The organism is Paenibacillus sp. FSL R7-0345, from assembly GCF_038595055.1.
In the GTDB taxonomy this organism is placed as follows: Bacteria; Bacillota; Bacilli; order Paenibacillales; family Paenibacillaceae; genus Paenibacillus_AQ.
Genome location: NZ_CP152002.1, coordinates 6330686 through 6380000 on the forward strand (window position 1 = coordinate 6330686; position 49315 = coordinate 6380000).

58 protein-coding genes and 1 other annotated feature are annotated in these 49315 nt (G+C 49.0%); of the genes, 3 read left to right on the forward strand and 55 right to left on the reverse strand.

Features of this window, described 5'->3' with window-relative positions:
• Positions 1-22 precede the first annotated feature (22 nt).
• The 22 genes from rpmD to NST84_RS27565 form a co-directional block, all read right to left on the reverse strand.
• Positions 23-208, reverse strand: coding sequence for a 50S ribosomal protein L30 (rpmD, locus tag NST84_RS27460; protein WP_039877387.1), 186 nt, complete (start codon positions 206-208; stop codon positions 23-25).
• Between the two features lie 14 nt (positions 209-222).
• On the reverse strand, positions 223-720 hold the full coding sequence (rpsE, locus tag NST84_RS27465; RefSeq protein ID WP_019908242.1) for a 30S ribosomal protein S5: 498 nt from the start codon (positions 718-720) through the stop codon (positions 223-225).
• Positions 721-746: 26 nt separating this feature from the next.
• A complete protein-coding gene (gene rplR, locus NST84_RS27470; protein WP_342566535.1) occupies positions 747-1115 on the reverse strand; it encodes a 50S ribosomal protein L18 in 369 nt (122 codons plus the stop codon).
• Positions 1116-1203: 88 nt separating this feature from the next.
• Positions 1204-1746, reverse strand: coding sequence for a 50S ribosomal protein L6 (rplF, locus tag NST84_RS27475; protein ID WP_039877389.1), 543 nt, complete (start codon positions 1744-1746; stop codon positions 1204-1206).
• Positions 1747-1776: 30 nt separating this feature from the next.
• On the reverse strand, positions 1777-2175 hold the full coding sequence (rpsH, locus tag NST84_RS27480) for a 30S ribosomal protein S8 (protein WP_039877390.1): 399 nt from the start codon (positions 2173-2175) through the stop codon (positions 1777-1779).
• Between the two features lie 32 nt (positions 2176-2207).
• Entirely contained in the window at positions 2208-2393 is a 186-nt protein-coding gene (locus NST84_RS27485; RefSeq protein ID WP_036589425.1) for a type Z 30S ribosomal protein S14, read from the reverse strand.
• 44 nt (positions 2394-2437) lie between these two features.
• On the reverse strand, positions 2438-2980 hold the full coding sequence (gene rplE / locus NST84_RS27490) for a 50S ribosomal protein L5 (protein ID WP_068727658.1): 543 nt from the start codon (positions 2978-2980) through the stop codon (positions 2438-2440).
• Positions 2981-3009: 29 nt separating this feature from the next.
• Positions 3010-3363 carry a 50S ribosomal protein L24 gene (gene rplX, locus NST84_RS27495; RefSeq protein WP_019908235.1) on the reverse strand — a complete coding sequence of 118 codons (354 nt, stop codon included), beginning with the start codon at positions 3361-3363 and terminating at the stop codon, positions 3010-3012.
• Between the two features lie 50 nt (positions 3364-3413).
• Positions 3414-3782, reverse strand: coding sequence for a 50S ribosomal protein L14 (gene rplN, locus NST84_RS27500; RefSeq protein ID WP_066367616.1), 369 nt, complete (start codon positions 3780-3782; stop codon positions 3414-3416).
• Positions 3783-3820: 38 nt separating this feature from the next.
• A complete protein-coding gene (gene rpsQ, locus NST84_RS27505; protein ID WP_039877393.1) occupies positions 3821-4087 on the reverse strand; it encodes a 30S ribosomal protein S17 in 267 nt (88 codons plus the stop codon).
• Between the two features lie 44 nt (positions 4088-4131).
• Positions 4132-4329 (reverse strand): 50S ribosomal protein L29, encoded by a 198-nt coding sequence (gene rpmC, locus NST84_RS27510; protein ID WP_019908232.1) that lies wholly within the window; start codon positions 4327-4329, stop codon positions 4132-4134.
• Positions 4319-4753 carry a 50S ribosomal protein L16 gene (gene rplP, locus NST84_RS27515; RefSeq protein ID WP_039877394.1) on the reverse strand — a complete coding sequence of 145 codons (435 nt, stop codon included), beginning with the start codon at positions 4751-4753 and terminating at the stop codon, positions 4319-4321. Before rplP ends, rpmC begins: the two co-directional genes overlap by 11 nt.
• Before the next feature lie 2 nt (positions 4754-4755).
• Positions 4756-5421 carry a 30S ribosomal protein S3 gene (rpsC, locus tag NST84_RS27520; RefSeq protein WP_039877395.1) on the reverse strand — a complete coding sequence of 222 codons (666 nt, stop codon included), beginning with the start codon at positions 5419-5421 and terminating at the stop codon, positions 4756-4758.
• A gap of 13 nt (positions 5422-5434) precedes the next feature.
• Positions 5435-5767: a 50S ribosomal protein L22 gene (gene rplV / locus NST84_RS27525; RefSeq protein WP_019908228.1), complete on the reverse strand. Its 333-nt coding sequence runs from the start codon at positions 5765-5767 to the stop codon at positions 5435-5437.
• A gap of 33 nt (positions 5768-5800) precedes the next feature.
• The gene (gene rpsS, locus NST84_RS27530) at positions 5801-6079 is read right to left on the reverse strand and encodes a 30S ribosomal protein S19 (protein ID WP_039877398.1); all 279 of its coding nucleotides are present in this window, start codon (positions 6077-6079) and stop codon (positions 5801-5803) included.
• A 75-nt stretch (positions 6080-6154) separates the two neighbouring features.
• Positions 6155-6985 carry a 50S ribosomal protein L2 gene (rplB, locus tag NST84_RS27535; protein WP_342563210.1) on the reverse strand — a complete coding sequence of 277 codons (831 nt, stop codon included), beginning with the start codon at positions 6983-6985 and terminating at the stop codon, positions 6155-6157.
• 27 nt (positions 6986-7012) lie between these two features.
• Entirely contained in the window at positions 7013-7306 is a 294-nt protein-coding gene (rplW, locus tag NST84_RS27540; RefSeq protein ID WP_019908225.1) for a 50S ribosomal protein L23, read from the reverse strand.
• Positions 7306-7929 carry a 50S ribosomal protein L4 gene (gene rplD, locus NST84_RS27545; protein ID WP_277472288.1) on the reverse strand — a complete coding sequence of 208 codons (624 nt, stop codon included), beginning with the start codon at positions 7927-7929 and terminating at the stop codon, positions 7306-7308. Before rplD ends, rplW begins: the two co-directional genes overlap by 1 nt.
• 25 nt (positions 7930-7954) lie before the next feature.
• Positions 7955-8578 carry a 50S ribosomal protein L3 gene (gene rplC, locus NST84_RS27550; RefSeq protein ID WP_342563211.1) on the reverse strand — a complete coding sequence of 208 codons (624 nt, stop codon included), beginning with the start codon at positions 8576-8578 and terminating at the stop codon, positions 7955-7957.
• Between the two features lie 41 nt (positions 8579-8619).
• A complete protein-coding gene (gene rpsJ / locus NST84_RS27555) occupies positions 8620-8928 on the reverse strand; it encodes a 30S ribosomal protein S10 (RefSeq protein WP_017692074.1) in 309 nt (102 codons plus the stop codon).
• A gap of 236 nt (positions 8929-9164) precedes the next feature.
• The gene (locus NST84_RS27560; protein ID WP_342563212.1) at positions 9165-10490 is read right to left on the reverse strand and encodes a globin-coupled sensor protein; all 1326 of its coding nucleotides are present in this window, start codon (positions 10488-10490) and stop codon (positions 9165-9167) included.
• 247 nt (positions 10491-10737) lie between these two features.
• On the reverse strand, positions 10738-11448 hold the full coding sequence (locus NST84_RS27565) for a Crp/Fnr family transcriptional regulator (RefSeq protein WP_342563213.1): 711 nt from the start codon (positions 11446-11448) through the stop codon (positions 10738-10740).
• Between the two features lie 165 nt (positions 11449-11613).
• Between NST84_RS27565 and NST84_RS27570 the strand changes: the two genes are divergently transcribed.
• Together NST84_RS27570 and NST84_RS27575 are read left to right on the forward strand one after the other, a co-directional pair.
• Positions 11614-12063, forward strand: coding sequence for a V4R domain-containing protein (locus tag NST84_RS27570; RefSeq protein ID WP_342563214.1), 450 nt, complete (start codon positions 11614-11616; stop codon positions 12061-12063).
• A gap of 36 nt (positions 12064-12099) precedes the next feature.
• Positions 12100-12441, forward strand: a complete 342-nt coding sequence (locus NST84_RS27575) for a cupin domain-containing protein (RefSeq protein WP_342563215.1) — start codon at positions 12100-12102, stop codon at positions 12439-12441.
• A 135-nt stretch (positions 12442-12576) separates the two neighbouring features.
• Here NST84_RS27575 and tuf read toward each other — a convergent pair whose 3' ends face one another.
• The 25 genes from tuf to NST84_RS27700 all read right to left on the reverse strand — a co-directional run bounded on the left by tuf (position 12577) and on the right by NST84_RS27700 (position 38831).
• Positions 12577-13767, reverse strand: coding sequence for an elongation factor Tu (tuf, locus tag NST84_RS27580; protein WP_039877407.1), 1191 nt, complete (start codon positions 13765-13767; stop codon positions 12577-12579).
• Between the two features lie 109 nt (positions 13768-13876).
• On the reverse strand, positions 13877-15955 hold the full coding sequence (gene fusA / locus NST84_RS27585; protein ID WP_342563216.1) for an elongation factor G: 2079 nt from the start codon (positions 15953-15955) through the stop codon (positions 13877-13879).
• A 48-nt stretch (positions 15956-16003) separates the two neighbouring features.
• A complete protein-coding gene (gene rpsG, locus NST84_RS27590; RefSeq protein ID WP_020427074.1) occupies positions 16004-16474 on the reverse strand; it encodes a 30S ribosomal protein S7 in 471 nt (156 codons plus the stop codon).
• Between the two features lie 45 nt (positions 16475-16519).
• Positions 16520-16939: a 30S ribosomal protein S12 gene (rpsL, locus tag NST84_RS27595; protein WP_039877409.1), complete on the reverse strand. Its 420-nt coding sequence runs from the start codon at positions 16937-16939 to the stop codon at positions 16520-16522.
• A 134-nt stretch (positions 16940-17073) separates the two neighbouring features.
• Positions 17074-17325, reverse strand: a complete 252-nt coding sequence (locus tag NST84_RS27600) for a ribosomal L7Ae/L30e/S12e/Gadd45 family protein (RefSeq protein WP_039877410.1) — start codon at positions 17323-17325, stop codon at positions 17074-17076.
• A 181-nt stretch (positions 17326-17506) separates the two neighbouring features.
• Positions 17507-21118 carry a DNA-directed RNA polymerase subunit beta' gene (rpoC, locus tag NST84_RS27605; protein WP_342563217.1) on the reverse strand — a complete coding sequence of 1204 codons (3612 nt, stop codon included), beginning with the start codon at positions 21116-21118 and terminating at the stop codon, positions 17507-17509.
• A 113-nt stretch (positions 21119-21231) separates the two neighbouring features.
• Complete coding sequence (rpoB, locus tag NST84_RS27610) at positions 21232-24777, reverse strand: DNA-directed RNA polymerase subunit beta (protein ID WP_342563218.1); 3546 nt, start codon at positions 24775-24777, stop codon at positions 21232-21234.
• 410 nt (positions 24778-25187) lie between these two features.
• Positions 25188-25793: a class I SAM-dependent methyltransferase gene (locus tag NST84_RS27615; protein ID WP_342563219.1), complete on the reverse strand. Its 606-nt coding sequence runs from the start codon at positions 25791-25793 to the stop codon at positions 25188-25190.
• Between the two features lie 125 nt (positions 25794-25918).
• Entirely contained in the window at positions 25919-26278 is a 360-nt protein-coding gene (gene rplL / locus NST84_RS27620; protein WP_342563220.1) for a 50S ribosomal protein L7/L12, read from the reverse strand.
• A gap of 65 nt (positions 26279-26343) precedes the next feature.
• Entirely contained in the window at positions 26344-26847 is a 504-nt protein-coding gene (rplJ, locus tag NST84_RS27625; protein WP_342563221.1) for a 50S ribosomal protein L10, read from the reverse strand.
• A 64-nt stretch (positions 26848-26911) separates the two neighbouring features.
• Positions 26912-27065, reverse strand: a sequence feature (ribosomal protein L10 leader region).
• 67 nt (positions 27066-27132) lie between these two features.
• Positions 27133-27825 carry a 50S ribosomal protein L1 gene (rplA, locus tag NST84_RS27630; RefSeq protein ID WP_342563222.1) on the reverse strand — a complete coding sequence of 231 codons (693 nt, stop codon included), beginning with the start codon at positions 27823-27825 and terminating at the stop codon, positions 27133-27135.
• 81 nt (positions 27826-27906) lie between these two features.
• Positions 27907-28332, reverse strand: coding sequence for a 50S ribosomal protein L11 (gene rplK / locus NST84_RS27635; RefSeq protein WP_019908208.1), 426 nt, complete (start codon positions 28330-28332; stop codon positions 27907-27909).
• Between the two features lie 77 nt (positions 28333-28409).
• Complete coding sequence (nusG, locus tag NST84_RS27640; protein WP_020427084.1) at positions 28410-28943, reverse strand: transcription termination/antitermination protein NusG; 534 nt, start codon at positions 28941-28943, stop codon at positions 28410-28412.
• Between the two features lie 21 nt (positions 28944-28964).
• Positions 28965-29156 (reverse strand): preprotein translocase subunit SecE, encoded by a 192-nt coding sequence (gene secE, locus NST84_RS27645; protein WP_342563223.1) that lies wholly within the window; start codon positions 29154-29156, stop codon positions 28965-28967.
• 20 nt (positions 29157-29176) lie between these two features.
• Complete coding sequence (rpmG, locus tag NST84_RS27650) at positions 29177-29326, reverse strand: 50S ribosomal protein L33 (protein ID WP_074086515.1); 150 nt, start codon at positions 29324-29326, stop codon at positions 29177-29179.
• Between the two features lie 362 nt (positions 29327-29688).
• Complete coding sequence (gene sigH, locus NST84_RS27655) at positions 29689-30333, reverse strand: RNA polymerase sporulation sigma factor SigH (RefSeq protein WP_068727698.1); 645 nt, start codon at positions 30331-30333, stop codon at positions 29689-29691.
• 153 nt (positions 30334-30486) lie between these two features.
• Positions 30487-31008 carry an NYN domain-containing protein gene (locus tag NST84_RS27660; protein ID WP_342563224.1) on the reverse strand — a complete coding sequence of 174 codons (522 nt, stop codon included), beginning with the start codon at positions 31006-31008 and terminating at the stop codon, positions 30487-30489.
• Between the two features lie 2 nt (positions 31009-31010).
• Positions 31011-31772 carry a 23S rRNA (guanosine(2251)-2'-O)-methyltransferase RlmB gene (gene rlmB / locus NST84_RS27665; RefSeq protein ID WP_342563225.1) on the reverse strand — a complete coding sequence of 254 codons (762 nt, stop codon included), beginning with the start codon at positions 31770-31772 and terminating at the stop codon, positions 31011-31013.
• 33 nt (positions 31773-31805) lie between these two features.
• The gene (locus NST84_RS27670) at positions 31806-32243 is read right to left on the reverse strand and encodes a Mini-ribonuclease 3 (protein ID WP_342563226.1); all 438 of its coding nucleotides are present in this window, start codon (positions 32241-32243) and stop codon (positions 31806-31808) included.
• The gene (cysS, locus tag NST84_RS27675; RefSeq protein WP_342563227.1) at positions 32240-33646 is read right to left on the reverse strand and encodes a cysteine--tRNA ligase; all 1407 of its coding nucleotides are present in this window, start codon (positions 33644-33646) and stop codon (positions 32240-32242) included. The genes NST84_RS27670 and cysS overlap by 4 nt, the downstream gene beginning before the upstream one ends.
• Before the next feature lie 54 nt (positions 33647-33700).
• On the reverse strand, positions 33701-34393 hold the full coding sequence (cysE, locus tag NST84_RS27680; RefSeq protein ID WP_342563228.1) for a serine O-acetyltransferase: 693 nt from the start codon (positions 34391-34393) through the stop codon (positions 33701-33703).
• Between the two features lie 554 nt (positions 34394-34947).
• Positions 34948-36411 carry a glutamate--tRNA ligase gene (gltX, locus tag NST84_RS27685; RefSeq protein ID WP_342563229.1) on the reverse strand — a complete coding sequence of 488 codons (1464 nt, stop codon included), beginning with the start codon at positions 36409-36411 and terminating at the stop codon, positions 34948-34950.
• Between the two features lie 49 nt (positions 36412-36460).
• The gene (gene ispF, locus NST84_RS27690; RefSeq protein WP_342563230.1) at positions 36461-36949 is read right to left on the reverse strand and encodes a 2-C-methyl-D-erythritol 2,4-cyclodiphosphate synthase; all 489 of its coding nucleotides are present in this window, start codon (positions 36947-36949) and stop codon (positions 36461-36463) included.
• Positions 36950-36952: 3 nt separating this feature from the next.
• The gene (gene ispD, locus NST84_RS27695; protein ID WP_342563231.1) at positions 36953-37645 is read right to left on the reverse strand and encodes a 2-C-methyl-D-erythritol 4-phosphate cytidylyltransferase; all 693 of its coding nucleotides are present in this window, start codon (positions 37643-37645) and stop codon (positions 36953-36955) included.
• A 97-nt stretch (positions 37646-37742) separates the two neighbouring features.
• Positions 37743-38831, reverse strand: coding sequence for a PIN/TRAM domain-containing protein (locus NST84_RS27700; RefSeq protein WP_342563232.1), 1089 nt, complete (start codon positions 38829-38831; stop codon positions 37743-37745).
• A gap of 210 nt (positions 38832-39041) precedes the next feature.
• Here NST84_RS27700 and NST84_RS27705 point away from each other — a divergent pair, with 210 nt between their 5' ends.
• Positions 39042-39437, forward strand: coding sequence for a DUF1573 domain-containing protein (locus NST84_RS27705; RefSeq protein WP_342563233.1), 396 nt, complete (start codon positions 39042-39044; stop codon positions 39435-39437).
• Between the two features lie 102 nt (positions 39438-39539).
• Here NST84_RS27705 and pssA read toward each other — a convergent pair whose 3' ends face one another.
• The 8 genes from pssA to NST84_RS27745 form a co-directional block, all read right to left on the reverse strand.
• Entirely contained in the window at positions 39540-40277 is a 738-nt protein-coding gene (gene pssA, locus NST84_RS27710) for a CDP-diacylglycerol--serine O-phosphatidyltransferase (RefSeq protein WP_342563234.1), read from the reverse strand.
• A 72-nt stretch (positions 40278-40349) separates the two neighbouring features.
• Positions 40350-41426 (reverse strand): DNA integrity scanning diadenylate cyclase DisA, encoded by a 1077-nt coding sequence (gene disA, locus NST84_RS27715; RefSeq protein WP_342563235.1) that lies wholly within the window; start codon positions 41424-41426, stop codon positions 40350-40352.
• 15 nt (positions 41427-41441) lie between these two features.
• Positions 41442-42809 (reverse strand): DNA repair protein RadA, encoded by a 1368-nt coding sequence (gene radA, locus NST84_RS27720; protein ID WP_039877431.1) that lies wholly within the window; start codon positions 42807-42809, stop codon positions 41442-41444.
• Positions 42810-43044: 235 nt separating this feature from the next.
• Positions 43045-45516, reverse strand: coding sequence for an ATP-dependent protease ATP-binding subunit ClpC (gene clpC / locus NST84_RS27725; protein ID WP_342563236.1), 2472 nt, complete (start codon positions 45514-45516; stop codon positions 43045-43047).
• A gap of 37 nt (positions 45517-45553) precedes the next feature.
• Complete coding sequence (locus tag NST84_RS27730) at positions 45554-46618, reverse strand: protein arginine kinase (protein ID WP_342563237.1); 1065 nt, start codon at positions 46616-46618, stop codon at positions 45554-45556.
• A gap of 28 nt (positions 46619-46646) precedes the next feature.
• A complete protein-coding gene (locus tag NST84_RS27735) occupies positions 46647-47171 on the reverse strand; it encodes a UvrB/UvrC motif-containing protein (protein WP_342563238.1) in 525 nt (174 codons plus the stop codon).
• Between the two features lie 27 nt (positions 47172-47198).
• Positions 47199-47660 (reverse strand): CtsR family transcriptional regulator, encoded by a 462-nt coding sequence (locus NST84_RS27740; RefSeq protein ID WP_068727723.1) that lies wholly within the window; start codon positions 47658-47660, stop codon positions 47199-47201.
• A 404-nt stretch (positions 47661-48064) separates the two neighbouring features.
• Positions 48065-49237, reverse strand: a complete 1173-nt coding sequence (locus tag NST84_RS27745; RefSeq protein ID WP_342563239.1) for a GNAT family N-acetyltransferase — start codon at positions 49235-49237, stop codon at positions 48065-48067.
• Between the last annotated feature and the right edge of the window lie 78 nt (positions 49238-49315).

Below are 49315 nucleotides of genomic sequence, written 5' to 3' on the forward strand. Positions count from 1 at the left end.
TTTGTTAATTTATGCGAGGCATTTAGCCTTCAATTTCTGTAACGGACAGCAAGTGGCCCACTTTGTTGATCATTCCGCGAATTGCAGGAGTGTCATTGTGAACCACGGTCGAGTTGGTTTTTCCCAGGCCGAGCGTCTTAACAGTAACACGTTGTGTCTGTGGACGACCGATTACACTGCGAACGAGGGTAATTTGCAATTTAGCCATTGACGTTCCCCTCCTTAACCGCGTAATTCTTCGACAGATTTGCCGCGAAGTTTCGCGACTTCTTCAATGCGCTTCAGACGGGAAAGACCCTCTAAAGTTGCATTGACCATATTCATGGAATTCGAAGAACCCAAAGATTTTGTCAAGATGTCACCAACGCCTGCCAATTCCAATACCGCACGAACAGGGCCGCCGGCGATAACGCCAGTACCTTCAGATGCTGGTTTCAGCAGCACGCGTCCTGCGCCGAAATGTCCAGTAACGAGGTGAGGAATCGAAGTTCCTACGATTGGAATGTGAATCAGGTTTTTCTTGGCGTCTTCAATGCCTTTACGGATGGCATCCGGAACTTCACCGGCTTTACCAATACCCGCACCGACATAGCCGTTGCCGTCGCCCACAACAACAAGTGCACTAAAGCTGAAACGGCGTCCGCCCTTTACAACTTTTGCAACACGGTTGATGTGTACAACTCTTTCTGTCAGCTCTAAACTGTTCGGATCTATACGCAAGTCGTTAACCTCCTTTTAGAAATATTCTAGAATTCAAGACCAGCTTCGCGAGCTGCATCAGCCAAAGCCTGAATCCGTCCATGGTAAAGGTATCCTCCGCGGTCAAATACAACCACTGCATAACCCTTTGCTTTAGCGCGCTCAGCGATCAGTTGACCTACTTTGCTTGCAGCTTCAACGCTGCCGCCATTGCCGATTGTTGCGCTCAGTTCTTTATCCAGAGTGGAGGCAGATACGATAGTAACGCCTGTCACGTCATCGATCAGTTGAGCATAGATGTGTTTCGCAGAACGGAACACGTTCAAACGTGGACGCTCAGTAGTTCCCTGGATCTTCTTACGAACACGCAGGTGTCTTTTGAGACGAGCCTTGTTTTTGTCCTCTTTAGTAATCATGACTTCCATTTCACTCCCTTCAGTTTGCTGCATAGCAGCTTCACTTTACGATGCACGGGGTATCTTACTGTGAAGAAGAGTAAGCCGATTATTTCTTCTTACCGGCTTTACCTTCCTTACGGATAATACGCTCGCCTTCGTACTTAATACCTTTACCTTTATACGGTTCTGGTTCACGAACGGAACGGATCTTGGCAGCATAAGCGCCAACGCGTTCTTTGTCGATACCTCTAACGATGATCTTCGTGTTCGCAGGAACTTCGAACTCGATGCCCGCTTCCGGTGTAATTTCAACCGGGTGGGAGTAACCAACGTTCAGAACGATTTTATCTCCGGATTTGCTTGCACGATATCCGACCCCAACCAGCTCCAGAGATTTCGAGAAACCTTCAGTCACACCGCTTACCATGTTGCTGACAACGGAGCGGGTTGTGCCGTGAAGTGAACGATGCAATTTGTTATCCGACGGGCGAACAACGGTGATTTCGTTATTTTCAACTGTAACCTTCATGTCTTTATGAAGTTCACGAGTCAGAGTGCCTTTAGGACCTTTTACTGTAATAACGGCGTTGTCAAGAGTGACATCTACACCGCTAGGTACTGCGATTGGTTTGCGACCAATACGAGACATGTGTTGCACCTCCTTATCTTGTGACGTTTATTACCATACGTAGCAGACAACTTCTCCGCCGGATTTGGATTGACGAGCTTCTTTGTCGGTCATAACTCCCTTAGATGTGGAGATAATCGCGATTCCAAGGCCACCGAGTACACGTGGTACTTCGTTGCTCTTCGTGTAAACACGAAGACCTGGCTTACTGATTCTTTTCAGACCAGAGATAACGCGCTCTTGGTTAGGGCCGTATTTCAAGAAGATACGGATAATCCCTTGTTTGCTATCTTCAACGAATTCAGCATCACGAATGAAGCCTTCACGCTTCAGAATGTCCGCGATTTGTTTTTTCATAGTAGAAGCAGGCATTTCTACTGTCTCGTGACGCACAATGTTAGCGTTACGAATACGAGTAAGCATATCTGCAATAGGATCAGACATAGTCATGTGTGTAAACCTCCTTCCCGGTTATAGATCTCTTACCAACTTGCTTTTTTCACGCCAGGGATCTGGCCTTTATAAGCTAACTCACGGAAACAAATTCTGCAAATTTTGAACTTCTGCAGTACCGAATGTGGACGACCGCAACGCTCACAACGTGTGTATGCACGTACTTTGAACTTAGGCTCGCGTTGTTGTTTAACTTTCATCGAAGTTTTTGCCACTTTAGCCTGACACCTCCTAAACAGTTTCGGAGAAATAATGATTCTTATTTAGAGAAAGGCATTCCCAGCTGATTCAACAGCTCACGGGATTCCTCGTCCGTCTTTGCAGTAGTTACGATAACGATGTCCATACCACGGACCTTATCAACTTTATCATACTCGATTTCCGGGAAGATCAGTTGTTCTTTAAGACCCAGCGTGTAGTTACCACGGCCGTCAAAGGCTTTAGTGGATACACCGCGGAAGTCACGTACGCGTGGAAGCGTTACGTTGAACAATTTGTCCAGGAAGTAGTACATACGCTCGCCGCGCAGTGTTACTTTTACCCCGATCGGCATGTTTTCGCGCAGTTTAAAACCGGCGATGGATTTTTTTGCTTTAGTGATAACAGGCTTTTGACCAGAGATCAATTGCATGTCGTTAACTGCAGCATCCAGTACTTTGGAGTTCTGAACAGCGTCACCCACACCCATGTTGATGACAACCTTCTCGATCTTAGGTACTTGCATAACAGTTGTATAGTTGAACTTCTGCATCAAAGCAGGTGTAATTTCATTCAAATAACGTTCTTTCATTCTTGCTGCCATGAAGATTTACCTCCTTTCTTTAGGACTAATTAGTCGATAATCTCTCCGGATCTCTTAGCTACCCGAACCTTCTTACCGTTATCGAGCACTTTGTAACCGATACGTGTTACTTTACCGCTCTTCGGATCGATGTGCATTACGTTGGACACATGGATCGAAGCTTCCTGCTCGATGATTCCGCCTTGCGGATTCAGCTGGTTAGGCTTCTGGTGTTTTTTCACCATGTTTACGCCTTCTACCAGTACGCGGTTTTCGCGAGGATAAGCAGCGATGACACGGCCTTTTTTACCTTTGTCTTTCCCGCTGATCACAAGCACCACATCATCTTTTTTCACGTGCAGTTTATTGTTATGGGATTCCAGAACTTTTTTCACTCTAGGCATTGATTACACCTCCTATGACTAACCTTCAGCGTATTACCGCCGTATATTAATTAGATTACTTCCGGTGCCAAGGAAACGATCTTCATGTAGTCTTTATCGCGAAGTTCGCGAGCAACTGGTCCGAAGATACGTGTTCCGCGTGGGCTTCTGTCGTCTTTAACAACAACAGCTGCGTTTTCGTCGAACGAAATGTAAGATCCGTCTTTACGACGTACAGAACGTTTTGTACGAACAACTACCGCTCTAACAACATCACCTTTTTTGACAACGCCGCCTGGTGTTGCTTGTTTAACGGAACAAACGATCAGGTCACCGATTGCTGCTGTACGACGTCCAGTACCACCCAGTACGCGGATACACATCAGTTCCTTCGCACCAGAGTTGTCAGCCACATGCAAACGAGTAAATGGTTGAATCATTATTAATTTCCTCCTTCCGGAAAAACTTCTTGATTATCTTAGATGATAACCGCTGCTTCTACCACTTCAACCAGTCTCCAACGTTTGTCCTTGGACAATGGACGAGTTTCCATGACTTTCACAACATCACCAATTTTCGCAACGTTACCTTCATCATGTGCCTTGAATTTCTTCGTGGACTTGATGCGTTTGTGATACAGGTTGTGCTTTTTATAGGTTTCAACAGCAATTACGATGGTTTTATCCATTTTATCGCTGACTACTTTACCGATCAGCACTTTACGTGCGTTACGTTCTTCGCTCATAGTTAGCCTCCTTCCTGATTACGGATCTATTGATCCGCCCTCACTTAACTAATCCCAAGTACTCTTTGATGGATAACGGTTTTAGCACGAGCTATTTCCTTACGCACATCACGAATCCGAGTAGGGTTATCCAGCTGGCCAGTAGCCAATTGGAAACGGAGATTGAAAAGTTCTTCTTTGAAACCAGCGATCTTTTGTTCAATCTCGGCAGTGGTTAAGTTGCGAAGTTCATTAGCTTTCATTTGCTTCACCACCCACTTCTTCACGTTTCACAAACTTAGTCTTTACAGGCAGCTTGTGAGCGGCAAGACGCATCGCTTCACGAGCGATTTCTTCCGACACGCCTCCGAGTTCGAACATAATCTTGCCCGGTTTAACTACGGCTACCCATTTTTCAACGTTACCTTTACCACTACCCATACGAACCTCAAGAGGCTTCTGAGTAATAGGCTTATCTGGGAAAATCTTGATCCAAACCTGACCACCACGTTTGATGTAACGTGTCATTGCAATACGGGCAGCTTCGATCTGACGGTTAGTAATCCAAGATGGCTCCAGAGCTTGCAGACCGAATTCGCCGAAGTTGAGTTCAGTACCGCCTTTTGCCATACCCTTCATGTGTCCGCGTTGTTGCTTGCGGTGTTTAACGCGTTTTGGTACCAACATGATTAGTTGCCTCCTTCCTGAGCAGCTTGTTTCTTAGCTGGGGGAAGAACTTCTCCACGGTAGATCCATACTTTTACACCGATACGGCCGTAAGTAGTATGTGCTTCAGCCGTTCCGTAGTCGATATCGGCACGAAGCGTATGAAGTGGAACTGTTCCTTCGCTATAACCTTCTGAACGGGCAATCTCAGCGCCGCCAAGACGTCCGCCAACTTGAGTTTTGATTCCTTTTGCACCGGAGCGCATAGTTCTTTGAATTGCTTGTTTCAGAGCACGACGGAACGATACACGACGCTCCAGCTGTTGTGCAATGCTTTCAGCTACAAGAATAGCATCCAATTCAGGGTGCTTAATTTCGTTGATGTTGATGTGAACCTTTTTGCCACCGGCGATAGCTGTAACTGCGTTGCGAAGTACTTCTACTTCTGCTCCGCCTTTACCGATTACCATACCTGGTTTAGCAGTGTGAATTGTAACATTCACTCGGCTTGCCGCTCTTTCGATCTCGATGCGGGAAACAGAGGAATCTTTCAATTTGCCTTTAAGGTATTCACGGATTTTGACGTCTTCCATTAAAAGAGTACCGAAATCTTTGCCTGCATACCATTTAGATTCCCAATCGCGAATGACACCGATTCGGAGTCCGACTGGATTTACCTTTTGACCCACGTGTTATCCCTCCTTATTTCTCAGATACCACCAAAGTAATGTGGCTGGTACGTTTGTTAATCCGGCTTGCACGACCCATAGCGCGCGGACGGAAACGTTTCATTGTTGGACCCTGGTTAACGAAAACTTCGCTAACGAACAAGCTGTTCACGTCCATGGAGTAGTTGTGCTCAGCATTGGCAATCGCCGAGTTAAGCAATTTCTCAACTACCGGAGAAGCGGATTTTGGAGTGTGGCGAAGAATTGCAATTGCTTCCCCCACTTGCTTGCCGCGAATCAAGTCAACAACCAGTTTCGCTTTACGAGCAGAAATCCGCACCGATCTAGCATGTGCTTTTGCTTCCATTTATTTTCCCTCCTCTCGAACGAAGACCTATAATTATCTTCTTGTTTTCTTATCGTCACCCGCATGGCCTTTGTAAGTACGCGTTGGCGCGAACTCGCCCAACTTGTGACCTACCATATCTTCCGTTACGTATACCGGCACGTGCTTACGGCCGTCATATACACCAAACGTATGTCCGATAAACTGAGGGAAAATTGTTGAGCGACGGGACCAGGTTTTTACTACAACTTTCTTCTCTGATGCGTTCAGTTCCTCAACTTTTTTCAGCAGGTAGCCATCGATAAACGGCCCCTTTTTTAAACTGCGACCCATGTATGAATCCTCCCTTCATCCGGTTCTTCAAACCGCGAATCGACGCTTCGCGCTTGTCTTAATGCCAGAAGCGTCTTATTTCGTGCGGCGGCGAACGATATATTTATCAGATGCCTTGTTTTTCTTACGCGTTTTGTAGCCAAGGGTTGGTTTGCCCCAAGGAGACATAGGCGATTTCCGTCCGATTGGAGCGCGGCCTTCACCACCACCGTGCGGGTGATCGTTAGGGTTCATCACTACACCGCGAACTTCAGGACGTTGGCCGAGCCAGCGACTACGTCCGGCTTTACCGATTTTGATCAATTCATGATCTTCATTACCTACGGATCCGATTGTTGCACGGCAAACGCTGAGGATTCTGCGAACTTCGCCGGAGTTCAAACGAACGGAAACGTATTTCTCTTCTTTACCGAGCAATTGAGCTTCTGTACCAGCAGCACGAACCAACTGTCCGCCTTTGCCTGGCTTCAACTCAATGTTGTGGATAACTGTACCAACTGGAATGTTAGCCAGTGGAAGCGCGTTACCAACTTTGATATCCGCTGCAGGGCCGGATTCTACTTTATCCCCAACTCTAAGGCCTTTAGGAGCGATGATGTAACGTTTCTCTCCATCAGCATAGTGGATCAAAGCAATGTTGGAAGTACGGTTCGGGTCATACTCGATTGTAGCAACGCTACCTGGTATGCCGTCTTTAGTCCGTTTGAAATCGATGATACGGTATTTACGTTTGTGTCCGCCGCCATGGTGACGAACCGTAATTTTACCTTGGTTGTTGCGGCCGGCTTTTTTGCTCAGCGGTGCAAGCAACGATTTCTCTGGCTGGTTTGTTGTGATTTCTTCAAACGTAGACACGGACATAGCGCGTCTTGCCGGAGAGGTCGGTTTGTACTTTTTGATTGGCACTGTAGTTTCCTCCTTACTTCAAGAGTATTATTCTACCGCTTCAAAGAATTCAAGCGGCTTGCTGTCCGGGCTAAGCTTAACGATGGCTTTTTTCCACTCTGGAGTGTATCCGGAGTATTTGCCATAACGTTTCAACTTACCAGGTACGCGCATTGTGTTCACACTAACGACTTTCACTTTAAAGATAGCTTCAACAGCTTTTTTGATTTCGGTCTTATTAGCACGGATATCCACTTCAAAAGCGTATTTCAATTCGCTCATGTATTCGGATGTGCGTTCCGTAATCACCGGACGTTTGATAATATCACGCGGATCTTTCATTACGCGAACACCTCCTCTACCTTCAGAACTGCTTCCTTAGTGATGATCAGTTTGTCGTACGTCAGTACGTCAAGAACATTAATGCCGTCAGCCGCTACGAATTTCACCCCAGGGATGTTACGTGCGGAAAGTGCAACGTTGTCGTCATAGCTAGGAGCTACGATCAGCGCTTTGCTGTCCACTTTCAGGTTGTTCAGAATCGCTGCGAATTCTTTCGTCTTCGGAGCATTCAGTGTCAGGCTATCCAATACGATAATGTCGTTCGCAATAACTTTCGAAGACAATGCGGATTTGATGGCCAGACGGCGAACCTTCTTAGGCAGTTTCCAGGAATAGCTGCGTGGTGTTGGTCCGAAGACAACGCCGCCGCCTTTCCATTGTGGAGAACGAATGGAGCCTTGACGAGCACGACCTGTACCTTTTTGTTTCCAAGGCTTACGTCCGCCGCCACGTACTTCAGAACGTCCTTTAACTTTGTGGGTTCCACGACGAAGGGAAGCTCTCTGCATAAGCGCAGCTTCGTGCAGGACATGCACGTTCGGTTCGATACCGAATACTGTTTCGCTCAGTTCAACTTCGCCAACTTCGTTACCACTGATATTAAAAAGTGTTACTTTTGGCATTTCATGTTCCTCCTTTCTTCAGTAATTATTTCTTAACGGATTCTTTAATTTTCAAGAAGCTGTTTTTAGGACCTGGGATAGCGCCTTTAACCAGCAACACGTTGCGTTCAACGTCTACTTTGATGATTTCAAGTCTTTGAACCGTTACGGTCGTGTGACCCATATGTCCTGGAAGGCGTTTGCCCTTAGGAACACGGTTAGCTTGAATGGAACCCATCGAGCCCGGTCTTCTGTGGTAACGGGAACCGTGAGCCATTGGTCCGCGGCTTTGACCCCAACGTTTGATAACACCTTGGAATCCTTTACCTTTAGAAGTACCAGTTACGTCAACAAATTCGCCTTCAGCGAAGACGTCAGCCTTCAGCTCTTGTCCAACCTCGAGTGCCCCGAGGTCAACACCGCGAATTTCGCGAACGTAGCGCTTAGGTGTTGCATTTGCCTTTTTGGCGTGACCCTGTTCAGGCTTGTTCGAGCGACTTTCCTTTTTGTCGGAAAAGCCCAACTGCACTGCTTCATATCCGTCGATATTCAGGTCTTTCTTTTGCAGTACCACACAAGGTCCAGCTTCGATAACCGATACAGCGATCACGTTACCTTCTGGAGTAAACACTTGAGTCATACCGAGTTTTTTTCCTAAGATACCTTTCATGTTGACACCTCTTTTCTTTTCCTAATTACTTATTGATGGAATTACAATTTGATTTCGATATCTACACCGGACGGTAGATCCAAGCGCATCAAGGCATCCACAGTTTGTGGTGTTGGATTCACAATATCGATCAAACGTTTGTGAGTCCGCTGTTCAAACTGTTCACGGGAATCCTTGTACTTGTGTACCGCACGGAGAATGGTAATGATTTGCTTCTCAGTTGGCAGCGGGATCGGCCCGGATACACCAGCACCCGAACGTTTTGCTGTTTCAACGATTTTCTCTGCGGATTGATCAAGAATTCTGTGGTCGTATGCTTTCAAGCGGATACGAATTTTTTGCTTTGCCATTTTAGTCCCTCCTTCTATCGCCCAATTTATTATCGGACATACTCCGTGAAAATTTTCTGACGTCGACCTCATGGCAAAGGGGCCGGGTGTGTCAGTAACCTCTCACATCATCGCAACGTCTCAGAACAACATTTATTATTATATATAATAGACGCCTACTTTGCAAGCGAAAATAAAAAACAGCACCTGTTTTTTTTCATAAGCTGTTTTCTTCTATATATAATAGTGCTTATTCATTAAAGATTATCCGTCGCTGATCTAAAATACTCCGCTGAAGCTGCACTTTGCGCCGTTGTTGAACCGATTCCTTCTATAGTCTGTATCAGTACCCTGATCTCTTCCTCTACAACTACAATCTCTTGTGTACTAGCCTGCATCGAATCTACGATATCACTGAAAAGCCTGCTCGTCTCTACAGACTGCTCTTTGCCGCTCTTTGTCAGCTCCTGCACCTTGCGGATCTCACTAACTACCTGATTTGTCAGGACAACCGACTTATGGGTTAACTCACCGATTCTTACGACCGTGCTCTTAATGTCCTCAGCCAGCCGGCTAACTTCACTTGCAACTACACTGAAGCCCCTGCCGTGCTCACCTGCACGCGCTGCCTCAATGGTAGCATTTAGCGAAAGAATTTTGGTCTGGTCGGCAATATCCTGTACTGCGGCCACTATACGCTGGATCTGCTGGGAAGAGCTGCTCAGCTCATTGACCGAACGTTCCATCTCATTGGTGCTCTCAAAGATCAGATTAATCTGTCCGCTGAGGCTGCCCAACTGATCCTGTCCACTCTTAGCCCGCTCACGTGACTCTACAGCAGTAGAGGCTGTTCGCCGGAACGTATTATTCACTTCATTGCTGCTGGCCACCAGCTCTTCAACAGCGGCATTAGTATCCATGCTGAGATCCAACAGTTCCCCGCTAAATTCGGCGATCTTCTGCTTCAGCTCATTTTTGACAATCAGGTATTGTTCTTCCTTCTCTCTGATATTCTCCTTCTCATAAGCTTCCAGTACCAGTTGCTGCTCCAGATTCAGGAGCTTTGTTAAGGTCTGTACAACTTTAAGTCGCTCATTATCTTTAAGTGTCTCCCCATAGACAACTGTTATAAAAACATTCTGGAGATTCTGGAATGCGGATAGATACCATTTAGGTTCCAGCCCTACTCTTTTATGAATCTTGGCAATTGTCAGCCGTTTGGCTACGTATTGTTCATCGATGTTACCGTCGAATATCTCAATAATATGTTGCTTCAGCGTTCTTTTGAGCCGTTCAATAGTGCTGTGCTCAAGAATAATGGCTTCCAGCTTGTTAACTGCGAGAACGGTACTGTAAAACTGGTCGGTTATATAGTCAATTTGGCGTTCTACGGTTGGCTTCATCAGGCGAAGCAGGCTTAAGTCTTCTTCTGTTAAGTCAATCATTCGCATTTGTTCATTCAACTCATCATGTCCGCTGAGAGAGTGAAATACTGCTGTGGCAATGGGTGCAATAGGCTCGATGTCCTTGGAGTGCGCGTCGGGAGATTCCTCATTTGTCTTACGTGATTGACTGCCATGCATAAAAGAAAAAGGACACTTCCCCATACTTCCACTCTCCCTTAATTCCTAAATATTAGCATTGCAAAGATAGCCATATTCTAACCCACGCGAGAGATAATTGTAAAGAATTTTAAGTAGTTTTTTGTTGAAATATGTTGGATATAACATGGTTTCACGTAGATTATTGTCGTTTTATGTCGAATAGTAGATTCGTGGGTTTCTCAATATATTAAATGACTGCTTTTATAACCAAAGAACACTTGTTCCCTTATATAATTTCAGCAATATTTGATAATGCCTGCATGTCCAAAATGCTGACTGTCCTATTCTTCACCAGTATGATCTTCATCCGCTCCAGCTTATTCAGTTTGCGGCTGAGTGTTTCCGGAGTTGTCCCGATCATCGCGGCGAATTCCTTTTTGGCAGCCGGCAGAAATAGAGTGTGATATCGTTCTTCCCCGCCTGTCAGCAGAGACTGTCTCGAATATAGATGCAGCAGAAGTCTGGCTAGTCTCTTTTCCGCCTCAAAAATATGCAGTGCCCCTGCCAGCTCATCTGCCTGCTGCAGCTGCTCACTCACAGATTTCAGAAAACTGAAGGCAAGCCCAGCATTACTGGCTATTAAAGGCATAAAATCCTCCCGCCGCATCCGGCAGATATATCCGCTCTCTACCACTTCAGCGGTCGCATAATGCTGTTTATTATGAAGCAGGGCAAACTGGCCAAAATAGTCACCCGGAAAAAGAAAACGCAGTATATGCTGCTTCCCCTCTTTACTGGTCTGGGTCAGCTTTATCAGCCCATTGTTAACTACAAATAAAGAGTCAGACTGCTCCCCTTCCCTAAATACCAGACTGCCTTTTGCATAATAATCAGACTCAATAATATCTTCCACCTTATGCAGTTCATGATCAGGCAAAGCTACAAAAACCGGCACCTGACGGACACAGGAGTCTTTATGGCATGTGTTACATTTCATCTCGCATCTATCCTTCCTGACTACCTGAAGCCAACATATCAGGAATGTACAAATCTCCCGGTGACCCGGCTCACAATAATTCAGAAAACTTGATCTGTATCAAGGATTATGTGCTTCATCCCCTTCATACTACAGGTAGAGAGATTATAGAGGAGAGGGACAACCATGCAGCAGTATACATTTGAAGATATGCAAAAGATGGATAGGGCAAAGCTGGGCAATATGGTACCGCTGGAGCTGTTTCGGACGATAAGGCTGATTGGCATGAACCAGGGGCTGCCTATGGGGGGCAAAGGCACAACGCTTACTGTGGGAAGAAAAATCGGAGAAAGCCTTCCGGTTACCAGTGTGAATGATCTGCTTGCCCTTTTTGAGGAGTTAAAAATCGGGATCCCGCGGATTGTCTATTCGGATGAGCGCAAGATGAACATCGTTGTTGAGGATTGTTTCTGCAAAGGTTTGCCGACACTGGAGGAGGAGAAAATGATTTGTGATCTAGAAGGAGCCATCCTGGAGGGAGCGTTGACTAAACTGCTGGGCCGCAGAATAAGTGTAAGGGAAATTAAATGTAATGCCACCGGTGATGAGTATTGTGAGTACGAAGTAAAGCTGTAACCTCCGGGGAAAACTAATTGAAAGAAGGAGATTAATATGGAAAAGAAGAACATTAGCGAGGCCATTCAACACCTGGAGGAGCGTTTTACGAAAAAGGTATTGTTTCAAAAGGGAGACAGTGTAGTCTTCGTGCTCAACTTCATGCCTGGTCAAAAGCTTCCGGCACATACTCATCCTGGTGCGGATGTATACATTTACGCTCTTCAAGGAAGCGGCACGATCACTGTGAATGATGCTGATCAGGAATTTGCTGAAGGCGAAGTTATCCACATTGCCGAAGATGAAGTATTTGCATACCGTAACAGCGGAAACATTCCATCCAGTCTTCATGTTGTAATATCAAAGCTTCCAAGCGCAGCTTACGCCAAAGAAATTTAAATCTCTCTCTCATACCAGCTCTATTCACAAGGAAGCCTCCTGAGGATAGAGTTTTTTGTTATGTAAAAAGCAGGAGCCCTCCCGAAGGAGAACTCCTGCTCATATATTCGTTCTATCCTAACGGACAGTACCGAATTACTTAGTGATTGTAGCTACGCTACCTGCACCAACTGTACGTCCGCCTTCACGAATGGAGAATTTAGTACCTTCTTCAATCGCGATTGGGGAGATCAGTTGTACGGTTACAGTGATGTTATCACCAGGCATAACCATTTCAGTACCTTCTGGCAGGTTGATGATACCTGTTACGTCAGTTGTACGGAAGTAGAACTGTGGACGGTAACCAGTGAAGAATGGTTTGTGACGTCCGCCTTCTTCTTTAGTCAGAACGTAGATCTGAGCACTGAACTCAGTGTGTGGCTTAACGGAGTTTGGCTTAGCCAATACTTGACCGCGCTCGATGTTGTTACGGTCAACACCACGCAGCAGTGCGCCGATGTTGTCGCCAGCTTGAGCGGAATCCAGCAATTTACGGAACATTTCTACGCCCGTTACTACGGATTTCTTAGTTTCTTCGTGAATACCAACGATTTCAATTTCTTCTCCGACTTTAACTGTTCCGCGTTCTACGCGGCCAGTTGCCACGGTACCGCGGCCAGTGATGGAGAATACGTCCTCGACAGGCATCAAGAAAGGCTTGTCAGTTGCACGTTCTGGAAGTGGGATGTAAGTGTCGATAGTTTCGAACATTTCAACAATCTTGTTAGCCCACTCACCTTCAGGGTTTTGCAGCGCTTCACGAGCGGAACCACGAACGATTGGAGTGTCATCGCCTGGGAAGTCGTATTCGCTCAGAAGGTCGCGAACTTCCATTTCAACCAGTTCCAAGAGCTCTTCGTCTTCAACCATGTCGCATTTGTTCAGGAATACAACAATGTAAGGAACGCCTACCTGACGGGAGAGCAGGATGTGCTCGCGAGTCTGTGGCATTGGGCCGTCAGCTGCGGATACAACCAGGATTGCTCCGTCCATCTGCGCTGCGCCAGTGATCATGTTTTTAACATAGTCGGCGTGACCAGGGCAGTCTACGTGTGCGTAGTGACGGTTAGGAGTTTCATATTCAACGTGAGCTGTGGAGATAGTGATACCACGTTCGCGCTCTTCTGGAGCTTTATCGATTTGGTCGAAAGCTACAGCAGCACCGCCGTATTTTTTGGACAATACAATAGTGATTGCTGCAGTAAGAGTCGTTTTACCATGGTCGACGTGACCGATAGTACCGATGTTAACGTGTGGTTTGTTACGTTCAAACTTTGCCTTTGCCATTTGAACAGTTCCTCCTTTAATGTGGGGTCCTTATATTTGAGCCGTCCGCCTATACGTAGTTCTTAGATGACTGAGTGATGATATCCGGACGGCAAGTTAAAAATAGTGACTATTCTCCACCCTTGTTCTTGGAAATGATTTCTTCTGCAATGGATTTAGGTACTTCCTCATAGTGAGAAAGCTCCATTGAGAATACGCCACGTCCTTGAGTACCGGAACGGAGAGTTGTGGAGTATCCGAACATTTCGGACAAAGGCACCTTAGCACGGATAATTTGAGCACCACCACGGGAATCCATACCTTCGATTCTACCGCGACGGGAGTTCAGCATACCCATAACATCGCCCATGTATTCCTCAGGAACAGTTACTTCCACTTTCATGATTGGCTCAAGAAGAGCTGGCTTACACTTTTCTTTAGCTGCTTTGAGCGCCATCGATCCGGCAATTTTAAATGCCATTTCGTTGGAGTCAACATCATGGTATGAACCATCAACGATGGTTGCCTTAACGTCTACAAGCGGGAAGCCTGCAATAACGCCGTTTTTCATTTGCTCTTCAATACCGGCAAGTGCAGGAGCGATGTATTCTCTTGGTACAGAACCACCGACAACTTTACTTTCGAATTGGCTGCCAGTACCCGGCTCGAGAGGTTCGAATTCAACCCATACGTGACCATACTGACCGCGACCGCCGGATTGGCGAACGAATTTACCTTCAACGCGTGCTGGTGCTTTGAATGTTTCGCGGTAAGCAACCTGCGGTTTACCCACATTGGTTTCTACTTTGAATTCGCGGCGCATACGGTCGATGATAATATCAAGGTGAAGCTCACCCATACCTGCCAGGATGGTTTGGCCAGTTTCTTCATCAGTATGCGCACGAAGAGTTGGATCCTCTTCAGTCAGCTTACCGAGAGCAACGCCCAATTTATCTTGGTCGGCTTTGGTTTTTGGTTCAACTGCGATTTCGATAACCGGGTCAGGGAAGTTCATGGATTCCAGGATTACCGGGTGCTTCTCGTCGCAAAGGGTATCGCCAGTACTTGTGTCCTTCAGACCAACAGCTGCTGCGATATCACCAGCGTAAACGATGGAGATTTCTTGACGGCTGTTAGCATGCATCTGCAGAATACGGCCGATACGCTCACGTTTGCCCTTAGTAGCGTTAACTACATAAGAACCGGATTCCAGGATACCGGAGTATACACGGAAGAACGTGAGTTTACCAACATAAGGGTCAGTCATGATTTTAAATGCCAGTGCTGAGAAAGGTTCTTCGTCCGAAGAGTGACGAACCGCTTCAGTTCCGTCATCCAGATGACCTTGAATAGCCGGTACATCTACTGGGGATGGCAAGTAATCAACGACAGCGTCCATCATCAGCTGAACGCCCTTATTGCGGTAGGAGGATCCAACGATTACAGGGAAGATCTTAACTTCTACTACGCCTTTGCGCAGAGCAGCTTTGATCTCATCAACTGTAATTTCTTCACCTTCCAGGTACTTCATAGTCAGGTCTTCGTCAAGTTCTGCTACTTTCTCGATCAGCTCAAGACGCAGAGTCTCAACTTGTTCCAGATAGTCAGCAGGAATTTCCGTTACTTCGATGTTTTGACCCAGATCATCTTTGAAGATATGAGCTTTTTGCTCAACCAGGTCAATAATACCAACGAAGTCGTTCTCAGCGCCAATTGGCAGTTGAATTGCAACTGCATTGGCTTGCAGGCGATCACGCATGCTCTCAACAACGTTAAGGAAGTCCGCACCGATGATATCCATTTTGTTTACATATGCGATACGAGGTACGCCGTACCGGTCAGCCTGTCTCCATACAGTTTCAGACTGAGGCTCAACGCCTTCTTTCGCACTGAAAACACCAACTGCTCCATCCAATACACGTAGGGAACGTTCAACTTCAACTGTGAAGTCAACGTGTCCTGGAGTATCAATGATATTGATGCGGTGACCCTTCCAAGAAGCAGTTGTAGCAGCGGAAGTAATGGTGATTCCGCGCTCTTGTTCTTGTTCCATCCAGTCCATTGTAGCTGCACCCTCGTGAACTTCACCGATTTTGTGCGTACGGCCTGTATAGAAAAGAATCCGCTCAGTGGTAGTAGTCTTACCAGCATCAATATGTGCCATGATCCCGATATTACGTGTATTTTTTAAGGAGAACTCTCTTGCCATGGAATTGGGTCTCCCTTCAAAATATAAGTTATTTTAACAGCTATGATCCTACCAGCGGTAGTGAGCAAACGCTTTGTTCGCTTCAGCCATTTTGTGTGTGTCTTCGCGTTTCTTAACAGAAGCGCCTGTGTTGTTGGAAGCGTCGATGATCTCAGCCGCCAAACGCTCTTCCATAGTCTTCTCACCGCGGTTGCGTGAGTAGTTTACGAGCCAACGTAATCCCAGAGCAGTACGTCTCTCAGGTTTAACCTCGATAGGTACCTGGTAGTTAGCACCGCCGACACGGCGAGCCTTAACTTCCAGAACTGGCATGATATTCTTGATGGCAGCTTCGAAAACTTCCATCGGTTCTTTACCAGTACGTTCTTGGATCAATTTAAACGAATTGTACAGAATGCTTTGAGCGACACCTCTTTTACCACCCAGCATAATGCGGTTGATCAAACGAGTAACCAACTTGCTATTATACAATGGATCTGGCAATACATCTCTCTTAGTAACTGGACCTTTGCGTGGCATGGATATCCCCCTTTCTTAAATGTTTATTATTCTGAAATAGTATTCTTATTTCTTAACCTTAGGACGTTTCGCACCATACTTGGAGCGAGCTTGCATCCGGTTAGCAACACCTGCAGTATCCAGAGCGCCGCGTACGATGTGATAACGAACTCCCGCAAGGTCCTTAACTTTACCTCCGCGCAGCAATACTACGCTGTGCTCTTGAAGGTTGTGTCCGATACCCGGAATGTAAGCAGTCACCTCAAGACGGTTCGTCAAACGAACACGGGCATACTTACGAAGTGCGGAGTTTGGTTTACGTGGTGTCATAGTACCTACACGAGTGCAGACACCGCGTTTCTGCGGAGCGCTCAAATTTGTACTCTCACGCTTGAGGGCGTTGAACCCTTTTTGAAGAGCGGGAGACTTCGATTTCTCGATTTTGGCTTGACGGCCCTTACGAACCAGTTGATTGATAGTTGGCATTTGTTGTGCCACCCCCTTCCTGAAATAGTAGTCTAATTACGAACTTTAAGTCCACAGACCCAGGTGGTTCATAAAAAGACAAATGAAAAGTCTTTGCTGCCGAAGTACACCCCGGTACAAAAACATCTTTCGTGCTATTGTTTTAAGACGGCTGCCATAGCAGCACCAACTTCTATACCACAGGCCTTGCCCAAATTCAGCATTGTATCTACATAAGTGATCTTAACACCTTGTTTGTTGCAAAGCATAATAATTCTGGAAGTAATCCGTTGATCTCCGTCCTCTGCCACATAGACTTCTGCGGCTTGGCCCAATTCAACCGCCTTGACGGTTTGCTTGGTACCGATCTTGACCTGAGCATCTTGCAATCCTCTGTCATCAGTCATAATATTCATTACCTCCAATGAAGAAGAATAACAAGGCCACTCACGCACCTTAGACATATTAGCATTATCAGAAGATGAAGTCAAGCAAATCAGAAATAATTTTAGTGGATTTCATAGCAGTCAGCCGCGACGCGGACTATTGTCCCCGCGGCGCGGAATCTGTCTGCTATAAGATATTACATTACTCGGCCGGAACCGTTTCTAGAGCCTCTTGCTCGCTCTCTTCATTCGGATCACTCAGCTTCACATTACGGTAACGGTTCATACCGGTACCTGCAGGGATCAGCTTACCGATGATAACATTTTCTTTGAGTCCAAGCAGTTTATCCACTTTACCCTTGATAGCTGCATCTGTAAGGACGCGGGTAGTTTCCTGGAAGGAAGCCGCAGACAGGAATGAATCTGTCTCCAGGGAAGCCTTGGTAATACCGAGCAGTACCGGTTTGGCAACTGCAGGCTCCTTACCGGAAAGAATGGCATCCTTGTTGGCTGCTTCAAATTCCTGAATGTCTGCAAATGCGCCCGGCAGTAGAGTAGTATCACCAGCATCGATAATACGGATCTTGCGCAGCATCTGCTTGATCATAACTTCAATGTGCTTATCGTTAATTTCTACACCCTGGTTACGGTATACGCGCTGTACTTCCTGCAGAATGTAGTTCTGTACCCCGCGAATACCCTTAATACGGAGCATTTCCTTAGGGTCGATCGAACCGTCTGTCAGCTCATCCCCGGCTTCGATCTCCTGGCCTTCGCTGACACGCAGACGTGAACCGTAAGTGATGGAATAAGTCTTGGATTCAGCTTCACCTTGAACCTCGATTTCACGACGGTCCTTAGTTTCACGGATTTCCTTGATTACCCCGTCAATCTCACTGATTGTTGCCTGACCTTTAGGGTTACGTGCTTCGAACAACTCCTGGATACGCGGCAAACCTTGCGTGATGTCATCACCGGCAACACCCCCGGTATGGAACGTACGCATGGTAAGCTGGGTTCCCGGCTCACCGATGGATTGTGCGGCAATAATACCGACAGCTTCACCGATTTCCACGAATTTACCTGTTGCCAGGTTGCGTCCGTAGCATTTTTTGCAGACCCCGTGACGGGCACGGCAGCTCAGTACAGAGCGGATTTGCAGTTTGGTTACACCAGCGTTAACAATCTCTTCAGCCTTGTCGGAGTCAATCAAATCGTTACGGTGAACGATGATTTCCTTCGTTTCCGGATGACGTACTGTTTCGAAGGAGTAACGGCCTTCAATACGGTCGTACAGATCCTCGATTACTTCCTTACCGTCCTGGATACGGCTTACAGTGAAGCCTTTATCCGTACCGCAATCCTCTTCACGTACGATTACGTCCTGGGCTACGTCTACCAGACGGCGTGTCAGGTAACCGGAGTCCGCAGTACGCAGCGCTGTATCGGCCAGACCTTTACGCGCTCCGTGCGTCGAGATAAAGTACTCGAGGACCGTCAGACCTTCACGGAAGTTCGCCTTGATCGGCAATTCGAAGATACGGCCGGAAGGTGTCGCCATCAGACCACGCATACCGCCCAGCTGGGTGATCTGCGATTTGTTACCGCGCGCCTTGGAATCAACCATGAGCATAATCGAGTTGAACCGGTCCATCGACTTCAGCAGGATGTTCGTAAGTTCATCCTTAGTCTTCGACCAGATTTCAATAACACGGTCATAACGCTCATCGTTGGTGATCAGACCACGACGGTACTGGTTGGCAACCACATTGACCTTAGCATCTGATTCTTCCAGAATCTTAGTCTTTTCTTCAGGTACAACAACGTCTGATACGGCTACTGTTACACCGGAACGTGTGGAATACGTGAATCCGAGCTGTTTGATTCTGTCCAGTATCATGGATGTCTTCGTTGTGTGGTATGTCTCGAAGCAGCGTGCAATAATCAGACCGAGATATTCCTTACCTACAGCACTGGCATCCTCAGCACTCATGATGCGTTCACGGATATCGGCGCCTTTTTCATAGATAAAGTATTTCTCAGGTGTGCCTTGCAGCAGGTTCGCTTTGGTAGCTTCGTTGATATATGGGAACGAGCTCGGATAAATTTCATTAAAGATAATTTTACCGATCGTTGTAATCAGCATGGCGTTCTGCTGTTCTTCCGTAAAGTTAGTTTTACCCAGAGCTTTAACAGGAATAGCTACACGTGCATGCAGTCCTGCAGTTCCGCGCTGATAAGCTGATACAGCTTCATTCACGTTGCGCAGGATCAGACCTGTGCCCTTCTCTTCCTTGTTGTCCATGGTCAGGTAGAATGTACCGAGGACCATATCCTGCGAAGGAGTAACAACCGGCTTGCCGTCCTTAGGGTTAAGGATGTTGCCGGATGCCAGCATCAGCAGACGCGCTTCAGCCTGAGCTTCAGCAGACAAAGGAACGTGCACCGCCATCTGGTCACCGTCAAAGTCGGCGTTATAAGCGGTACATACGAGCGGGTGCAGACGGATTGCATGGCCTTCTACCAGAATTGGTTCAAACGCCTGGATACCCAGTCTGTGAAGCGTAGGGGCACGGTTCAGCAGAACCGGGTGCTCTCTGATTACTTCTTCAAGAACATCCCATACTTCAGGGCTCACGCGTTCAACTTTACGTTTTGCACTCTTGATGTTGTGGGCAAGACCTTTGTTAACCAGTTCTTTCATAACGAACGGCTTGAAGAGCTCAAGAGCCATTTTCTTAGGAAGACCGCATTGGTACATCTTCAGATATGGTCCTACAACGATAACGGAACGTCCTGAGTAATCGACACGTTTACCGAGCAAGTTCTGGCGGAAACGTCCCTGTTTACCTTTCAGCATATGGCTGAGCGATTTGAGCGGACGGTTACCAGGACCTGTTACAGGACGGCCGCGGCGGCCGTTGTCGATCAGTGCATCAACGGCTTCCTGAAGCATACGCTTTTCGTTCTGAACGATGATGTCAGGAGCGCCAAGATCCAGCAGTCTCTTAAGACGGTTGTTACGGTTAATTACACGGCGGTACAGGTCATTAAGGTCAGACGTAGCAAAACGGCCGCCATCCAGCTGAACCATCGGACGAAGCTCCGGCGGAATTACCGGGAGTACATCCATGATCATCCAGTCAGGTTTGTTGCCGGAGTTACGGAAGGCTTCAATAACTTCAAGACGTTTAATCGCCCGGTTACGGCGTTGGCCTTGAGCCGTGCGCAATTCTTCCTTAAGGAATTCCAATTCTTTCTCGATGTCGATATCCTGGAGCAGTTTTTTGACTGCTTCAGCACCCATGCCTGCCTGGAATCCGTAGCCGTACTTTTCACGGTAGCTGCGGTATTCTTTTTCAGACAGCAGTTGTTTCTTCTCCAGCGGCGTTTCGCCCGGATCTGTTACAACATAGGATGCAAAGTAGATAATCTCTTCAAGCGATCTTGGAGACATATCCAGAGCCAGACCCATACGGCTTGGAATACCTTTGAAATACCAGATATGAGATACCGGAGCTGCCAGCTCGATATGGCCCATACGTTCGCGGCGGACTTTAGCGCGGGTAACTTCAACGCCGCAACGGTCGCAGACAACGCCCTTATAACGGACGCGTTTGTACTTACCGCAGTGACATTCCCAGTCTTTTTGCGGTCCAAAAATACGCTCGCAGAACAAGCCTTCTTTTTCCGGTTTCAACGTACGGTAGTTAATGGTTTCCGGTTTTTTTACTTCTCCGCGGGACCAAGAACGAATTTTTTCCGGAGAAGCAAGCCCGATTTTCATAAATTCAAAATTGTTAACGTCCAACAAGGAGCAACCCTCCTTAACCTATATCCTGATTTAGTACCGGAGGCCCTCCCTTGACGGTGAAATCAAAAGAGGGCGCGGTCCTTTTTACATAAAATTCATATCCTGCTTACAACTTAATCGATACCGACTTCCGCACCCTCTAGATTGAGGCTCAGCTTGTCGCCTGACGTCTCGTCTTCGTCATCCAGTTCCTTCATCTCGATCTCCTGCTCGTCGCCGCTGAGGATCTTAACATCCATACCAAGCGACTGCAGTTCCTTGATGAGTACCTTGAATGATTCCGGAACACCCGGTTCCGGTACATTCTCGCCTTTGACGATGGATTCGTATGTTTTCACACGGCCGACCACGTCATCGGACTTCACGGTCAAAATCTCTTGCAGTGTATATGCAGCACCGTAGGCTTCAAGCGCCCAAACTTCCATTTCCCCGAAGCGCTGTCCGCCGAACTGCGCTTTACCGCCGAGCGGCTGCTGTGTAACGAGGGAGTAAGGACCGGTGGAACGGGCGTGAATCTTATCATCAACCATGTGCGCCAGCTTGATCATGTGCATGACACCGACAGTAACCTCACGCTCAAAGCGCTCGCCTGTACGTCCGTCATAAAGCACTGTCTTACCGTTGCGCTGCATGCCTGCTTCTTCCATAGTGTCGAATACGTCGTTCTCGCGCGCTCCGTCGAATACCGGAGTAGCGATGTGGATACCGAGCTGCAGGGCAGCCATACCGATATGCACCTCAAGCACCTGACCGATGTTCATACGGGAAGGTACGCCCAGCGGATTCAGGACTACCTGTACAGGTGTACCGTCCGGAAGGAACGGCATATCCTCTTCAGGCATGATACGGGCAACGACACCCTTGTTACCGTGACGTCCCGCCATCTTATCACCTTCAGAAATCTTACGTTTCTGGGCGATGTAGACGCGTACCAGCTGATTCACGCCAGGAGGCAGCTCATCGCCGTTCTCACGGGTGAAGACTTTAACGTCAACAATGATACCATCACTACCGTGAGGAACGCGCAGCGAGGTGTCACGTACTTCACGGGCTTTCTCACCAAAGATCGCATGCAGCAGACGTTCTTCAGCTGTCAGTTCTGTTACGCCCTTAGGAGTAACCTTACCAACAAGAATGTCGCCGGCATTGATTTCGGCACCGATGCGGATAATACCGCGCTCGTCGAGATTGCGCAGAGCCTCTTCACCCACGTTAGGAATATCGCGGGTAATTTCTTCAGGTCCCAGCTTCGTGTCACGGGCTTCGGATTCATATTCCTCGATGTGGATCGAGGTGTATACATCTTCCTTGACCAGCTTTTCACTCAGCAGGATCGCATCCTCGTAGTTGTAACCTTCCCACGTCATGAACGCAACAACTACGTTGCGGCCCAGAGCCAATTCGCCCATTTCAGTGGAAGGTCCGTCTGCCAGGATGTCCCCCTTCTTAACAATGTCCCCTCTTTTAGCCAGAGGACGCTGGTTAATACAGGTACCTTGGTTCGAACGCATAAATTTGTGTAATTTATATTTAACGATATCGCCTTTAACTTCCTTGCCGTCAACAGCCTCAACGCGGCGCAGCCAAATTTCATTGGCCGAGGAGCGTTCGATGATGCCGTCGTACTTGGAAACAATACATACGCCAGAATCTTTAGCGGATTTATGCTCCATCCCTGTGCCGACAAGCGGTGCTTTCGGAATCAGAAGCGGAACGGCCTGACGCTGCATGTTCGATCCCATCAGCGCGCGGTTGGAGTCATCGTTCTCAAGGAACGGAATGAGCGCCGTAGCGACCGACACAACCTGTTTTGGCGAAACGTCCATGTAGTCAACGCGATTACTAGGCATTGTAGTAATGTTGTCGGAGTCTTTGTTGTAACGGACGATAACCATATCTTCCTTGAAGGTACCATCTTCGTCGATCAGGACATTCGCCTGGGCAACTACATAGTTATCTTCTTCATCGGCAGTCAGGTAATCAATCTGTTCAGTAACCTTACCTGTCTTAGGATCCACCCAACGGTATGGAGCTTCAATGAAGCCATACTCATTGATGCGGGCAAAGGTCGACAAGGAGTTGATCAAACCGATATTCGGACCTTCCGGTGTTTCGATTGGACACATACGGCCATAGTGACTGTGATGAACGTCGCGGACTTCGAAGCCTGCGCGCTCACGGGTCAGACCGCCGGGTCCGAGTGCTGACAGACGGCGCTTGTGCGTAAGCTCGGCAAGCGGGTTCGTCTGGTCCATAAACTGGGACAGCTGCGAGCTTCCGAAGAACTCTTTAATGGACGCAATCACGGGACGGATGTTGATCAGAGCCTGTGGCGTAATCGCATTGGCATCCTGAATCGACATTCTCTCGCGCACTACGCGCTCCATACGGGACAGACCGATACGGAACTGGTTCTGCAGGAGTTCACCAACAGAACGCAAACGGCGGTTACCCAAGTGGTCGATATCGTCAGTGTTGCCGATACCGTGCAGCAGATTAATAAAGTAGCTGATTGAGGAGATAATATCAGCCTGAGTAATATGCTTGACCGACTTGTCGATGTTGCCGTTGGCAATCAGCTTGATAACCCGGCCTTCTTCAATCGGCGAGAAGACATCGATTGTCTGCAGCGGGATATCTTCACTGTCCATAACTCCACCGGTTACGCGGTAGTTTTTGGCAGCCATGTTCTTTTCGAAGTATGGAATCAGCTCATCAAGCAGACGACGGTCAACCATCTGGCCGGATTCTGCCAGGATTTCCCCGGTCGATTCATCAACGAGCGGCTGAGCCAGACGCTGATTAAACAGACGGTTCTTGATGTGCAACTTTTTGTTGATTTTGTAGCGGCCGACATTGGCCAGGTCATAGCGCTTCGGATCAAAGAAACGTGCGACCAGAAGGCTCTTGGCATTATCAAGTGTCGGAGGTTCGCCCGGACGCAGACGCTCATAAATTTCGATAAGCGCTTTTTCCGTAGAGTCCGTGTTGTCTTTATCCAGCGTATTGCGAATATATTCATCATTACCAAGCAGTTCCAGAATTTCGGCATCACTGCCGAAACCAAGAGCACGCAGAAGCACGGTAACCGGAATTTTACGTGTGCGGTCGATCCGGACATACATGATGTCCTTCGCATCCGTTTCAAGCTCCAGCCAGGCTCCACGGTTCGGAATTACTGTGGCGGTGTAGGTTTTTTTGCCATTCTTATCCACTTTTGTGCTGAAATAGACGCTAGGAGAGCGAACCAACTGGCTGACAATAACCCGTTCCGCACCATTGATAATAAAAGTGCCGGTCTCCGTCATCAGCGGGAAATCTCCCATGAACACTTCCTGCTCTTTGACCTCACCGGTCTCCTTATTAATGAGCCGTACCTTAACCCGCAGAGGAGCCGCATATGTTACGTCCCGCTCTTTAGCGTCGTCAACCGTATATTTCGGTTCACCCAGGCTGTAATCAATGAACTCAAGCACCAAATTACCAGTGAAATCCTGGATCGGCGAGATGTCCTGGAACATTTCCCGCAATCCTTCCTCCAAAAACCAATCATAAGATTTTTGTTGGATCTCGATCAGGTTCGGGACCTCGAGTACCTCGTTAATTCTCGCATAGCTCCGCCGAGTGCGTCGACCATACTGAACAAGATGTCCTGCCAACTTTACTCACCCCTCATGTCTACTCACTTAAAAATTGATTGCGAACCCTTGTTTGGAACCGTATAATGGAACCATAACACAAGGATTCGACCATAAATAAAGAAAAGCCCTTATCGAAATCTTCGAAAAAAGAGCGCATCTATCCATGGCCAAAATACTCCTTATCCAGTAGATTTGCCTAAAACGTACATAATATACGTCACCAAGCAACAGTTTATGCGCTATTAACTATTATCCCGGCGGACTTCGCCGTGACAGTAACATAGAGAACGGAATTCGCACAAACTTGCCGAACGGCTTGCGCTTGCCGGCGACATTATCACTTGACATTTCAGCAAACTAAAGACATGGAGCCTAGGTTAATACTGACATTTTATAATAATAACACTATCAAAGGCGAATGTCAACTATTATTCAACTATTTTCTGCGCCTTAATAATGCGGTATCCTTTATCTTTCCCCACTTCTTCCACAACTGCAAACAGGCTTTCCAGCTTGGCTACTGCCGAAGGAGCTCCCTGCTTCTTCTGGATCACAATCCACAGCGTTCCACCCTCGTTCAAATGCTCATATGCCTGTTCAAAAATCTGATGCACAACAGACTTGCCGGCACGGATTGGCGGATTGGTGAGAACCACATCAAACTTCCGCCCTTGTACCGCAGAGAGCACATCACTTTCCATCGCCGTAATATTCCCGATTCCGTTATTCCGGGCATTCTCCCGGGCAAGCTCTACTGCACGGCTGTTGATATCAATCATTGTCACATGGCCAGCAGGAGCAAGAACAGCCGCACTAATCCCAATAGGGCCATATCCGCATCCAACATCAAGGACTTCTGCACCGTCGGCAATTTCCATTGCTTCAATTAATACGCGGCTTCCGTAATCGATATCCCCTTTTGAAAAAACACCGGCGTCGCTGGTGAATCGGAGGTTCTTTCCCCTCAGCACCGTATTGATCGTCCGTCTGTCATGACGGGCATCCGGCTGCTGTGAGTAATAATGCTGCGACATAGGATTCTCCCTTTCGCTTTAAGTAAAGATGTCTTTATACAGCAACCCCCTTGAACAAGTTCAAGGGGGTTGCGTAAACCGGGAGGAATTACTTCTTCCCGGGGCATTGCCTTATGGAAGTGAAATTACTTCACTTCTACGCCAGCGCCTGCTTCTTCCAATTTTGCTTTGGTAGCTTCGGCTTCTTCTTTGCTTACTTTTTCTTTGATTGGCTTTGGAGCGTTGTCTACGAGGTCTTTAGCTTCTTTCAAGCCCAGGCCTGTGATTTCGCGAACGATCTTGATAACGTTGATCTTGGAAGCGCCAGCGCTTGTCAGGATTACGTCGAATTCGGATTGCTCTTCTTCAACTGCTGCTGCTGCACCGCCAGCTGCTACTGGAGCTGCTGCAGTTACACCAAATTCTTCTTCGATTGCTTTAACCAGGTCGTTCAGTTCCAATACGCTCATGCCTTTAATTTCTTCCAAGATTGTTTCTTTGCTCATGATTGAACCTCCATTTTATATTTAAATTTGTTTGTGGTATTGATTACGAGACTAGAATCAAAGGCTTACGCGCTTTGTTCTTCTTTCTCAGCAACAGCCTTAACTGCAAGCGCGAAGTTGCGCATTGGAGCTTGAAGCACGCTAAGCAGCATGGAGAGCAAACCATCGCGGGATGGCAGTTCAGCCAGTGCTTTCAGTTGGTCAGCATCGATAACTTTGCCTTCCACAACGCCGCCTTTCAGCTTCAGAGCGTCGTTCTTCTTAGCGAAGTCGTTCAAAATCTTGGCTGCTACTACCGCATCAGTTTCACTGAATGCTACTGCTGTAGGGCCAGTTAGAACTGCATCCAGTTCAGTCAGCTCAGCAGCTGCAGTCGCACGACGCACCAATGAGTTTTTCAGAACTTGAAAGTCAACGCCAGCTTCACGAAGCTGCTTACGCAGTTCAGTTACCTGGGCAACGTTCAATCCGCGGTAGTCCGCAACAACAGTAGAGATACTGTTCTGCAGTTTGCCGGTAACAACATCAACCGCATCCTGTTTAGCTTGGATTACTTTTGCATTTGCCAATTGTATACACCTCCTGAAAATTTATGTGACGGCGTCTCTTCCTATGAATCCCCGCCGTTCCTACGCAGGCATTAGAAAAGCCTCCGCAGAATCACGAAGGCTTGATAAAAGGAAAGTAACTCAGGCAGCGCCTAGTACTTCTTATTTCTATCACAACACCTCGGTAGGAAATTAAGCCCTGCGGCACCTACTGTCTACGGTAAGCATATTCAAGTTCAAGAATGATCACCTTAAAGTTCACAACTACTATAGATTATCAAAGATGACTCAAAGAGTCAACCCCTATTATCTGAAGGCAGCTGCATTCACACGAGCGCTTGGTCCCATTGTGGACGAAATTGCAATGCCTTTAAGGTATACACCTTTAGCAGCGGCTGGTTTCGCACGGTTCAAAGCGTCCATAAGAGCTTTAAGATTTTCGTTCAATTGTTCAGGAGCAAAAGACACTTTGCCGATAGGCGCGTGAATTTGACCTGCTTTATCGAGACGGTATTCGATTTTACCGGCTTTGATTTCTTGCACAGCCTTGGTAACGTCGAAAGTAACTGTACCGGCTTTAGGGTTAGGCATAAGGCCTTTACCACCAAGCAGACGGCCGAGTTTACCGACTTCGCTCATCATATCAGGTGTAGCTACGCAGACGTCGAATTCAAACCAGCCCTGCTGGATCTTGTTGATCATATCCTGATCGCCTACAAAATCCGCGCCAGCAGCTTCCGCCTCTTTCGCTTTTTCACCTTTTGCAAATACAAGCACGCGTTGAGTTTTGCCTGTGCCGTGTGGCAGGACAACAACACCACGAACTGCTTGGTCTTGTTTACGCGGGTCTACACCCAGACGAACTGCTGCTTCAACGGTTTCGTCGAATTTGGCAGTTGCCGCCTTTTTCACAAGCTCTACAGCTTCTGAAGGCTCGTAAGTTGCTTCGCTGTTGATCAGCTTAGCAGATTCCAGGTATTTCTTACCATGTTTAGCCATGAAAATGTTCCTCCTTTGTGGTGTTAGCGGAAATTCCTCCCACATATTGCAGTCATGAATGACCGGTTCATCGAATACTTATTAGTCTTCGATTGTGATACCCATAGAACGGGCAGTACCTTCAACCATACGCATTGCAGCTTCAACAGATGCAGCGTTAAGGTCAGGCATTTTGGTTTCGGCGATTTCACGAACCGCTGCGCGGCCGAGCTTCGCTACTTTTTTCTTGTTTGGTTCACCGGATCCTTTTTCTACTTTAGCAGCGATGCGAAGCAGAACGGCAGCCGGAGGAGTTTTAGTGATGAAAGTAAACGAACGGTCTTCAAACACTGTAATTTCAACCGGGATGATCAGACCAGCCTGGTCAGCAGTACGAGCATTGAATTCCTTACAGAATGCCATGATGTTGACACCTGCTTGACCCAACGCAGGACCTACTGGAGGCGCTGGATTCGCTTTCCCTGCAGGAATCTGCAGTTTCACCATTTTAATAACTTTTTTAGCCATGAGTGACACCTCCTTGCAAAAATAGTGGTATTCGAATGCTTAGCGCATTCTCCCACAAGAAACCCTTGACACTGTTATTATATTTTTTCCACTTGAGTGAAATCCAACTCCAGCGGGGTTTCCCGTCCAAACATGTTGACATGCACTTTGATTTTGCTCTTGTCGGCCAAAATTTCTTCCACGGAGCCCACGAAATTCGCAAAAGGCCCAACCATAATACGTACGGATTCCTTAATTTCGAAATCAATCTTCGCTTTAGGTTCAACCATGCCCATATGCTTCAGAATTTGTTCAACTTCTTCCGGAAGCAAAGCGGTAGGCTTGGAGCCGGAACCTGTCGAACCGACAAATCCGGTAACGCCCGGCGTATTGCGGACAACATACCATGAATCATCAGTCTGAACCATTTCGACCAAAACATACCCGGGGTAAACTTTACGCATAACGGTTTTTTTCTTACCGTCCTTGTTTACCAATTCTTCTTCCATAGGAACAAGAACGCGGAATATTTTGTCTTCCATGCCCATGGACTCAACGCGTTTTTCCAAATTGGCCTTAACCTTATTCTCATACCCGGAATAGGTATGAACAACATACCATCTTTTTTCCATACCAAGCCACCTAGGACCTCTCTAAATAATCGCTTCAATTACAGCGGAAATAATGATGTCCAGAACCCAGAAGTAAACAGCTACCACCACAATAGTACCAAGAACGATCATTGAGTAGTTTTTCAGCTCTTTACGGCTAGGCCAGCGAACTTTTTTGAGTTCACTCCAGCTCTCAGTGAAAAAGGAAAACAAAGACTTAAAACTACGTTTCACGCCGACTACACCTCCAAAGACTATCTGGTTTCGCGATGAGGAGTTTGCTCGTTACAGAACTTGCAAAATTTCTTCATCTCCAAGCGGTCGGGGTGATTTCGCTTGTTTTTGGTTGTCGCATAGTTTCTTTGTTTGCAACTTGTACAAGCCAAAGTGATAATTACCCGCATGATGTGCACCTCCCGAAGACGTACTTCTAATTTAAATTAGAAGACGCAAATATTGATCCTAAAAAAAACCCGCGAATTTAGGCCTACCTAAAACACTTTAGCATAATGTCAACGTCTGTGTCAACGAAAGAATTGCCCTATCGCGCTGGGTAATTCCGGGTTTGTAGTCGTGTGCTGCATGTAGTCCTTGCTCTGCCTTTTTCCCGCTGAACACGGTCATTCCCTATCATTATGGAGCATTCCGACTTTGTGTAAACCTCTTCCAACCGCAAGCGTCCAAATTTCCGTCTAATCAACATACAGTAGCCAGCAAAACACTAAAAAAAGACTCGATGTCCGAGCCTTTCATTAACATTATATCATTAATTGTCACGCACTTCCAGATATCTTTCCAATTTACGTTTGACCCGCTGCAATGCGTTGTCAATTGACTTCACATGCCGCTTTAGATCCTCCGCAATCTCCTGATAGGAACGCCCGTCCAGATAGAGCATCAGCACTTTACGTTCAAGGTCGCTTAAAATCTCTGCCATCTTATCTTCCAGTCCGATGAATTCTTCCTGGTTAATAATCAGCTCTTCCGGGTCCAGCACCTGGGTGCCGCAAATCACATCCATCAATGTCCGGTCGGAGTCCTCATCATAGATAGGCTTGTCCAGCGAGACATAAGAATTAAGCGGAATATGCTTCTGGCGGGTAGCAGTCTTGATGGCGGTAATGATCTGGCGGGTTATACAAAGCTCGGCAAAAGCCTTAAACGAAGAAAGCTTGTCACCCTTGAAGTCACGGATTGCCTTATACAGGCCAATCATGCCTTCCTGAACGATATCCTCCCGGTCTGCACCAATTAAAAAGTAAGAACGGGCTTTAGCGCGTACAAAATTACGGTACTTGTTAATTAAGTGTTCCAATGCGCCGCTGTCACCACTACGGAAGATCTCGACAATCTCTTCATCACTTATGAAATCATACTCGGAAAGCATTATTTCCTTGAGGTCGACACTCACCAAGAATCCCCCCGGCTGCAACGCAAGACACATCGTTACTTAGCTAAAATATAGGAACAGTATATATTATGTTACCTTACAACGTCAACCAGATATTGTCCAAAAACAATCTTCAATAACAATTTATGGCATTTGATGTCTGCTGCTGCTGTTTCATTGCCGGCGCCAGTCTTCAAGACGTCTGCGCGTATCCGGCGGCAGCTTCTCTTCCAGGGAATGCCTTTTGGAGCGGATGCTTTCCGGTTCTATCGCTTTTTTGACCAGCTTCTGATTCTCTTCAATCTCAACTTTCAGCTCCCTTGCGGAGACACGCAGGGCACCTTGGGCAAAGATTACATGCTGTTCTATAAAATCGCTTGTTGCCACATATATCTGCCGGCGCCGGTGACTGTATTCCCCAACCAGCCGCTCGATGCATTCGTCCGCCGTCTCTTTTTCCTTAGTGAAGACTACCTGAACCTTCCCCTGGACAAAAGAACGGCCGAGCCCCGGGACCCGGTATGCATCGAACACGGCGATAACGCGCCGCCCGGTGAATGCCTGATAATCAGCCAGCATATCCAGCAGCCGGTCACGCGCCTCCTGCATCCCGGACAGCGAGAGCGCCGCCAGTTCCGGCCAGCCGCCTATCATGTTGTATCCATCCACCAGCAGCACATCGCGCCAGTCAGCCATAGCTATCCCTGCGGATGCCGGCGGCGCAGCACCTCGTACATAATAACTCCAGCAGCAACGGATGCATTCAGGGAATTAATTTTGCCGGCCATCGGAAGCTTGAGCAGTACATCACATTTTTCACGGATGAGCCGGCCCATACCTTTATTCTCGTTACCGATTACGACAGCAACCGGTCCTGTAAAAATATCAGATTCATACAAATTCTGATCCGTTGCGACATCCGTACCGACTACCCAGACACCAAGCTCCTTCAGCCGGTCAATGGTTTGTCCGAGATTGGTTACCCGGGCTACCGGAACATACTCTACCGCACCCGCTGATGTTTTGGAGACTGTCGCTGTAATCTGCGCCGACCGGCGCTTCGGAACGATTACGCCATGCACCCCGGTGCAGTCTGCCGTACGCAGAATGGAGCCCAGATTATGCGGATCTTCAATCTCATCGAGCAAAATCAGAAACGGCGGTTCTCCCTTGGCTTCGGCTGCTGCCAGAATATCAGACACCTCTGCATAGGCAAACGGTGCCGCTTGTGCTACTACCCCCTGATGCTGTACTCCGGGCGCAAGCTGATCCAGCTTCCGTTTGTCTACATGCTGGATCACAATACCTGCCTTGCGCGCTTCGGCAATAATGGGTGCAGTTAAATGCTTCTGGGCTGTTTCAGCGATCCAGATTTTATTCAGTGTACGGCCGGCGCGGAGCGCCTCAAGCACTGAATGCTTGCCGGCCAGTATTTCCTCTTCTGTCTTTAGTTCTTCCATGTTCATGCCTCCTGTTCTATAGCTTTAACGGCCTCACTTGGGCCGGTTCATCATATACTGGATACTGCTGTGGACCAGCTCCCGGATTCTCTCCTGCTGTCCGGTGTAATACAGATGTCCGATCAGACATTCAAATGCTGTCGCATGCCGGTATTCAAGCACATCGGCATTTTTGGGAATGGTGCCGGATTTGGCATTCCGCCCCTGACGGGCCACGTCCTTCTCCTCATCGGTAAGCACCGGCTCCAGATAGGCAAGAATGGTGCTCTGCGCTTTGGCAGAGACGAGTCCGGTGGCCGTCCGGTGCAGATGATTCGGCCGCAGATTCGGCAGTGAGATCAGATACTGCCGGACCGCGACCTCATAAATGGCATCCCCGGCATAAGCCAGCACAATCGGTGAAAGCAGATGGGCCGGCTGGGAAGGTGCGTACGGGAACCAGGCCTGTTCTAAATCAAATCCGCCGCTCATTTACGCCGCCACCGCATTCCCTGCGGAGTATCCTCCAGCAGAATGCCGAGGCTGTTCAGCTCATCACGGATCTCATCGGACCGGCTCCAGTTCTTGTTCTTACGCGCTTCCGCCCGTTCAGCAATCAGACGTTCAACCTCTTCACTTGCCACTTCAGCTTCAAGTTCAGGAGTCAGGTTTAATACAGCATTCATTTCAGCGTAAGTCTTCAGCAGTGCTGCGAGATCTGCCGCCGCAGCATCCGTTTTGGCCAGCGTTTGATTCGCCAGGCTCACCCAGTCAAATACGGCAGTGATGGCATCCGGTGTATTGAAATCATCCTGCATTTTCGCATGAAAACTGCCGGTGATCGCGGCCAACCGCTCGGTAACCGCAGCACTTGCCTCACCCTCAGCCCCTTCAGGAGCCAGTTCAAGCCGGTGCTTCACATTGCTCTCAGCAAGCGCAATTCGTTCCACGCTCTTCTCGGCGGACAGCAATGCTTCCTCCGTAAAGTTCAGCTGATTGCGGTAATGGCTGGAGAGCATGAAATACCGGATAGTGCCTGCCTTAAAGCGGGCGCGGATATCCTTTACAAGCAGGCCGTTACCCAGAGATTTCGACATTTTCTCGTCCCCGATGTTCAGAAACGCGTTGTGCATCCAATAATTCGACAGCGGCTCACCTGTCAGCGCTTCGGTCTGTGCGCATTCGCATTCATGGTGCGGGAATTTCAGATCCTCTCCGCCGCCATGGATGTCGATAGTTTTGCCTAAATATTCGCGGACCATCGCAGAGCACTCAATGTGCCAGCCGGGACGTCCTTCTCCCCATGGACTTGCCCAGTGCACCTCACCCGGTTTGGCCGCTTTCCAGAGTACAAAATCCTCCTGGTTTTCCTTGCGGGGATCTACCTCGACGCGGATACCGAAGCGCAGCTCCTCCAGGTTCTGGCGGGACAGCTTGCCGTAATCAGCAAATTTACCGGTACGGTAATACACATCCCCGCCGTTCTCATAGGCGTAGCCCTTCTCTTCAAGCTCCTTGATAAACTCAATAATCTTATCCATACTCTCTGTAACCCGCGGATTCATGGTCGCCGGCTTCACGCCGAGTCCGGCCAAATCCTCCTGATAAGCCGCAATGAACATGTCCGCAACCTCGGCTACAGTGATGTTCATCTCTTCCGCTTTGCGGATCATTTTGTCATCCACATCAGTGAAGTTGGTCAGATAACGCACTTCATTGCCGAGTGATTCAAGATAGTTGCGCACCATATCAAATACGATAACCGGTCTGGCATTCCCGATGTGCATATAGCCGTAGACTGTAGGTCCGCATACATACATCTTCACTTTGCCCGGCTCCTGCGGTACAAACTCTTCTTTACTGCGTGTCATAGTATTGTAGATTTGCAAAGCCATTTCTGTTCCCAATCCTTTCTGTTGTTCCGGGATTCATTTAAACTCCGGCAATCTTTAAATTTCATAATCCCCGATATACTGCTGGCTTTCCAGCCTCCGCTGCTCCGCCTTCTGTTTATCCTCATTACCCATCTGCTCGCGCAGCTCCTCAATTTCCTTCTGCAGAAACCGCAGGGAATCAACCAGCGGATCGGGCATCTTGGTATGATCCAGCCGGTCGGATACCCGCTCCCCGTTGCGCTTAACTACGCGCCCCGGGTTGCCTACGACTGTACTGTTGTTCGGAACTTCCCGTAGAACGACTGCGTTGGAGCCTATATTGGAATTATCGCCGATCCGGAACGATCCCAGTACTTTTGCCCCGGAACCGATAACGACATTATTGCCGACAGTCGGGTGACGCTTGCCCTTTTCCTTCCCTGTACCGCCAAGCGTTACCCCCTGGTAGATGATAACGTCATCGCCGATTTCACAGGTTTCACCGATGACAATCCCCATCCCGTGGTCAATGAACAGCCGGTTGCCGATCGTCGCGCCCGGATGGATTTCCACACCGGTCATGAACCGGCTGAACTGCGAAACTACCCGGGCCAGTGTAAACCAGCGGCGGGTGTAAAAGGAGTGGGCGATCCTGTGGGCCCAGATTGCGTGAAGTCCGGCATAAGTAAAAACAACCTCGAATTTGCTCCGCGCCGCGGGATCGTTGTCGAATACAGCCCGGATATCCGACTTTATATGCTTAAACATCACGTTTCCCCTCTTCTTGGCTCCGCCGCCTCCTGTTAACAGGTACGCCTGGCGAAGGTAGTTTCCGGCAACCCGCTTCTTAACACGTAAGCTGCAGATGCACTGTATTCCCCTTATATTCCGACAAAAAACGCCTCTGCAGCTCAAAGCTGCAGATGCACTGTATTCCCCTTATATTCCGACAAAAAACGCCTCTGCAGCTCAAAGCTGCAGAGGCGTTAAACCGCGGTTCCACTCTGCTCGGATTGTCATCACCGCCTGCGCCTATTTCACGCCTGCGCCTGATGCTCTCCCTCTTGCGTTCATAACGGCAACGTCCCGGCACAGCCTAACGCTCCTCTGATGGAACCGCTCAGCCGCACAGCTCACAGGCGCATATTCTGCGGAAGACAAGTGAATAACTCCCAGCCACAAAGGAAATCTGCTCTTCGCGGTTATTCTCTCTGGTAATTGTCTTTACACGCATACTTCTCCTGATCAAAGCTATTACAATATGTCTCTATCTTAGCGAAAAGAATCTGGACTGACAAGAGTTATAAGCGGCCGTCTGCAGCCTAAGCCCCTTTAATCTGCGACTTCAGCCGTTCAATCACCCGGTTGCGTCCCAGCAGGGCAATTGTCACATTAAGATCACGGCCATGCGTCTGGCCGGTCAGGGCGACACGAATCGGCATAAACAGCCCTTTGCCCTTATGGCCGGTTTCTTTCTGCACTTCCTTGATCAGCACCGCCATATTAGCAGCAGTGAAGTCCTCAGTAGCCTCCACCTTAGCCAGGAATGCGGACAGAACCTCCGGCACCTGCGGCTCGGCAAGCACCTGTGCTGCCTCAGTCTCCAGCTCCAGATGGCTGCGGAAGAACAGCTCGGACAAGGCCACGATGTCTGATGCCGCGGTCATCTGCTCCTGGTATAACGCTACAAGGCTTGCGGCCCAGACCTGCTGCTCTTCATTCAGCTCTGCCGGCAGCCGGCCTGCCTTCTGAAGATGCGGGATAGCAAGGCTTGCAATCCGCTGCGGATCAGCATGCTTGATATAGTGGTTATTGATATGCGCCAGCTTGTTCTTGTCGAACACGGCCGGACTCTTCGACAGACGGTCAGCTGTAAAGATGGAGATCAGCTGTTCCTGGCTGAAGATCTCCTCTTCCCCTTCCGGCGACCAGCCGAGCAGGGAAATATAATTGAACAGTGCCTCAGGCAGATAGCCCAGCTGATCGTACTGCTCGATAAATTGAATAATCGATTCATTGCGCTTGCTCAGCTTCTTGTGGTCATCGCCGACAATCAGCGTCATATGGCCGAACAGCGGAGCTTCCCAGCCCAGCGCTTCGTAAATCATCAGCTGGCGCGGGGTATTCGAAATATGGTCTTCTCCGCGCAGCACATGAGAGATTTCCATCAGATGGTCATCAATGGCAACCGCAAAGTTATAGGTCGGAATTCCGTCTTTCTTCACGATGACGAAATCGCCCATTTCCTTGGTATTGAAAGAGATACTGCCCTTAACAATATCATCAAAGGTATAGGTACGGTCTTCAGGCACCCGGAAGCGGATGCTGGCAATACGTCCTTCCGCTTCAAAAGCAAGGCGCTGCTCTTCAGTCAGATCGCGGTGCTTGCCGGAATAGCGCGGCGTTTCACCGCGTGCAGTCTGTTCCTCACGCTCTGCTTCCAGCTCCTCTTCCGTACAGTAGCAGCGGTAAGCGAGACCGCGGTCAATCAGATCCTGCCAGTATATGCGGTACAGATCCAGACGTTCCGTCTGGCGGTACGGGCCGTAATCCCCGCCCACATCTACGCTCTCATCCCAGTTGATGCCCAGCCATTTCAAATATTTCAGCTGGCTTTCTTCCCCGCCGGCCACGTTGCGCTTTACGTCTGTATCTTCGATCCGGATAATGAATTTACCGCCCAGATTACGGGCAAACAAATAGTTAAACAATGCCGTTCTGGCATTTCCGATATGTAAATGTCCCGTAGGGCTCGGTGCATAACGCACCCGGACTTGATCCGCCACTGTAATCCCCTCCGCTTCATAATGGTTAAAAATTAGTGTAACAGCCATCTCAAGATGATATCACATCTTGGAGCAGGCAGACAATAGATTGTGCCGCAATTCCCTCTCCGCGTCCGGCAAAGCCGAGCTGCTCTGTCGTCGTTGCCTTTACATTAACTTTGGAAACCTCAGCACCCAGCGCTTTGGCAATAATCTCGGTCATCTGCGGAATGTAAGGAGCCATCTTCGGCTTCTGTGCAATAATAGTAGAATCAATATTTCCAAGCTTGTACCCGCGTTCACGGGCAAGTGCCCAGACATGCTCCAGCAGCTTCAGGCTGTCAGCATCCTTAAATGCCGGATCGGTATCAGGAAAATGCCGGCCGATATCGCCAAGCCCCAAAGCCCCGAGAATGGCATCGCTGACTGCATGCAGCAGCACATCCGCATCGGAGTGGCCCAGCAGCCCCTTTTCATAAGGAATCGTTACGCCGCCAATAATGCACGGTCTTCCCTCTACCAGCTGGTGTACATCAAATCCCTGTCCTACAGCTATCATCTGTTAACCCTCTCCCCTGATTCTTTGTGTAAATTCGGCAAAATCCAGATCCTCCGGTGTCGTCAGCTTGATATTGCTGTAGCTTCCTTCCACCACGGAGACTGTAATCCCGCTGCGTTCTGCTAGGCTGGAATCATCGGTTCCAAGAAATCCGTCCCGCTCCGCTGCCTCATAGGATGCCATCAGCTCAGACAGACGAAAAGTCTGCGGGGTCTGAATCGCCCACAGACTTCGCCGGTCAGGTGTTGACACCACTTGGCCCGCACCGTTCACCTGCTTAATTGTATCCTTAACCGGCACAGCCAGTACTGACGCTCCGGTCTGAACCGCCTTATCGTAACAAACACTGATCTCAGCAGCTTGTACAAACGGGCGGACACCGTCGTGGACCATCACCCAGTCAGTCTCCAGTGCCTGCAGTCCCTTGTACACAGATTGCTGACGCTCTGCTCCTCCGGCGATTACAGCCTTTACCTTATCCAGCTTATAGGCCACCACCCATTCCCGGCAGCGTACGATGTCCGCTTCACCGGTGACCAGCACGATCTCAGTGATAAGCTCATGCCGCTGGAACACCTCAAGTGTATGAACGATAACCGGTTTATCCTGCAGCAGCAGATACTGCTTGCTCTCCACGGTCCCCATTCTTGTCCCTCTGCCTGCCGCCACAATCACGGCGCCTACACTGTTTGACATGTTCTTAGGCTCCTGTCCTTCACGTATAACCCCATCATAACGTGTTTGGCTGCCATTTCCAACCCGTAAGACAGTATTGGAGCCTGTGTTACGGCATTTATTGTGCTTTTTCCAGCAGCTTCGGCTTGGCAAAAATCATTCTGCCCGCAGATGTCTGCAGCACACTTGTCACCAGTACTTCCATTGTGGTGCCGATGTACTCGCGTCCGCCTTCAACCACAATCATTGTACCGTCATCCAGATAAGCTACCCCCTGGCCATGCTCCTTACCGTCCTTGATGACTTGTACAATAATTTCCTCTCCGGGCAGCACAACCGGTTTAACCGCATTGGCCAGATCATTGATGTTAAGCACGGATACGCCCTGCAGCTCACATACCTTATTCAGGTTGAAGTCATTGGTGACGACCTTGCCGCGCAGCACCTTAGCCAGCTTGACCAGCTTGCTGTCCACTTCGGAGATTTCTTCAAAATCCCCCTCGTAGATTAGTACCTTTACATCCAGCTCTTTCTGGATTTTGTTGAGAATATCAAGCCCCCGCCGTCCGCGGTTACGCTTCAGCAGGTCCGAAGAATCGGCAATATGCTGCAGCTCCTCAAGCACGAATTCCGGGATGACAATCGTCCCTTCAATAAAACCCGTCTTGCAGATGTCTGCGATCCGCCCGTCGATGATGACGCTGGTATCCAGAATCTTGTGCTCTTCAAGCCCCCGTCCCTCCGGCTCTTCCGTCTGACCCCACCGTCCGGTTGCCCAGAGTGATGCGAGTTCTTCCTTCTTTTCCAATCCGATCCGCAGCCCCATGTAACCGAGCGCCAGCGTAGCCGCTACCTGCAGCAGGTCGCCTGCTTTGCCGAGCCAGTCCATGGCCGGATGCAGCAGGAGGGACAGCAAAAGTCCTCCTGTCAGTCCGGCAGCGCCTGCAGCCATTTCATTCATCGGTATACGCGAACAGTACACCACCGCCTCACGCAGCTTTGTACCGCCCCAATCCGCGCATAAAGTCCCCGCAATCAAAAAAATAATGGCTCCCAGCACCGTAAACAAAATGCTTCCATCCACAGGCAGATCCCCTGCCAGTTTATCCATGCCCTGCGGAAATCCCTTTTCTGCCGTATGGTATAGCGAATAGCCGGACCAGGCTCCTGATAACCCGGCAAGCGTCAAAATAATCTTTTTCCACATAACCCTACGCACCTCCTTTTATTCATCCTGAAATGATTTATACCTCTCCAGTATGTTCCAATTATCAGGATGGTAATCGCAGCTACGCTTATTTTCTGCAGAAAAAAGTTACCGGTTATGTAAAGGTTGTCAGGAACTCCTATTCCCGTTGAAAACAGGGGGGTACTGGCATATAATGAACTCAATCTAGAACCCAGGGGTGAATGGAAAATGAGCGCACCAAGTTTACAGGCCTTTCAGGATCAAGTCTCCGAACTGCTGCTCCGTCACCGTAGTCTGCTGGATGTCATGTCCAAAAACGGTCAGAGCAGTGCATCCGTCAACCGCGCTGTCGTCAAAGCTATAACCGAATGCGGTTGCATCCAGCTGCATGCCACTAAGCAGGTATTCGAGCCGGCGCTTGGACTCGAGCACGCCAAGGAGCTGGCAGGCACTCATCTGGAGGGTGAGCTGTGTGAGAACTGCCGGGAGGTCGTAGCTTCTGAACTGGGGCGTGAGCTGTTCTATATGTCAGCGCTCTGCAATCTGCTTAACATTAATATGGACGAGGTGGTCGCCAAGGAATCGCAGAAATGCGCCACACTCGGACTGTTTAATCTCTCCTAAGTTACGTCCCTTTTACACCCTAATAACAGCAAAGGCTTTGCCATTCACTGCAATCAGTGAGGGCAAAGCCTTTTTGGGTGGCATATAAGAAAATAAGTCCGGTTAACCGTTCTTTGATTGATATACCTTGTCTTCGGAACGTCTTCTGCGGCGGTGCCGGCGGCGTGCTGTCAGGCGGTCAATGTTCTGCTTGAAGCCGTACAGCGCGTACAGCGCCAGGAGCGCAAAGATCATCTTGGCAATCTGCTCCGGGAATACAACGGCTACAGCAACAGCCACCACAATGACTACCGGTGCGATGAGCACAGCCTTTTTGGGCAGCCCGACCTTCTTGAAGTTAGGATATTTGACTGTACTGACCATCAGATAAGATAAGAGCAATGTAGCCACAATCATGAATGGAGCGGAAACATCTTTATGAAAAAGAGCCAGTGTGGCCAGTACGCCACCCGCTGCAGGAATCGGCAATCCCACGAAATATCCGGGAATTCCCGGACGGACATTAAAGCGTGCCAGACGCAGCGCCCCGAACACTGGGAAAATCGCTGTTACCGTCCAGCCCAGTGCAGAGTTCAAATCCTGCAAACTGGTAACATACATAATTAAGGCGGGGGCTACCCCAAAGGAGACCACATCGGATAAAGAATCCAGCTCCTTGCCAAATTCACTTTCACATTTAAGTGCACGCGCGACCCGGCCGTCCAGTCCGTCTAAAAGCATAGCAATAATCACCATGATAGCGGCCATGCTGAGCTTGCCGTCTAACGCCATCATGATACCAAACATTCCAAGCATCAGATTACCGATGGTAAAAAGATTTGGAATTGATTTTTGTATCATTTCTTCACCTCTGTCTGCTAACTTTAAACCCTAAAACCTTAAGGCCATCAATATTACGTGATTGTATGTTATTTACATTTGCCTGTCAATAAGAACTTGCTTCTGCAGCCGCTTGAGTCCGTCCTGAATATTGCGTGCCCGCATCTCGCCGATCCCGTCCACTTCATCCAGCTCAGCTATGCTTGCCGTCATCAGATTAGGCAGCATTTCAAAGCGCTCCACCAGATTGTGAATGATGACATTCGGCAGCCGCGGAATCTTGTTCAGCAGGCGGTAGCCGCGCGGCGTCACCGCTTCTTCCGAGGCGATTGCCGTCGAAGAATATCCCAGAAGGCGGGCGATATGATTGTCATCCATCAGCTCGTCATCACTGCTGCGCTTAAGCCCGGCGATGATCTCACGGATTTTGTCCTCCTGCTCTTCTCTTGCATAGTCTCTGTATAAGAGCCAGGCTTCTTCCTCAGTATTTCCCACCAGTTCTTCCATCTGCATGCTGATCAGCCGGCCTTCGTTGCCCAGTTCATTGATGTAGCGTTTAATTTCCATCTTAATCCGCAGTACCATCTCAACCCGCTGAATGACTCCGACAACCTCCGGAACGGTAACAATGCCCTCATATTCGGATGCGGAGAGATTGGTCAGCCCCTGGGTAAGCACTGCCTTATACTTTTCAAGCGTCTGGATCGCCTGATTTGCCTTGGCCAGAATGGCTCCGATTTCTTTAAGTGCATAACGGATGGAGCCCTGGTACAAGGTGATGATATTGCGCCGCTGCGAGATGGAGACGACCAGCTTGCCGGTCTGTTTGGCAACACGCTCCGCCGTACGGTGGCGGATTCCCGTTTCGATCGAAGAGATGGACGAATCGGGAATAAGCTGGGTGTTGGCATACAGAATCCGTTTGAGATCCTCGCTCAATATAATGGCGCCGTCCATTTTTGCCAGCTCATACAGGTAGTTGGGTGAGAAATCACAATTGATGGAAAAGCCCCCGTCCACTACCTCCATCACTTCCGGACTGTATCCGACTACGATGAGTGCACCCGTCTTGGCCCGGAGCACATTCTCCAGACCTTCACGGAAGGGTGTGCCCGGCGCTGCCATCCTTAGCAGATCATTCATATTCTCTAATTGAGTATATTCTTTCATCTTCCTATTATCCCCCTAATCTAACGCGACCTTTAATGCATCTGCTACGGTGCTGACGCCGATAATCTGGATATCCTGCGGATGCTTCCAGCCTTTCATGCTCTTCTCAGGCATGATTACCCTCCGGAATCCCAGCTTAGCCGCCTCTTTAACCCGCGTTTCGGCGCGTGAGACGCCTCTGACTTCACCAGTAAGCCCGACTTCGCCAAAGAAGACATCATAGGGTTTCGTGGATATATCACGGAAGCTCGAGGCAATGCTGACTGCTACCGCAAGGTCAATGGCCGGCTCATCCAGCTTTACACCTCCGGCCACATTGAGGTAAGCATCCTGATTCTGCAGAAACATGCCCATCCGCTTCTCGAGTACTGCAATAATAAGCGCCATGCGCTGGTGATCCATCCCGGTACACATCCGCCGCGGCGAAGGGAAATGGGTGGCGGCAACCAGCGCCTGCAGCTCAACGAGTACGGGTCTGGTCCCTTCCATGCTGGCCACAACGGCAGAGCCGGCTACACCCAGCGGACGTTCCGACAGGAACAGCTCCGAGGGATTCTCCACTTCCGTAAGGCCGATTTCGCCCATTTCAAAAATTCCGATCTCATTGGTTGAACCAAAACGGTTTTTTACTGCGCGCAGCAGCCGGTAAGTATGGTGGCGTTCCCCCTCGAAATACAATACACAATCCACCATATGCTCAAGCATCCGCGGACCGGCAATGGCGCCCTCCTTGGTAACATGGCCGACCAGCACTGTCGCAATTCCGCGGATTTTGGCAATGCGCATAAACCGTGTCGTACATTCCCGGACCTGCGTCACACTGCCGGGCGCACTGGTTACCTCAGGCATAAATACCGTCTGAATGGAGTCAATGACGAGGAACTGCGGCTGGATCTGCTCAATCGCCTCTTCGATACTCTCCATATTGGTTTCACACAGCACGTACAGCTCTGCTGACAACGCCCCGAGGCGGTCGGCCCGCAGCTTGGTCTGGCGTACCGATTCTTCCCCGGAAATATAGAGCACGCGAAGCCCCTGGGTAGTCAAGGCATGCGAGGTCTGCAGCAGGAGGGTCGACTTACCGATGCCGGGATCTCCCCCCACAAGCACCAGGGAACCTGGCACGATGCCCCCGCCAAGCACACGGTTTAGCTCGCCGATGCCTGTCAGGATGCGCGGTTCTTTGTCACTTTCTATATTTATGATCGATTGCGCCTTTTCTTTACTCTGAAAAATAGGTGCATTCATTCCTTGTGTTTTGACTACGCTTTCCGTTTCTTCTACCATGGTGTTCCATGCCTGGCAGCCCGGGCATTTACCAAACCATTTTGGCGATTCGTAGCCGCAGTCGGTACAGAAAAATTTTGTTTTTGCTTTTGCCATGTGATCTCCTTACGGTACAAAGTTGCTTAAATTGCATATAATTTGCCCTTACTCAAAGTTTACCATTTCTGCAACCCGAACGGAAGGTTACTTAGGTTCTAGTTTTGAGGTGTCCTCTATAACCTGCCTGATTTAGTGCCTCTTTAGTCACTTTCGCGTCGTCAAACAACCGTCTAACTTAGAAAAAGCCGCCGCTCCTCTATACGGAGGAACGGCGGCTTTGTTTCACAAGTACTTATTTGTTGTCAGTTTCGGCTTCCTTTTCCAGTGAAGCTGCAGGAGCATCCACAGTGGTCACCACAAGTTCACCATTCACTTCATCAATCTTAAGGGAGTCGCCCTTCTTGATGTTGCCTTTCAGCAGCTCTTCGGAAAGACGGTCTTCAATATGCTTTTGAATGGCGCGGCGCAGCGGACGGGCACCAAATGCCGGATCATATCCTTCTTTGGCCAGGAAGGCTTTACCGCCATCCGTAAGCTCGAAGTCCACATCGTATTCACGCAGCCGCTTGCGCAGCTCATCGGACATGAGCGTAACGATTTCGGCGATATGCTTCTCTTCCAGCGAGTGGAAGACAATGATTTCGTCGATCCGGTTCAGGAACTCAGGACGGAAGCTCTTCTTCAGCTCTTCCATTACTTTGCCCTTCATGTTGCTGTAATCCGCTCCGGCATCCTGTACTGCAGTGAAGCCAAGGGTCGAGTTTCTCTTGATCGCCTGTGCCCCGACGTTAGAAGTCAGGATAATCAGGGTGTTGCGGAAATCAACTACACGGCCTTTGGAATCGGTCAGACGGCCGTCTTCCAGCACCTGCAGCAGAATGTTAAACACTTCAGGGTGAGCTTTTTCGATCTCATCCAGCAAGACTACAGAATATGGCTTGCGGCGTACCTTCTCGGTCAGCTGTCCGCCTTCTTCGTATCCGACATATCCCGGAGGTGCCCCTACTAGACGTGATGTGGAGTGTTTCTCCATGTATTCCGACATGTCGATACGGATTACCGCATTTTCGTCACCGAACATCGCTTCGGCAAGTGCACGCGCCAGCTCGGTTTTACCTACCCCGGTTGGTCCGAGGAAGATGAAGGAGCCCATTGGACGCTTAGGATCTTTTAGACCCGCACGTGCCCGGCGCAGCGCCCGGCTGACCGCCTTCACGGCTTCATCCTGGCCGATTACCCGTTCATGCAGCAGAGCTTCCATGTTGAGCAGACGGTCGGTCTCCTCTTCCTTCAGCTTGCTTACAGGAATACCGGTCCAGCTGGCTACTACCTGGGCGATATCCTCAGGAGTAACCTGGGAATCGGTACGCCCCTGCTTCTCTTTCCACTGGTTCTTGGTTGTATCAAGCTCCTCGCGGATCTTCTGCTCGGTATCCCGCAGTGCAGCAGCTTTTTCAAATTCCTGGCTCTGAACGGCAGAATCCTTCTCCTTGCGGATATCATCCAGGCGCATTTCCAGTTCCTTCAGATTCGGCGGAATGGTGTAAGAGTTAAGTCTTACCTTGGAACCCGCTTCGTCAATCAGGTCAATCGCTTTGTCCGGCAGGAAGCGGTCAGGAATGTAGCGGTCAGAGAGCTTCACAGCCTCCACGATGGCCTCATCGGTGATCTTTACCCGGTGATGGGCTTCATAACGGTCACGCAGTCCGTAAAGGATCTGTACAGCTTCCTCCGGAGAAGGCTGATCCACCGTGATCGGCTGGAAGCGGCGTTCCAGGGCTGCGTCCTTTTCAATATATTTGCGGTATTCGTCAAGGGTAGTTGCACCAATGCACTGCAGCTCCCCGCGGGCCAGAGCCGGCTTGAGGATGTTGGAAGCGTCAATTGCGCCTTCCGCACCGCCAGCTCCGATCAGCGTGTGCAGCTCATCGATAAAGAGTACGATATTACCGGCCTGACGAATTTCGTCCATAATTTTTTTGAGCCGGTCTTCGAATTCACCGCGGTATTTGGTTCCGGCAACAACTGAACCCATATCCAGGGTCATAACGCGTTTGTCACGCAGTGTTTCCGGAATTTCATTATTGATGATTTTTTGTGCAAGGCCTTCAGCGATAGCTGTTTTACCAACCCCTGGCTCACCGATCAGCACCGGATTGTTTTTGGTCCGGCGGCTCAGCACCTGAATTACGCGTTCGATTTCTTTGCTGCGGCCGATAACCGGGTCAAGGTTGCCGTCCTTCGCATAAGCAGTCAAGTCACGGGCCAGGCCGTCCAGCGTCGGTGTGCTGACATTGGCAGGCGTTCCGCTGTGGCTTGAAGTAGCCTCACTGCTGCCCAGAAGCTGCAGTACCTGCTGACGGGCTTTGTTCAGGCTGATTCCCAGGTTGTTAAGTACACGGGCTGCGACACCCTCGCCCTCACGGATCAGTCCGAGCAGGATATGCTCTGTGCCGACGTAAGTATGACCAAGCTTGCGTGCTTCGTCCATCGACAGCTCAATTACTTTCTTTGCACGTGGAGTATATGCGATGTTGGTAGGCTGTTCCTGTCCTCTGCCGATCAGCGTTTCCACTTCGTCCTGAATTTTTTCCAGACCCAGACCCAGTCCAATCAGTGCCTTAGCGGCAATGCCGTCTCCCTCACGAATCAGTCCGAGCAAAATATGTTCTGTACCAATGTTGTTATGTCCCAGCCGTACAGCTTCTTCCTGCGCCAGCGCCAGCACTTTTTGTGCGCGTTCCGTAAATCTTCCAAACATCATATCTCCTGCACCTCCACGGATAATAAGTATCTATAAATTAATGTTGTAATCCCAGTGTTTCCCGGAGCAGCTTTGCCCGGTACATATCGCGTTCGGTGGCCGACAGCTCGTCGCCGAACATTTTTTGCAGGAACCCCGGCTGTGTCTTGACATTCAGCTCATTCAGCACGGAGATTGAGGGACCTTCCAGAATGCCCAGATCCACTCCCAGCCGCAGGTCGGAGAGACGCTGTGCCGATTCCTTGAGCTCCATAACAGCAGCGTATGCCAGAATACCGTAAGACCGTTTAATGCGGTCGGTAATCCGCAGTGCCGAATCAGTCAGCAGCCGCTCGCGGGCATTGCGTTCATGCTCAATAATCTGTGTAACTACACTATGGAGGTTCTCGATAATTTCACTTTCGGTCTGCCCCAGTGTAATCTGGTTAGAAATTTGAAAGATGTTCCCTACTGCTTCGCTGCCTTCACCGTAAATCCCTCTAACAGTCAGGCCCACCTGATTCACTGCGGATAAAATCCGGTTGATCTGATGAGTCATCACCAGCGCCGGCAGATGCAGCATCACCGAAGCGCGGAGGCCGGTCCCTACATTCGTAGGACAACTTGTCAGATAGCCCCTTCTGTCATCGAAGGCATAATTGACGGAGGATTCAAAAATATCATCAATCGCCGTTGCCCGCTCCCAGGCTTCTTTGACCTGCAGGCCGGGAAACAAACACTGAATCCGGAGATGATCCTCCTCATTGATCATAATACTGACTGACTCATCCTCGTTCAGGATAACTGCCCCGCCCCGGGAATCATTAGCCAGATTAGGACTGATCAGATGCTTCTCTACAAGTACCTTTTTGTCCAGCTCGGTGAGGTCATCCAATCTGAGCAGTTCAAAGGTGCCGAAGCCTTCAGCGGCTTCTCCCTGAAATACTGGGGCAAGCTGCTCCAGTGCTTCCTCCGCCTGCTCGGCCGAGGCCAGCAGCGGAAAGGGCAAATGCTCCAGATTGCGGGCGATACGCATACGGCTGCTGATCACAATTTCAGAGTGACTGCCGCCGCAGCGCATCCAGTTGCTAAGTGCTTGTTCAGTAAACCGGAGATTTGACATGCCGTATCCCCCCTATATATGAAAGACTTTACTCTTGTGCCATTTCTTTTTCAAGTTTGCGGATTTTGTCCCTCAGCTCAGCTGCAGTTTCGAACTCTTCCTGGATGATGCTCTCCTGCAGCTCATGCTTCAATTCGTTAATCTGGCGCTTGCACATAATCTGTGCACCGGCGCGTTTGGGCAGCTTGCCGACATGAGCGGTACTGCCGTGTACTCTTCTGAAGAGCGGGTCCAGCGTGCTATCAAAATATTTATAACAGGAGCTGCAGCCGAACCGTCCAAGCTTGCTGAATTGGGAATAGGTCATGCCGCAGTTCTCGCAGTGCAGACCCTGTACATTCTTGGTCGCCGCTGTCTTCTCCTTGCCTGCCCCTTCAAGGTCCAGCAAGCCGGATAACAGGCTGTGGATCGAGAAGCCGCCGGCGGTTCCGGGGATCATCTCGCCTTTTTCACGGGCACAGCTTTCACAAATATGAAATTCCGTCTTCTCTCCACTCACAATCTTGGTGAAATGCAGAGTTGCCGGTTTGACGCCGCATTCCTGACACAGCATAGCGGAGTCCCTCCCTTATGATGACCATTATTTGCCCAACAAAGAGATTAGCATCGCCTTCATAATCTTGGCACGAATCTCATCCCGGTACGGCAGATTAACCGTCAGGCATTCCCGGGAAACAGCGGCGCGCATAAGACACGCTTCACGTTTGCTTAGAAAACGGGCCTCCTCAAGCTGATAAATCAGCCCTTCGGCGGAATTCTGATCAATATCATTTCCTATTGTAGATTTGAGATGAGCGTACAGCGCCACATTCTGGGGCAGTTCAAAACGCTGAATCCGGATATAACCGCCGCCGCCGCGCTTGCTCTCCACCACATAGCCCTTCTCTAAAGTAAAACGTGTACTGATGACATAATTAATCTGTGACGGCACGCATGAGAACTGGTCCGCCAGGTCATTGCGCTGGATTTCCACCGTACCTTCGGGACTTTCATGCAAAATATTCTTCAGATATTGTTCGATAATATCAGAGATATTACGCATCACTCATCCTCCAGTGCTTATTGCCTATTGTGTACGTCTTGGTATGAATCCGCCCGGAGTAACCTCTAAAGAACTTAACCCAAGAGAGAAGACACGAATCCCGGGTCAGCAGCCGCTTAGACAGCAGCGAGGGTTCTCAAAGGTCTGCTTACTAAATCCGGATGATTCAGTGTTACAGATAACTAAAAAGCTCAAATAACAGAAAGGCTTCAGTACATTCGTTGACTTTGACTTTCTTTGACTTTTTTAATATTATAACATATTTTCACTGAATTCCAAGGGGTTACTCTTATTTTTTACTTAAGGCGGTCAATGTATTCGGGATATTCTCACGCTTCGGGATTTTTTTATATGTAAAAATGAAGCCCTCCCGGCTGCAGAACAGCGGCAGAGCTTCGGCATTGTCAGAAAAAATCAAACAGAGCGGTCTCAGCAAACGGTGTAATCTCTTCCAGCCATTGCAGCGCTTCTGAGCCGCCGGATAAGCTCCCGTATCTGGCCAGTTCCTGCGGACGCTTATATCCCATCAGCAGAACCGTCAGTATGCCGATACTGCAGCTAAGATCATTCTCTCCGTCTGCCACATTTGAGCGGATCAGCGAAGCTGTTCCTTTTGTATCCACACTCCATACCCAGCTTCCGCCATTCCATGGAGCGTGCTCATCTTTAATGTACAATGTGAATTTCCGGGATTTGGCCGGCTTATTGTATTTAAATGATTCGATGAATACCTTAGCATTAACAATGCGCGCCATAAAATAAGGATAATTCTCCTGGGGAATCCTCGGATCCGGCAGCAGGAATGGCAATCTATCATCAGCCGGCACCCTGTTTAAAGAAGCACCCGTAACCATCGAGTCGTGATTGGCCAAGAATGTCCAGAGACCGCGGCGTGCTTTTTCATTTAAAAAGATGAACTCGTCAATAACTAGCTCCCTGTTCTCCAGCTTGTAAAGCACATACCCTTCCGGTTCTCCCGCTTCCGAGCTAAATACTGCATGATGTGTACCTTGACGCAGTACTGTTTCCTCCCACCATTCCTTGCTCCGCTTCAAGGTTCCGTTATAACGGGCGGCAAACCGGCTGTAGAGCAGATCCAGCATTTCAACGTCTGCAGCATCGCGACGAACGTTGCCCTCTATCTCCGTCTTTACCGGAAATTTGCCTACAGGAATTGTATATTTCTTATATTCACAGTAAACCTCCCAGCCGAAGCGGCGGTAAAAGGGAATCAGAAACGGATGCAGCATCGAAAGAGACTGGCCGTTCTCATTCATTACCTGTAAGATATGCTTCAAAAGAGTAGCGACATAGCCTTGTCTGCGATTCTCCGGCCACGTGGCTACCCCGGCAATTCCCCCCATAGTGATAACTCTGTCCTGTATATGTACCTCCAGAGGAAGAAGCGTGAGACCGGCTCTCAGCTCCCCGTCTTCAAAGACGCCCCACACTCTATCCGGATTAAACTTCTCTTTATTGGTTATCCTGTCCTCAGCGGATACCTTGTACTGAAACGCGTATTCAGAAAGGGTCAAGTTTGATTCAAATTCCTCTGCCTTCAGCTGCCTTATTTCCACATCAGTTCACCTCATCAATATATTTATATTGCTTAAACAGAGTATATCAAGCTAGCTGGCGCTATGCTAATTTTCCGC

Excerpts from the sequence above, each read along its gene's own strand:
- NST84_RS27700 (WP_342563232.1), bottom strand. The coding sequence starts at position 38,831 with ATGTGGAAAAAGATTATTTTGACGCTTGCCGGGTTATCAGGAGCCTGG.
- rplV (WP_019908228.1), bottom strand. The coding sequence starts at position 5,767 with ATGGAAGCAAAAGCACATGCTAGATCGGTGCGGATTTCTGCTCGTAAA.
- NST84_RS27660 (WP_342563224.1), bottom strand. The coding sequence starts at position 31,008 with ATGGCTGACTGGCGCGATGTGCTGCTGGTGGATGGATACAACATGATA.
- NST84_RS27560 (WP_342563212.1), bottom strand. The coding sequence starts at position 10,490 with ATGCATGGCAGTCAATCACGTAAGACAAATGAGGAATCTCCCGACGCG.
- clpC (WP_342563236.1), bottom strand. The coding sequence starts at position 45,516 with ATGATGTTTGGAAGATTTACGGAACGCGCACAAAAAGTGCTGGCGCTG.
- NST84_RS27670 (WP_342563226.1), bottom strand. The coding sequence starts at position 32,243 with ATGAGCGGCGGATTTGATTTAGAACAGGCCTGGTTCCCGTACGCACCT.
- rplW (WP_019908225.1), bottom strand. The coding sequence starts at position 7,306 with ATGAAAGATCCGCGTGATATTATCAAACGTCCGGTGATTACGGAACGC.
- NST84_RS27735 (WP_342563238.1), bottom strand. The coding sequence starts at position 47,171 with ATGCTGTGTCAGGAATGCGGCGTCAAACCGGCAACTCTGCATTTCACC.
- ispF (WP_342563230.1), bottom strand. The coding sequence starts at position 36,949 with ATGATAGCTGTAGGACAGGGATTTGATGTACACCAGCTGGTAGAGGGA.
- rpmD (WP_039877387.1), bottom strand. The coding sequence starts at position 208 with ATGGCTAAATTGCAAATTACCCTCGTTCGCAGTGTAATCGGTCGTCCA.
- rplC (WP_342563211.1), bottom strand. The coding sequence starts at position 8,578 with ATGAAAGGTATCTTAGGAAAAAAACTCGGTATGACTCAAGTGTTTACT.
- rpsL (WP_039877409.1), bottom strand. The coding sequence starts at position 16,939 with ATGCCAACTATCAATCAACTGGTTCGTAAGGGCCGTCAAGCCAAAATC.
- rpsQ (WP_039877393.1), bottom strand. The coding sequence starts at position 4,087 with ATGAGCGAAGAACGTAACGCACGTAAAGTGCTGATCGGTAAAGTAGTC.
- rplX (WP_019908235.1), bottom strand. The coding sequence starts at position 3,363 with ATGCCTAGAGTGAAAAAAGTTCTGGAATCCCATAACAATAAACTGCAC.
- rpsG (WP_020427074.1), bottom strand. The coding sequence starts at position 16,474 with ATGCCACGCAAAGGTCCAGTTACTAAGAGAGATGTATTGCCAGATCCA.
- rplE (WP_068727658.1), bottom strand. The coding sequence starts at position 2,980 with ATGGCAGCAAGAATGAAAGAACGTTATTTGAATGAAATTACACCTGCT.
- rplF (WP_039877389.1), bottom strand. The coding sequence starts at position 1,746 with ATGTCTCGTATTGGTCGCAAACCAATCGCAGTACCTAGCGGTGTAGAT.
- rpsJ (WP_017692074.1), bottom strand. The coding sequence starts at position 8,928 with ATGGCAAAGCAAAAAATTCGTATCCGCTTGAAAGCATACGACCACAGA.
- NST84_RS27705 (WP_342563233.1), top strand. The coding sequence starts at position 39,042 with ATGAGCGCACCAAGTTTACAGGCCTTTCAGGATCAAGTCTCCGAACTG.
- rlmB (WP_342563225.1), bottom strand. The coding sequence starts at position 31,772 with ATGGAAGAACTAAAGACAGAAGAGGAAATACTGGCCGGCAAGCATTCA.
- nusG (WP_020427084.1), bottom strand. The coding sequence starts at position 28,943 with ATGGAAAAAAGATGGTATGTTGTTCATACCTATTCCGGGTATGAGAAT.
- rplR (WP_342566535.1), bottom strand. The coding sequence starts at position 1,115 with ATGATTACTAAAGAGGACAAAAACAAGGCTCGTCTCAAAAGACACCTG.
- radA (WP_039877431.1), bottom strand. The coding sequence starts at position 42,809 with ATGGCAAAAGCAAAAACAAAATTTTTCTGTACCGACTGCGGCTACGAA.
- fusA (WP_342563216.1), bottom strand. The coding sequence starts at position 15,955 with ATGGCAAGAGAGTTCTCCTTAAAAAATACACGTAATATCGGGATCATG.
- disA (WP_342563235.1), bottom strand. The coding sequence starts at position 41,426 with ATGAAAGAATATACTCAATTAGAGAATATGAATGATCTGCTAAGGATG.
- NST84_RS27730 (WP_342563237.1), bottom strand. The coding sequence starts at position 46,618 with ATGTCAAATCTCCGGTTTACTGAACAAGCACTTAGCAACTGGATGCGC.
- NST84_RS27570 (WP_342563214.1), top strand. The coding sequence starts at position 11,614 with ATGCAGCAGTATACATTTGAAGATATGCAAAAGATGGATAGGGCAAAG.
- rplA (WP_342563222.1), bottom strand. The coding sequence starts at position 27,825 with ATGGCTAAACATGGTAAGAAATACCTGGAATCTGCTAAGCTGATCAAC.
- cysE (WP_342563228.1), bottom strand. The coding sequence starts at position 34,393 with ATGTTTAAGCATATAAAGTCGGATATCCGGGCTGTATTCGACAACGAT.
- ispD (WP_342563231.1), bottom strand. The coding sequence starts at position 37,645 with ATGTCAAACAGTGTAGGCGCCGTGATTGTGGCGGCAGGCAGAGGGACA.
- rplD (WP_277472288.1), bottom strand. The coding sequence starts at position 7,929 with ATGCCAAAAGTAACACTTTTTAATATCAGTGGTAACGAAGTTGGCGAA.
- rplP (WP_039877394.1), bottom strand. The coding sequence starts at position 4,753 with ATGTTGGTACCAAAACGCGTTAAACACCGCAAGCAACAACGCGGACAC.
- cysS (WP_342563227.1), bottom strand. The coding sequence starts at position 33,646 with ATGGCTTTGCAAATCTACAATACTATGACACGCAGTAAAGAAGAGTTT.
- rplL (WP_342563220.1), bottom strand. The coding sequence starts at position 26,278 with ATGAGCAAAGAAACAATCTTGGAAGAAATTAAAGGCATGAGCGTATTG.
- rpmC (WP_019908232.1), bottom strand. The coding sequence starts at position 4,329 with ATGAAAGCTAATGAACTTCGCAACTTAACCACTGCCGAGATTGAACAA.
- NST84_RS27615 (WP_342563219.1), bottom strand. The coding sequence starts at position 25,793 with ATGTCGCAGCATTATTACTCACAGCAGCCGGATGCCCGTCATGACAGA.
- rpmG (WP_074086515.1), bottom strand. The coding sequence starts at position 29,326 with ATGCGGGTAATTATCACTTTGGCTTGTACAAGTTGCAAACAAAGAAAC.
- NST84_RS27740 (WP_068727723.1), bottom strand. The coding sequence starts at position 47,660 with ATGCGTAATATCTCTGATATTATCGAACAATATCTGAAGAATATTTTG.
- NST84_RS27565 (WP_342563213.1), bottom strand. The coding sequence starts at position 11,448 with ATGAAATGTAACACATGCCATAAAGACTCCTGTGTCCGTCAGGTGCCG.
- rplN (WP_066367616.1), bottom strand. The coding sequence starts at position 3,782 with ATGATTCAACCATTTACTCGTTTGCATGTGGCTGACAACTCTGGTGCG.
- NST84_RS27575 (WP_342563215.1), top strand. The coding sequence starts at position 12,100 with ATGGAAAAGAAGAACATTAGCGAGGCCATTCAACACCTGGAGGAGCGT.
- tuf (WP_039877407.1), bottom strand. The coding sequence starts at position 13,767 with ATGGCAAAGGCAAAGTTTGAACGTAACAAACCACACGTTAACATCGGT.
- rplK (WP_019908208.1), bottom strand. The coding sequence starts at position 28,332 with ATGGCTAAAAAAGTTATTAAAATGGTGAAACTGCAGATTCCTGCAGGG.
- pssA (WP_342563234.1), bottom strand. The coding sequence starts at position 40,277 with ATGATACAAAAATCAATTCCAAATCTTTTTACCATCGGTAATCTGATG.
- NST84_RS27600 (WP_039877410.1), bottom strand. The coding sequence starts at position 17,325 with ATGACTGATGACAGAGGATTGCAAGATGCTCAGGTCAAGATCGGTACC.
- rpsS (WP_039877398.1), bottom strand. The coding sequence starts at position 6,079 with ATGGGTCGCAGTTTAAAAAAGGGGCCGTTTATCGATGGCTACCTGCTG.
- rpsH (WP_039877390.1), bottom strand. The coding sequence starts at position 2,175 with ATGACTATGTCTGATCCTATTGCAGATATGCTTACTCGTATTCGTAAC.